The organism is Phenylobacterium sp. (assembly GCF_030646615.1).
Classification (GTDB): Bacteria; Pseudomonadota; Alphaproteobacteria; order Caulobacterales; family Caulobacteraceae; genus Phenylobacterium.
Genome location: NZ_JAUSLG010000061.1, coordinates 1 through 41933 on the forward strand (window position 1 = coordinate 1; position 41933 = coordinate 41933).

Annotated in this window: 37 protein-coding genes; 21 read left to right on the plus strand and 16 right to left on the minus strand. The window is 68.8% G+C overall.

Features of this window, described 5'->3' with window-relative positions; translation table 11 throughout:
* Positions 1 to 312: 312 nt before the first annotated feature.
* Positions 313 to 1626 (plus strand): ATP-dependent nuclease, encoded by a 1314-nt coding sequence (locus Q7S93_RS10265; protein ID WP_304713792.1) that lies wholly within the window; start codon positions 313 to 315, stop codon positions 1624 to 1626.
* A gap of 398 nt (positions 1627 to 2024) precedes the next feature.
* Positions 2025 to 4853 carry a [protein-PII] uridylyltransferase gene (locus Q7S93_RS10270; RefSeq protein WP_304713793.1) on the plus strand — a complete coding sequence of 943 codons (2829 nt, stop codon included), beginning with the start codon at positions 2025 to 2027 and terminating at the stop codon, positions 4851 to 4853.
* Positions 4854 to 4856: 3 nt separating this feature from the next.
* On the opposite strand, the gene Q7S93_RS10275 is transcribed toward Q7S93_RS10270, so the two are convergent.
* Entirely contained in the window at positions 4857 to 5405 is a 549-nt protein-coding gene (locus tag Q7S93_RS10275) for a hypothetical protein (RefSeq protein WP_304713794.1), read from the minus strand.
* A 4-nt stretch (positions 5406 to 5409) separates the two neighbouring features.
* Positions 5410 to 6639 carry a CaiB/BaiF CoA transferase family protein gene (locus Q7S93_RS10280; protein ID WP_304713795.1) on the minus strand — a complete coding sequence of 410 codons (1230 nt, stop codon included), beginning with the start codon at positions 6637 to 6639 and terminating at the stop codon, positions 5410 to 5412.
* 87 nt (positions 6640 to 6726) lie between these two features.
* On the opposite strand from Q7S93_RS10280, the gene Q7S93_RS10285 reads away from it, so the two are divergent.
* Positions 6727 to 7893, plus strand: coding sequence for an acyl-CoA dehydrogenase family protein (locus Q7S93_RS10285; RefSeq protein WP_304713796.1), 1167 nt, complete (start codon positions 6727 to 6729; stop codon positions 7891 to 7893).
* A complete protein-coding gene (locus Q7S93_RS10290) occupies positions 7890 to 8669 on the plus strand; it encodes an enoyl-CoA hydratase/isomerase family protein (RefSeq protein WP_304713797.1) in 780 nt (259 codons plus the stop codon). Before Q7S93_RS10285 ends, Q7S93_RS10290 begins: the two co-directional genes overlap by 4 nt.
* 143 nt (positions 8670 to 8812) lie before the next feature.
* Here Q7S93_RS10290 and Q7S93_RS10295 read toward each other — a convergent pair whose 3' ends face one another.
* Complete coding sequence (locus tag Q7S93_RS10295) at positions 8813 to 10933, minus strand: M3 family metallopeptidase (RefSeq protein ID WP_304713798.1); 2121 nt, start codon at positions 10931 to 10933, stop codon at positions 8813 to 8815.
* 131 nt (positions 10934 to 11064) lie between these two features.
* Here Q7S93_RS10295 and Q7S93_RS10300 point away from each other — a divergent pair, with 131 nt between their 5' ends.
* From Q7S93_RS10300 to Q7S93_RS10315, 4 genes are all read left to right on the plus strand, one after another.
* On the plus strand, positions 11065 to 11916 hold the full coding sequence (locus Q7S93_RS10300; protein ID WP_304713799.1) for a glutamate racemase: 852 nt from the start codon (positions 11065 to 11067) through the stop codon (positions 11914 to 11916).
* Positions 11917 to 12092: 176 nt separating this feature from the next.
* The gene (locus Q7S93_RS10305) at positions 12093 to 13013 is read left to right on the plus strand and encodes a hydrogen peroxide-inducible genes activator (protein ID WP_304713800.1); all 921 of its coding nucleotides are present in this window, start codon (positions 12093 to 12095) and stop codon (positions 13011 to 13013) included.
* 103 nt (positions 13014 to 13116) lie between these two features.
* Positions 13117 to 13686: a PadR family transcriptional regulator gene (locus tag Q7S93_RS10310; protein WP_304713801.1), complete on the plus strand. Its 570-nt coding sequence runs from the start codon at positions 13117 to 13119 to the stop codon at positions 13684 to 13686.
* An 11-nt stretch (positions 13687 to 13697) separates the two neighbouring features.
* Positions 13698 to 13991 carry a DUF2218 domain-containing protein gene (locus Q7S93_RS10315; protein WP_304713802.1) on the plus strand — a complete coding sequence of 98 codons (294 nt, stop codon included), beginning with the start codon at positions 13698 to 13700 and terminating at the stop codon, positions 13989 to 13991.
* A gap of 3 nt (positions 13992 to 13994) precedes the next feature.
* Here Q7S93_RS10315 and rraA read toward each other — a convergent pair whose 3' ends face one another.
* Positions 13995 to 14492 carry a ribonuclease E activity regulator RraA gene (gene rraA, locus Q7S93_RS10320; RefSeq protein ID WP_304713803.1) on the minus strand — a complete coding sequence of 166 codons (498 nt, stop codon included), beginning with the start codon at positions 14490 to 14492 and terminating at the stop codon, positions 13995 to 13997.
* A gap of 178 nt (positions 14493 to 14670) precedes the next feature.
* Between rraA and Q7S93_RS10325 the strand changes: the two genes are divergently transcribed.
* From Q7S93_RS10325 to Q7S93_RS10335, 3 genes are all read left to right on the plus strand, one after another.
* On the plus strand, positions 14671 to 16149 hold the full coding sequence (locus Q7S93_RS10325; RefSeq protein WP_304713804.1) for an AMP-binding protein: 1479 nt from the start codon (positions 14671 to 14673) through the stop codon (positions 16147 to 16149).
* Positions 16150 to 16343: 194 nt separating this feature from the next.
* Positions 16344 to 17528: a thiolase domain-containing protein gene (locus Q7S93_RS10330; protein ID WP_304713805.1), complete on the plus strand. Its 1185-nt coding sequence runs from the start codon at positions 16344 to 16346 to the stop codon at positions 17526 to 17528.
* Between the two features lie 5 nt (positions 17529 to 17533).
* A complete protein-coding gene (locus Q7S93_RS10335) occupies positions 17534 to 17950 on the plus strand; it encodes a Zn-ribbon domain-containing OB-fold protein (protein ID WP_304713806.1) in 417 nt (138 codons plus the stop codon).
* Positions 17951 to 18004: 54 nt separating this feature from the next.
* Here Q7S93_RS10335 and Q7S93_RS10340 read toward each other — a convergent pair whose 3' ends face one another.
* Positions 18005 to 19087, minus strand: coding sequence for a 5-(carboxyamino)imidazole ribonucleotide synthase (locus tag Q7S93_RS10340; RefSeq protein ID WP_304713808.1), 1083 nt, complete (start codon positions 19085 to 19087; stop codon positions 18005 to 18007).
* Complete coding sequence (gene purE, locus Q7S93_RS10345; RefSeq protein WP_304713809.1) at positions 19087 to 19599, minus strand: 5-(carboxyamino)imidazole ribonucleotide mutase; 513 nt, start codon at positions 19597 to 19599, stop codon at positions 19087 to 19089. Before purE ends, Q7S93_RS10340 begins: the two co-directional genes overlap by 1 nt.
* Before the next feature lie 109 nt (positions 19600 to 19708).
* Here purE and Q7S93_RS10350 point away from each other — a divergent pair, with 109 nt between their 5' ends.
* Both Q7S93_RS10350 and Q7S93_RS10355 read left to right on the plus strand, forming a co-directional pair.
* Positions 19709 to 20428, plus strand: a complete 720-nt coding sequence (locus tag Q7S93_RS10350) for a GGDEF domain-containing protein (RefSeq protein WP_304713811.1) — start codon at positions 19709 to 19711, stop codon at positions 20426 to 20428.
* Positions 20428 to 21219: a pseudouridine synthase gene (locus tag Q7S93_RS10355; protein WP_304713813.1), complete on the plus strand. Its 792-nt coding sequence runs from the start codon at positions 20428 to 20430 to the stop codon at positions 21217 to 21219. The genes Q7S93_RS10350 and Q7S93_RS10355 overlap by 1 nt, the downstream gene beginning before the upstream one ends.
* Before the next feature lie 3 nt (positions 21220 to 21222).
* On the opposite strand, the gene Q7S93_RS10360 is transcribed toward Q7S93_RS10355, so the two are convergent.
* The 4 genes from Q7S93_RS10360 to otsB all read right to left on the minus strand — a co-directional run bounded on the left by Q7S93_RS10360 (position 21223) and on the right by otsB (position 27167).
* The gene (locus Q7S93_RS10360; RefSeq protein ID WP_304713814.1) at positions 21223 to 22182 is read right to left on the minus strand and encodes an alpha/beta hydrolase; all 960 of its coding nucleotides are present in this window, start codon (positions 22180 to 22182) and stop codon (positions 21223 to 21225) included.
* A 75-nt stretch (positions 22183 to 22257) separates the two neighbouring features.
* Positions 22258 to 24984: a DNA ligase D gene (gene ligD, locus Q7S93_RS10365; protein ID WP_304713815.1), complete on the minus strand. Its 2727-nt coding sequence runs from the start codon at positions 24982 to 24984 to the stop codon at positions 22258 to 22260.
* Between the two features lie 30 nt (positions 24985 to 25014).
* On the minus strand, positions 25015 to 26421 hold the full coding sequence (gene otsA / locus Q7S93_RS10370) for an alpha,alpha-trehalose-phosphate synthase (UDP-forming) (protein WP_304713816.1): 1407 nt from the start codon (positions 26419 to 26421) through the stop codon (positions 25015 to 25017).
* Positions 26418 to 27167 carry a trehalose-phosphatase gene (gene otsB, locus Q7S93_RS10375; protein ID WP_304713817.1) on the minus strand — a complete coding sequence of 250 codons (750 nt, stop codon included), beginning with the start codon at positions 27165 to 27167 and terminating at the stop codon, positions 26418 to 26420. Before otsB ends, otsA begins: the two co-directional genes overlap by 4 nt.
* A gap of 180 nt (positions 27168 to 27347) precedes the next feature.
* Between otsB and zwf the strand changes: the two genes are divergently transcribed.
* Entirely contained in the window at positions 27348 to 28817 is a 1470-nt protein-coding gene (gene zwf, locus Q7S93_RS10380; RefSeq protein WP_304713818.1) for a glucose-6-phosphate dehydrogenase, read from the plus strand.
* Between the two features lie 7 nt (positions 28818 to 28824).
* Here the strand turns inward: zwf and dut are convergent, their stop codons facing one another.
* A complete protein-coding gene (dut, locus tag Q7S93_RS10385; protein ID WP_304713819.1) occupies positions 28825 to 29280 on the minus strand; it encodes a dUTP diphosphatase in 456 nt (151 codons plus the stop codon).
* Entirely contained in the window at positions 29277 to 30488 is a 1212-nt protein-coding gene (coaBC, locus tag Q7S93_RS10390) for a bifunctional phosphopantothenoylcysteine decarboxylase/phosphopantothenate--cysteine ligase CoaBC (protein WP_304713820.1), read from the minus strand. Before coaBC ends, dut begins: the two co-directional genes overlap by 4 nt.
* 129 nt (positions 30489 to 30617) lie before the next feature.
* On the opposite strand from coaBC, the gene Q7S93_RS10395 reads away from it, so the two are divergent.
* Positions 30618 to 31115 carry a hypothetical protein gene (locus Q7S93_RS10395; RefSeq protein ID WP_304713831.1) on the plus strand — a complete coding sequence of 166 codons (498 nt, stop codon included), beginning with the start codon at positions 30618 to 30620 and terminating at the stop codon, positions 31113 to 31115.
* A 13-nt stretch (positions 31116 to 31128) separates the two neighbouring features.
* Here the strand turns inward: Q7S93_RS10395 and ubiB are convergent, their stop codons facing one another.
* Positions 31129 to 32631, minus strand: coding sequence for a 2-polyprenylphenol 6-hydroxylase (ubiB, locus tag Q7S93_RS10400; protein WP_304713821.1), 1503 nt, complete (start codon positions 32629 to 32631; stop codon positions 31129 to 31131).
* A gap of 1 nt (position 32632) precedes the next feature.
* Positions 32633 to 33391 (minus strand): class I SAM-dependent methyltransferase, encoded by a 759-nt coding sequence (locus tag Q7S93_RS10405; RefSeq protein ID WP_304713822.1) that lies wholly within the window; start codon positions 33389 to 33391, stop codon positions 32633 to 32635.
* A 99-nt stretch (positions 33392 to 33490) separates the two neighbouring features.
* On the opposite strand from Q7S93_RS10405, the gene mutM reads away from it, so the two are divergent.
* The 6 genes from mutM (at position 33491) to dnaA (ending at position 38911) form a co-directional block, all read left to right on the plus strand.
* Entirely contained in the window at positions 33491 to 34357 is an 867-nt protein-coding gene (mutM, locus tag Q7S93_RS10410; protein ID WP_304713823.1) for a bifunctional DNA-formamidopyrimidine glycosylase/DNA-(apurinic or apyrimidinic site) lyase, read from the plus strand.
* 4 nt (positions 34358 to 34361) lie between these two features.
* A complete protein-coding gene (locus Q7S93_RS10415) occupies positions 34362 to 35234 on the plus strand; it encodes a TraB/GumN family protein (protein ID WP_304713824.1) in 873 nt (290 codons plus the stop codon).
* A 32-nt stretch (positions 35235 to 35266) separates the two neighbouring features.
* Positions 35267 to 36052, plus strand: a complete 786-nt coding sequence (locus Q7S93_RS10420) for an enoyl-CoA hydratase (RefSeq protein WP_304713825.1) — start codon at positions 35267 to 35269, stop codon at positions 36050 to 36052.
* A gap of 3 nt (positions 36053 to 36055) precedes the next feature.
* Positions 36056 to 36649: a DUF459 domain-containing protein gene (locus Q7S93_RS10425; protein ID WP_304713826.1), complete on the plus strand. Its 594-nt coding sequence runs from the start codon at positions 36056 to 36058 to the stop codon at positions 36647 to 36649.
* Positions 36650 to 36755: 106 nt separating this feature from the next.
* Entirely contained in the window at positions 36756 to 37025 is a 270-nt protein-coding gene (gene rpsT / locus Q7S93_RS10430) for a 30S ribosomal protein S20 (RefSeq protein ID WP_304713827.1), read from the plus strand.
* 419 nt (positions 37026 to 37444) lie between these two features.
* The gene (dnaA, locus tag Q7S93_RS10435) at positions 37445 to 38911 is read left to right on the plus strand and encodes a chromosomal replication initiator protein DnaA (RefSeq protein ID WP_304713828.1); all 1467 of its coding nucleotides are present in this window, start codon (positions 37445 to 37447) and stop codon (positions 38909 to 38911) included.
* Between the two features lie 218 nt (positions 38912 to 39129).
* Here the strand turns inward: dnaA and Q7S93_RS10440 are convergent, their stop codons facing one another.
* Both Q7S93_RS10440 and pnp read right to left on the minus strand, forming a co-directional pair.
* Positions 39130 to 39660, minus strand: coding sequence for a DUF2087 domain-containing protein (locus tag Q7S93_RS10440; protein WP_304713829.1), 531 nt, complete (start codon positions 39658 to 39660; stop codon positions 39130 to 39132).
* Positions 39661 to 39931: 271 nt separating this feature from the next.
* Positions 39932 to 41933 (minus strand): polyribonucleotide nucleotidyltransferase (pnp, locus tag Q7S93_RS10445; RefSeq protein WP_304713830.1); only part of this gene is annotated, 2002 nt, incomplete at its 5' end.

The following is a 41933-nucleotide window of genomic DNA, read 5'->3' on the forward strand; positions in this document are numbered from 1 at the left end:
CCCGCCAGTCGTCTCGACGAGCTCCTGCCGTGGAACTGGACGCCCACGGCGCTTGCCGCCTAAGCCACTTCCGGAGATTCACAGCCTAGCCGCCGCGGTCCTCACCGGATGCGTACTCCTTTTCCGGACGGGCTAAAGATACTTCTCGATTATGAAATCACTTGGCCCGACACAGGCTCCCTCAATGACTCGCTTGAGAAGTTTGTTCGATTTCAGCCGAAGGACGCTCCAGCGAACCATGTAACCGTGGGTCGGATCAATCCAAACGGGGGCTTTGAGGGACAGCAGTACCCGCGAGATACTTTCCTTCAAATGGCTGAGCAGAAAAAAGACACTAGGTGGTGGGCTACTCAATACCTAAGATGGGGGCTTATTCGACTAGATGGACGATCTCGATTTAACCTTACAAACGACCAGAAGGGTGGAGATCTTCTCTCTAGGCCCGGAAATATCCTGGCGCACCTGTTTGTGGATGACGACTCTAGATCGGCGGTCCGGAATGTGCTCCATGACGCATTCTCACTACATTTTGTCATCGATCCGACTAGTCTAGGAACATTGAGAATTCGTCTCTCCGAAGATGTTCCGTTAGATGACGAGCAATCGCTAAATGTTGATGCTAGGAATTTTCACCAAAAAGCGACATACATTAAGGATGCAAGTGATGGACTTCAGGCATTTACAGGTATTGTAACCGCCGTTCATTCCGGAGACTTTCACACTATACTTGTAGATGAGCCGGAAGCTTTTCTTCACCCTCCATTGGCAAGGAAGCTGGGGAAGCATCTGTCCTCCCTGGTAACTGAACGCGGCGGGTCACTCATGGCCTCAACGCATAGCCCAGATTTCCTGATGGGATGTCTTCAGGCGACAAAGGACGTTAGGGTGCTTCGCCTAGAATACGGTTCTGGAAAATCTCGTGGTAAAATGGTTGATCCAATAAAGCTAGAAAGCTTTTTGAGAAAGCCATTGATGAGAAGCGCAAATGTAATATCGTCTCTCTTCTACGATGGAGTCATCGTTTCCGAGTCAGACAATGATCGCGCCTTCTATGCGGAAGTGTACTATCGCCTCACTGAGGCGGGGGTTGATTATCCCTCTATCCTATTTGTAAATGCACAGAATAAACAAACGATAAGGGACATCGTAGGGCCGCTTCGTGAATTTGGTGTGCCAGCAGCTGCAATTGTGGATATCGATATCATAAAAGATGGTGGAAAGGACTGGACTGAATGGCTAAAGTCCGCTCGCGTACCAGACGCGCTCCATCTTGGATACGGCCAGCAGCGATCGGCGATTAAGGACGTACTGATCGCTTCTGGCAAAGACATGAAAAAGGATGGTGGTGTAGATATCCTGTCTGGACAAGGCCGCAAGGCCGCTGACGCGATGTTCAACGTACTTGACAGCTATGGCATATTTGCAGTCAGGCGAGGAGAGCTCGAACACTGGCTCCCCGAATTGAATATCCCGGGCAAGAAGACAGATTGGACGGTGAATATGTTGGATCGGATGGGAAGTGACCCAGCCGCTGCCTCGTACGTCACTCCCAATGGCCAGGACGTCTGGTCCTTTGTCGACAAAGTAACCGCTTGGGTCAAGGACCCGGCGCGACTCGGGATGTGATCTTAAAGCGTGCGCCGGGCTCTGCCACGCCGTGGGCGAAGGCCCTGACGAAGTTGTGGCGCTCATGTGGGGCGCGTGGGGCATTAATGGAAAAAGAATCACTCTCGCCGGAGGCGGCCATACAGCAGGCGCTTGCTAGCGCCCTGAGGTGGGTTGGCCGGTTGCCGCGCAAACGGACTTCCAAACAACTCGGGAGTGTCCTGATATCGGACGAGGCCTCAGGTCCGGAAATTGGCGCACAGCGGATGCGAGACTTACGCAGGCCGCGGACTTCCCCTTCTGGAGTTGATGCGCGTTCCCGCGACGCCGTGCTTGCTGCCCTGGCCAAACCACCGACCTGACGCGCCAAGGCTGATCCCCTATATGCTGTACCTGCGCCGCCACAGCCCCCAGAGCCCATGCCCCCTCGCCTGAAGCCCACCCGCCTGGAATATGTCGTCGATGGGGTGCGGTTGCGCGCTCAGTTGTCGGCGGCGGCGCTGGATGCGGCCGGCGATGAGGCCGAGCAGCGTCGGCGGGCGCTGGAGATCCTGAAACAGGCCCTGTTTCGCGGCCGGATGATCGCCAAGGAGCGGCTGGAGAATGGGGCCGGCGGCATCGAGACCGCGCGGCTCCTGTCCGGGGTCACCGACGAGGTGGTCACCGCCCTCTATGACTTCACCACCGTCCACATGATCCGGGCGCGCAATCCCACCGAGGGCGAGCGCCTGTGTGTGATGGCGGTGGGGGGCTATGGGCGCGGCACGCTCGCGCCCTTCTCCGACCTCGATCTGCTGTTCCTTAGGCCCTACAAGCAGACCGCCCATGTGGAGAGCGTGATCGAGTTCATGCTCTACGCCCTATGGGATCTGGGCTTCAAGGTGGGGCACGCCTCGCGCACGGTGGACGAGTGCGTCAAGCTCGCCCGGGAAGACTTCACCATCCGCACCTCGATCCTGGAGGCCAGGCGCCTGATCGGCGACGAGGCCCTGGCCCAGGAGCTGAAGACCCGCTTCCGCAACGAGGTGGTCAAGGGCACCGGGGCGGAGTTCGTCGCCGCCAAGCTCAAGGAGCGCGATGAGCGCCAGGCGAGAGCCGGCGCCAGCCGCTACATGGTCGAGCCCAATGTGAAGGACGGCAAGGGGGGCCTGCGGGACCTCAACACCCTCTTCTGGATCGCCGAATATCTGAACCCGTCCCAGCCGGTGGACGGGGTGCCGCAGCTGGAGATGTTCGAGGGCCGGGAGATCCGCGCCTTCATCCGGGCCTTCGACTTCCTCTGGGCGGTGCGCGCCCACCTGCATTTCGCCACCGGCCGGCCCGAAGAGCGCCTGACCTTCGACCTGCAGCCGGAGATCGCCCAGCGAATGGGCTATGGCGACCGGGCCGACAATCCGGCCGTCGAGCGCTTCATGCGGCGCTACTTCCTGATCGCCAAGGAGGTGGGCGCCCTGACCCGCGTCTTCGCCGCCAAGCTGGAGGCCGATCGGGTCAAGTCCGCGCCCCGCGGGATTTCCCGCCTGTTCCCCGGCAGCGGCCGCAAGACCACCCGCAAGCCCCTGGACGTGGCCGGCTTCATCGAGGAGGGCGGGCGCCTGGACGTGGAGGGGCCGGAAACCTTCGAGGCCGATCCGCTCAACCTGTTGCGGCTGTTCCAGATCGCCGACCGGCGGGACCTCGATTTGCATCCCGACGCCTTCACCGCCGCCACTAGGTCGCTGGGCCTCATCACCTCGAAGGTGCGGCGCGACCCCAAGGCGGCGAAGATCTTCCTCGACATCCTGGCCGGGGGCCGCGATCCGCAGCGGACGCTGACGCTCATGACCGAGGCCGGCGTGCTGGGGCGCTATCTGCCGGAGTTTGGCCGCATCGTCGCCCAGATGCAGTTCAACATGTACCACTCCTATACGGTGGACGAGCACACCCTGCGGGCGGTTGGTGTGATCGCCGACATCGCGGCTGGCCGCCTGGTGGACGATCATCCCCTGGCCGTCTCGCTGATGCCGCAGATCCAGGAGAAGGACGTCCTCTTCCTGGCCATGCTGCTGCACGACACCGGCAAGGGCGGCGTGGCCGGCGGCCAGGAAAAGGCCGGCGCCCGGGCCGCGAGGGCCGCCTGCGAGCGGCTGGGCCTGCCGCGGGCCCGCATCGACCTCGTCGCCTGGCTGGTGGAGCATCACCTGGAGATGAGCGACTACGCTCAGAAGCGCGACATCTCCGATCCCCGCACCGTGGCCGACTTCGTGCGCATGGTGCAGACGCCCGAGCGCCTGCGTCTCTTGCTGGTGCTGACCGTGGCCGACATCCGCGCCGTGGGGCCCGGCGTCTGGAACGGCTGGAAGGGCCAGCTGCTGCGTGACCTCTACGCCTCGGCCTCAGCCGTGTTCCGCGGCGGGCGGGCCAATGACGCCGTGGCCGTGGTGCGCCAGCGCCAGGCCTTCGCCGCCGCCGACATCCGCGCCCGGCTGGTGGAGGCCGACCCCGCCGCCGTGGCCTGGGGGGAGGCCATGGAGGACGCCTATTTCACGGGCTTTGGCCAGGACGAGATCGCCATCCATGCCGCCGTCTCCCAGCGGGCCCATGCCGAGGGCGCCGCTGCCATGGGCTATGTGCGCGAGGACCTGAACGCCGCCGAGCTGGTGGTGGCCGCCAAGGACCGGACCCGGCTGTTCGCCGACCTGACAAGGGCGATCACCGTCTCCGGCGCCAGCGTGCTGGGCGCCCGGGTCTTCACCTCCCGCCAGGGCCAGGCGCTCGACGTCTTCTATCTGCAGGACATCACCGGCCAGCCCTTCGGCCACGACAATCCCGCCGCCCTGCCGCGCCTGGCCGAGGCCCTGGAGGCCGCCGCCCGCGGCGATGTCCCTCAGGGCGAGCCGCCGCGGGCCGGGGCCGAGGCGCGGACCGCGGCCTTCGCCATCAAGTCCACCGTGCTGATCGACAATGAGGCCTCGGAAAGCGCCACCATTGTCGAGGCTTCGGGCCGCGACCGGCCGGGCCTGTTGACGGCGCTGGCCAATACGCTGGCCGACGCCGGCCTCTCCATCACCTCGGCCCATATCGATTCCTATGGGGAGCGGGCGGTGGACGCCTTCTATGTCACCGACGCCGCCGGCTGGAAGGTGACGCAGACCAAGGCGCTGACGCCGCTCAAGACCGCGCTGCTGGCCGCCCTGAACGAGGGCGACGCCGCCCGCATCCGCAAGAACACCCGCCTGCAGCGCGCCCCGGCCAGCTTCGCCCGCTGAAGCTCAGGGCCGGACGGACCTCGCCAGCTCCGCCACCAGGGGCCTGGCCTGGCCCGGCCAGGTGAGGCGGAAGGCTTTCAGGTGGGCGAAGCGCGGATCGGCCAGGCGCGCGGCGTACTCCGCTCGGCGGCGCTCGAAGGTGGACCAGGCCCAGCGGATGGGATGCTCCGGGGTGAACCACATGGCCGCGGACTCCCGGTTGCCGGTTCCGGGCCATAGCTCCTCACCGCTGATCGCCCGCGTCAGCGAGCGCCAGACCACCCGGCGCATGACCACCGGCCGGTCATAGTCCAGCCAGATCAGGTGGGTGGCCCGGCTCCAGATGCGGTCGCGCACATTGGAATAGCCGCCGGCCATGACCCAGGTCGGGTTGGCGATGGCCGCATCGATCCGGCGGATGAACGCCGGCCGGTCGGTGTCGTTCAGCGAGACCCATCCCGGCTGCCAGTTGATGGCGTCGAGCTCGAAGTGCGGCACGTCCAGGGCCTTCGCCAGGCGACCGGCCAGGGTGGTCTTGCCGGAACCCGAGGTCCCGACCACGACGATGCGCATGGGCTTACTCCGGCGCAGATCGCTGGCGGACCTCGGCGAAGACCTCTTCGGTCTGTTCGCCCAGGCGCGGGGGGTGGCGGCGGATGTTGGACGGGGTCTTTTCGAACTTCACCGGCGGACGGATGGCCTTATAGGGGCCGATATGCGGGTGATCGTAGCGCTCGAACAGGCCGACGGCCTCCAGGTGCGGATCGCTTTCCAGGTCCTCGAAGCGATTGGTCTTCTGCACCGGGATGGACAGGCCCTTGAGCAGGGTCAGCCATTCGTCGGTGGTCTTGGTGGCCGTGACCTCCTCGACCATGGCGTAGAGCTCGCGGGTGTGCTTGGCCCGCTGGGCGTAGTCGGCAAAGCGCGGGTCCTTGGCCACCGTCTCGGCCCAGCCGGCCACGGCGAAGAACTGGTCCCACTGCTTGTCGGTATAGGGCAGCAGGCCGATATAGCCGTCCTTGGTGGCGAAGGGCTTGCGGTGGGGATTGGTCACCCGCTGATAGGACCACTGGCCGGTGGGCGGCTCATAGGCGTGGTCGTAGAGGTTCTCCACCAGGTTGAAGCTGGTGACGCATTCCAGCATCGGCACCTCGACGAACTGGCCCTCGCCGGTTTGCGCCTTGTGGAACAGGGCCGCGGTGATCGCCTGGGCCATGAAGAGGCCCGAGACCTTGTCGGCCACCAGGGTCGGCAGGATGCGCGGGGTCACATTGCCGTCGGTGCGCGGCAAAAGGTCGGCGAGCCCCGAGGCCGACTGGATCAGATCGTCATAGGCCGGCTCCCCGGCATAGGGGCCTTCTGATCCATAGCCGGCGGCGTGGACATAGATCACGTCGGGGCGGATCTTCTTCACCGCCTCATAGTCGAGGCCCAGGCGCTTGAGCCCCTCATAGCGGACCGATGCGGCGAACACGTCGCAGCTGGCGATCAGGGCCTCCAGGGCCGGGCGTATCGCGGCGTCCCGCAGGTTGGCCAGCACCGAGCGCTTGTTGCGGTTGATGGTCAGGAAGATGGGGCCAAGGTCCTTGGGGGCGCCTTCCGGGGGATGGCCGGCCCAGCGCATGATGTCGCCGCCGTCGCCGCGGCCCGAGCCCGGGTCCTCCAGCTTGATCACATCGGCGCCCTGGTCCCCCAGGATCTGGGTCGCATAGGCCCCGAACACCACGCTGGTCAGGTCCAGGATGCGGACGCCCGCCAGTGGCCCGGTGGCCTCCTTCGCCAGTTCCTTGCCTTCCGCCACGGCCATTCTCCCCTATGCTTCTTATCGGCGTTTATGCTGCGCCAAAGAGATCGCGCCAAGCGACGAACCACCGTGACGTAGAGGGAGGACGTGATGGATTTCCAACTCTCCGACGAGCATCGGATGCTCAAGGAGCTGACGGCCCGCTTCGTCCGCGATCACCTCATGCCCCTGGAGGCTGGCGTCCTGGACCGGGAGGCGCAAGGCCAGGGCCTGTCCATCCCGCCCGAAGAGCACGCCCGGCTGGACGAGATCTCCAAGGAGCTTGGCCTCTGGGGCCTGGATGCGCCGGAGGATGTGGGCGGCTCGGACCTGCCCTATGTGGCCATGGTCGGCGTCGGCGAGGAACTGGGCCGCACAATCACCCCCTACACCCTGCCGCCCGACAGCCCGAACCTGCGCATGCTGATGGCGACGGTGAACGAACGCCAGCGCGAGGCCTATCTGGCGCCCTATGTGCGCGGCGAGACCGTCTCGGCCATCGGCATTTCCGAGCCAGGCGCGGGCGCTGATCCCTCGGCCATGATCACCAAGGCCGTCCGCGACGGGGACGACTGGATCATCAATGGCCGCAAGATCTGGATCACCCGGGCGGCTGACGCCGACTTCACCATCCTGATGGCGGTGACCGACACCGAGAAGCGCGCCCGGGGCGGCATCTCGGCCTTCCTGGTGGACAAGGGCGCGCCGGGCTTCAACGTCCTGCGGCAGATCCCGATGATCGGCGGCCAGTCCACCTATGAAATCGCCCTGGAGGATTGCCGGGTCGAGGGCTGGAAGCTGCTCGGCCAGGAAGGCGCAGGCTTTGCGCCGATGCAGATCCGGTTGGGGACGCGGCGGATCGAGATGGCCGCCTGGTCCATCGGCATGGCCCAGCGGGCCCTGGACATGATGGTCGAATACGCCCCGCAGCGGAGCACCTTCGGCGCGCCGCTGTCGGAGCGCCAGGCGATCCAGTGGTGGGTGGCCGATGCGGCGACCCGCATCCATGCCGCTAGGCTGATGACCTATGACTGCGCCTGGAAGCTCGACCAGGGCCGCGACACCCGCATGGAAATCTCCATGATCAAGGCCTACGCCACCGAGATGGCCTGGGAGGTGGTCGACCACGCCATGCAGACCTTCGGCGCCATGGGCATGACCAAGGAGCTGCCCCTGCAGCTGATGGCCACGCGCCTGCGCACCATGCGCATCTATGACGGCCCCACCGAAGTCCACAAATGGGTGGTGGCCCGCAACCTTCTGGGAACCCGCAAATGAGCACCAAGGCCGACCATCTCACCATCAGCGTCCAGGACCATGTGGCCCAGCTGGTCTTCCACCGGCCGCCGGCCAACCATGTGTCGGTGGAACTGGTCGCCGACCTGGCCGACGCCCTGCTGGCCCTCGACAGGGACCCGGCCGTGCGCGCCAGCGTCCTGGCCTCCGACGGCAAGCCCTTCTGCGCCGGCGCCGACCTCGCGTCCCCCACCGGCATCGGCGGGTCGGGCATGGGCGGGGTCTCAGACCTCTACGACCAGGCGATCCGGCTGTTCTCGGTGGAAAAGCCCATCGTGGCCGCCGTCCAGGGGGCGGCGGTGGGCGCAGGCCTGGGGCTGGCCCTGGTGGCCGATTTCCGGGTGGCGGCGCCCGAGGCGCGGTTCTCGGCCAATTTCGTCAAGCTGGGCTTCCATCCGGGCTTTGGCCTGACCCACACCCTGCCCCGGGTGATCGGCGCGCAGAGGGCCGATCTGATGTTCCTGACCGGTCGTCGCATCCGCGCCGAGGACGCCCTGGCCTTTGGCCTCGTGGACGAGCTGGTCCCGGCCAATGAGCTGCGCCAATCGGCCTTCGCGCTGGCCGCCGAGCTGGCGGAGAACGCGCCGCTCGCCGTCGTCGCCACCCGCAGGACGACCCGCGGCAAGCTCGCCGATGCCGTGCGCGCCGCCACCGCCCACGAGCACGTCCAGCAGACCACCCTGCGCGCCACCGAGGATTTCGCCGAGGGCGTGGCGGCGGTGAACGAACGTCGCCCGGGCCAGTTCAAGGGGCGGTGAGGGCCGGGAGGCCGCCCTCGTCCTTCGAGGCCGCTTCGCGGCGCCTCAGGATGAGGGCGAATGGGAGCATGGAGCCGCCCCCCACCTCCTCATGCTGAGGTGCGAGCGCAGCGAGCCTCGAAGCACGCTGCGCCCGGCGCCCCTCAGGTGACGGGGAAGCCCTTGTCGCGGAGATAGGCGCCCACGTCCGGATCGCGGCCGCGGAAGGCGCGATAGGCCTGCGCCTGGTCGACGGTGTCGCCGACCGAGAGGATGTGGTCGACCATCCCCTTGGCCACCCCCTCGTCATACATGCCGCCCGGCGCCTCCCTGAAGGCCTCTGCGGCGTCCTGCGACAGCACCTCGGCCCAGAGATAGGAATAGTAGCCGGCCGAATAGCCGTCCGAGGCGAGGACGTGGGCGAACTGCGGGGTGCGGTGGCGCATGGGCAGCTCGCGGGGCATGCCGAGTTTGGCCAGCTCGTCCCGCTCGAAGGCGTCGGGATCGATATCGGCGTCGCCGGCCAGGTGCAGCTTCATGTCGATAAGCGCCGAGGACAGGTACTCGGTCACGTCGAAGCCCTGGCGGAAGGTCGAGGCCGCGGCGATCTTGTCCACCAGGGCCTGGGGCATGGGCTCCCCGGTCTGATAGTGCAGGGCGAAGCGGCTCAGCACCGGCTGGGTCGGCAGCCAGGCCTCGTTCACCTGGCTGGGGAACTCCACATAGTCCCGCGGCACATTGGTGCCCGACAGGGACGGATAGGTGACGTCGGACAGCAGGCCGTGGATGGCGTGGCCGAACTCGTGGAACAGGGTCGTGGCGTCGTCCCAGGAGATCAGCACCGGCTGGCCCGGCGCGCCCTTCACGAAGTTGGAGTTGTTGGAGACGATCGGGGTGACCTTCCCATCCAGCTTCCGCTGGCTGCGATAGGCGTTCATCCAGGCGCCCGAGCGCTTGCCCGTGCGGGCATAGGGATCGAAGTAGAAGAGGCCCAGATGGCCGCCGCCCCGCTTCACCTCCCAGACGCGGACGTCGGGGTGCGGAACCGGGAGGTTGGTCACCGGGCTGAAGCTCATGCCGTAGACTTCGCCGGCGGCCCAGAACATGCCGTCCACCAGCTTGTCGAGCTGCAGATAGGCCTTCACCTCGTTCATATCGAGGTCGTAGCGGGCCGCCCGCACCTTCTCGGCATAGTAGCGATAGTCCCAGGGCTCGATCTTGACCCCGCCCTTTTCGGCGTCGGCGATGGCCTGCATCTCGGCCACCTCCTCGTGCACCCGGGCCACGGCCGCCGGCCAGACCCGCATCATCAGCTCCATGGCCGCGTCGGGGGTCTTGGCCATGGCCGCCTCCAGCCGCCAGTGGGCGTGGGTCGGATAGCCCAGCAGCGCGGCGCGCTCGGCCCGCAGCTTGAGGATCTTCTGGATGACGCCGTTATTGTCGTGGGCGTCGCCGTTGTCGCCGCGGCTGTAATAGGTGCGCCACACCTTCTCACGCAGGTCCCGGCGCTCTGAATAGGTCAGGAACGGGTCCATGGAGGACCGGGTGTTGAGGATGGCGTACTCGCCGGGGCGATTCCGATCGGCGGCGGCGGTCGCCGCGGCCGAGCGCACATCCTCGGGCAGGCCCCGCAGCTCCGCCTCGGTCTTCAGATAGAGGACATAGTCCGTCTCGTCGGCCAGCAGGTTCTGGCTGAAGGTGGTGAAGGCCTGGGCCAGCTCGCCATTGATCACCGCCACGCGGGCCTTGGCGGCGGGGTCGAGCCGGGCGCCGGCGCGGACGAAGGCGTTCCAGCGTTTCCAGGTCAGCCGCTGCTGTTCCGGCGTCAGCCCGGCGCTTTCCCGGGTCTCATAGACCTGTTCGATACGGCGGAAGAGTGCGGCATTCTGCAGGATCCGGTCGCCATGGGCGGCGAGCTTCGGCTCCATCTCGGCCTCCAGGGTCCGCATCTCAGGGGTCGAAAGGGTCCCGCCCCATACCCCATAGGCCGTTCCCACCCGGTCCAGGGCCGCGCCGGCCCGCTCCAGGGCCGCGATGGTGTTTTCGAAGGTGGCGGGCTCGGGATTGGCCGCGATGGCTTCGACCTCCTTGAGCTCCTGCGCCATCGCCGCCTCAAGGGCCGGGGCGAAGTCGGCCACCTTGACCTTGTCGAAGGGCGGGACGCCACCATAGGGGCCGGTCCAGGGCGCCAGGAGGGGGGCGCCGTCGGCGGCGAAGGCGGGCAGGGGCAGGGTGGCGGCGCCGAGCGCTGCGCTCGAGACGGCCAGGAACATGCGCCGATCCATGAAAACTCCAGGTCTGACGGAAAAGGTTGGCGCGACCTTAGGCGCCGCGGGGCGGCACGTCACATGACAGCCTCGTAATGTTACGTCGTCAGGCCCTGGCGGCCCGCCCGCGCGCCCGTTAAAGCCGTGGCATGGCCATCGGCGTGTTTGATTCCGGAGTGGGCGGCCTGACCGTCCATCGCAAGCTGGTCGAGCGCTTCGCGAGCGCCGACCTCGTCTATCTGGCCGACCAGGCCAACGCCCCCTATGGCGGGCGACCCGGCGAGGAGATTGTCGACCTGACCCGGGCCGGCTGCGATCGCCTGTTCGCCCAAGGGTGCGACCTGGTGGTGCTGGCCTGCAACACCGCCTCGGCCATCGCGCTGCGGCGGCTGCAACAGACCTGGCTGCCCCAGCGCCGTCGGGAGCTGGAGCGGCCGGTGAATGTGCTGGGGCTGATCGTGCCCACCATCGAGGCGGCCACCGGCCTGCCCTGGGAGCATGAGGCCGAGCGCCGCGGCGACAAGGTGGAGAAGCTGGACATCCTGGCGGTGTTCGCCACCCCGGCCACCGCCCGCAGCCGGGTCTATGAGATCGAGATCGACAAGCGCCGCCAGGACGTGGCGGTCTTCGTCGAGCCCTGCCCGGATCTCGCCCGCATGATCGAGACCAATGCCGGCGCGGTCGAACTCGCCGCCGAGGTCGAGCGCCATGTGGCGACCATCACCGCCCGCATCGGCCGGGCGCCGGACCGCGCCATCCTGGGCTGCACCCACTATGAGATCGTCGCCGACATGTTCCGCGCCGCGCTCAAGCTTGGCACGCCGCTGATCCACCAGCCCGAGGCCACGGCCGCCGCCCTGGCGGGCTATCTGGAGCGCCATCCCGAGATCGATCCGGGCTCGGGGGGCCTGCGTCGCTTCTTGACCACCGGACGGCCCGGCGCTCAGCACCAGCTGGTGGAGACCTTCTGGGAAGGTCCGCTGAGCTTCGAACAGGCCTGACCCGCAAGCCGGGGTCCGGAGGCGCGCCGACGCTTGGGGAGAGAAGACACAAACCCCCGGACATTGAGGCGACCTTGGAGCCGACCGCCTCGACACGCGGAGTTTCGCCCAGGCTAAGATCGGGGTCCAATCAATTGTTTTTTGGAAAACGATAGGGCTGACCTATATTGCTGGTCATGATCCTGCCCACCGTCCGCCAATTGCAATATCTCAAGGCCCTGGCCGAGCACGGCGCCTTCGGCCGCGCCGCCGAGGCCGCCCACGTCACCCAGCCCACCCTGTCGGCGGGCATCCAGGAGCTCGAACGCACCCTGGGGGCGCCGGTGGTGGACCGGGCGCGGACCGGGGTGATCCTGACCGCCGTGGGCGAGGCCGCCCTGCGCCGGGCCGCCACCATCCTCAACGAGGCCGAGGAGATGGTCCAGGAGGCCCGCCATGCCGGCCAGCCCCTGTCGGGCCGTTTCCGCCTGGGGGTGATCCCGACCATCGCCCCCTTCCTGCTGCCGCGGGCCTTTCCCCTGCTGCGCGCCCGCTATCCGGACCTGCGGCTCTTCCTGCGGGAGGACCTGACCCAGCGGTTGATCGCGGGGCTGAAGGCCGGCCAGTTGGACGCGGCCCTGATCGCCCTGCCCTATGAGACCGCGGGCCTCGACCTCGCCCATGTGGCCGACGACGAACTGGTCGCCGCCCTGCCGGCCAACCATCCCCTGGCCCAGATGAGCGCCACACCGCCCGACGAACTGGAGCGGGCGGAGATGATCCTGCTGGAGGACGGCCATTGCCTGCGCGAGCACGCCCTGGCCGCCTGCGGCCTCAAGGCGCCCCGGGCCAGCGTCGATGACGGCCCCTTCGCCGCCACCTCCCTGCCGACCCTGGTGCAGATGGTGGGCTCAGGCCTGGGGGTGAGCTTCCTGCCGGCCATGGCGGTGGCCGCCGGCCTGACCGACGCCGCGGCCGTGACCATCCGGCCGCTCGCCACCGACCATCCCAGCCGCGAGATCGTGGTGGCCTGGCGCGCGGGCTCCAGCCGGGCGGCGGAAGGGCGGCTGCTGGCTGAGATCATGCGCGAAGTGGTCGATCCGCCTCTGGCGCACTGACGCCCTGACGTTGGCGCAAGCCTTCGGAAATCTTAAGCCTTGCGTTCCGATATAGTTCGATATATCTATTGTTTCGATAGATCGAAATAGGAACGAAATACACATGCATCGACACTTTGGTTTCAACCCCCACCGCGCCCGCCACGGCCGTGACGGCATGTCCGGACATGGCGGCCCTCATGGTGGCGGCCACGGCCGCCGTGGCGGCGGACGTCCCCGGCTTGGCCGCTTCCTGGAGCACGGCGACCTGCGCTTCGTGCTGCTGGCCCTGATCGAACAGGCGCCGTCCCACGGCTATGAGCTGATCCGCGCCCTGGAAGAGCGCACCGGCGGCGCCTATCGCCCCAGCCCCGGCGCCATCTACCCGACCCTGGCCCTGCTGGAGGACGAGGGCTTCGTTCTGCAGAGCGGCGGCGAGGGCGGTCGCAAGCTCTACGCCATCACCGACGCCGGCCGCGAGGCCCTGGCCGTCCAGAAGCCCTCGGTGGACGCCATCTTCGCCCGCATGGGCGCGGTGGGCGCCGATGACGCGGGCCGCGACAAGGTCCGCCGGGCCATGGAAAACGTGAAGATGGCGCTCAAGCTGCGCCTGTCCCGCGGGGCCAGCGACGCCGAGGCCGCCGCCGTGGCCGCCGTCCTAGACGAGGCGGCCGGCAAGATCGAACGTCTGTGAGGGCCTGCGTCATGCACACCTCGACAGCCTCGGTCGCGACCGCCCACGCTCACCGCTACATGGTCCAGCTCTGCAAGCATTTCGGCCACAAGGTCACCGCCGAGTTCGACGACCAGGTTGGGCGGATCGCCTTCCCCATGGGCGAGACGCGCCTGGCCGTCGCGCCCGAAGCCCTGGAGCTCTCGGCCCAGGCGAACACGCCAGAGGACCTGGTCCGGCTGGAAGATGTGATCGCCAGCCACCTCAAGCGGTTCGCCTTCCGCGAGCCGGACCTGGCCGTGGACTGGCGCCCGCTCGCGCCCTGACCCTCAGGCCGGCAGGACGATGACCCCGTCCTCATCGGCGAACAGCCTGTCGCCCGGCGTGAAGATCACGCCCCCGAAGGCGACCAACACATCGGTCTCGCCCTGGTCGCGGCGCACGCTGCGCAGGGGCATGGTGCCGAGCGCCTTGACCCCCAGGTCGAGCGTGGCCAGGACGGGGGCGTCGCGCACCGCCCCATGGACCACGACGCCCGCCCAGCCGTGATCCACCGCGCTCTGGGCGATCATGTCGCCCACCAGGGCGCAGTTCAGTGAACCGCCGCCGTCCACCACCAGCACCGCGCCGTGCCCCGGCGTGGCGAGGACGGCCTTCACCTTGGAATTGTCCTCATGGCAGGCCACCGTGCGGATCGGTCCCGAAAAGGCCCGGCGCCCGCCCAGATCGCGCAGCTGCAGGCGCAGCACCTGGGCCTGGCCCTCGTTCTCGTCGCTGAGGTCGGCGACCGAGGTCTGGGATTCCGACATGGGGCGGGGCTCCGGCATGGGGTTGGGTCTATGGGCCTGCTGATAGCCGCAGGGGGCATGATCGTCCAACCCCTTGCCAGGGACGGCGATGGCAGGGGAAACTGATTGCGCCGCCCTCCCATTCTGGCGGCATACCATTTCATAGAGATCGCGGACGCCTCAACGAGCCGCGACCCTGCATTAGGGACGACACACCATGGTCGACGAGACGATTTCCCTGGGCGCGCGCCTGGCGGACCTGGCGCGGGATAGGCCCGACGCCCCGGCCGTCTCCAGCGGCGAGACCACTCTGACCTACAGCCAGTTCCATCGGCGCACCAACCGCCTGGCCCGCGGCCTGATGGCGCTGGGGGTCAAGCAGGGGGACCTGGTCACCCTGGGCCTGCCCAATGGGATCGGCTTCGTCGAGGCCTGCTGGGCCCTGTGGAAGGTGGGCGCGACGCCGCAGCCGGTGTCCTTCCGCCTGCCCAGGGCCGAGCTGGAAGCGATCATGGAGCTGGCCAAGACCCCCCTCGTCATCGCCGCCTTCGACCATGCGATCGACAAGCCCCTGGTGAACATCGACGCCATCGCCGCCAGGTCCGACGACGACTCGGACCTGCCCGACGCCATCGCGCCCGTCTCCAAGGCCCCCACCAGCGGCGGCTCCACCGGCCGGCCCAAGCTGATCCTGGCCGGTCAGCCAGGCGTGACGGTGAAGGAAGCGCCCGAGGTCGGCGGCTGGCAACTGCGGGCCGACTCCATAGCCCTGCTGCCGGCGCCGCTCTATCACAACGCCGGCTTCGGCATGATGATGTCGGCCATCAACATGGGCGCCCACATCGTGGTGATGCCCAGGTTCGACCCCGAAAAGACCCTGGCCGAGATCGCGCGCTGGAAGGCCACCTGGGTCTATATGGTGCCGACCATGATGAACCGGATCTGGCACCTGCCCGAGGAGGTCCGCGGCCGCCACGACCTGTCTTCCCTGCAGACCCTCTGGCACCTGGCCGCGCCCTGTCCGCCCTGGTTGAAGGAGGCCTTCATCCACTGGCTGGGGGGCGAGGTGATCCAGGAGCTCTATGCCGGCACCGAGGCCCAGGCCTCCACCGTCATCTCCGGGACCGAATGGCTGGAACACCGGGGCTCGGTGGGCAAGGTCCGCATGGGCGAGATGGTCGCCATGGACGAGGCGGGAAATCCCCTGCCGCCCCGGGAGGTCGGCGAGATCTATATGCGCCGCCCCGAGGGCGCCGGCCCGTCCTACAAATATCTCGGCGCCACGGCCAAGACCCTGCCCGGCGGCTGGGAGAGCCTGGGCGACATCGGCTGGTTCGACGAGGACGGCTATCTCTACCTGGCCGACCGGCGGACCGACATGATCCTGGTCGGCGGCTCCAACGTCTATCCGGCCGAGATCGAGGCCGCCCTGGACGAGCATGAGGCGGTGATGTCCTGCGCCGTCATCGGCATCCCCGACGACGACCTGGGCGCCAAGATCCACGCCATCGTGCAGGTGAGCCGGCCGACCACCGAGGCCGAACTGCGCGACTACCTCTCCACCCGCCTGGTCACCTACAAGCAGCCCAGGACCTACGAGTTCGTCGACGAGCCCCTGCGGGACGACGCCGGCAAGGTCCGCCGCTCGGCCCTGCGGGAGGCCCGCCTCGAGGCGCTGAAGGCGCAGCCGGCTTAGGGGCGATACCCCACCGCCGTCGTGGTCGGGCTTGACCCGACCATCCATGAACACAGGGTCGGCCTCGGTGTGCATGGGCCCCCGGGTCAAGCCCGAGGGCGACGAGATTTGCTTTCGCGACTGCGGGGATGACACCGCGCCCTGGCGCGGATAAGGCCAGACACATTGATCAGAAGCATAATCCGGGAAGGGACATGAGCATTAAAGGCCAGGCCTACATAATGGGCGCCTACGAGCATCCGCTCCGCGACGCCCCAGACAAATCCACCCCCCAGATCCACGCCGAATGCGCCAAGGGCGCGCTCGAAGACGCGGGCCTGACCAAGGACGACATCGACGGCTATTTCTGCGCCGGCGACGCCCCGGGTTTCGGGGGCATGTCCATGATCGACTATATGGGCCTGCGGAATGTCCGTCACATGGACTCCACCGAAACCGGCGGCTCGTCCTACATCCTGCATGTGGGCCACGCGGCCCAGGCGATCGCCCAGGGCAAGTGCAAGGTGGCGCTGATCACCCTGGCCGGCCGCCCGCGGCAGCAGAAGTTCGGCGGCTTCGGCGGGGGCGGACGTCCCGGCCAGCTGACCGACGGCCCGCCCGAGGCGGGCTTTGAGAACATCTACGGCGGCACCACCCACAACACCTACGCCATGTGCGCTGCGCGCCACATGTACGAGTACGGCACCACGTCAGAGCAGCTGGCCTGGATCAAGGTGGCCGCCAGCCATCATGCCCAGTGGAACGAGCACGCCATGCTGCGGGACGTGGTCACGGTCGAGGACGTGCTGAACTCGCCGATGATCTCCGACCCGCTGCATCGGCTGGACTGCTGCGTCGTCTCCGACGGCGGCGGCGCCCTGATCGTCACCAGCCCCGAGATCGCCGCCAGCCTGAACCGGCCCAAGGTGAAGGTCATCGGCGCCGGCGAGAGCCCCAAGGGTCCCATGGGCGGCCACGACCTGGACCTGACCCATTCGGGCGCCCTGTGGTCTGGCCCCATCGCCTTCGAAGAGGCCGGCGTGAAGCCGTCCGACATGAAGTACGCCTCGATCTATGACAGCTTCACCATCACCGTGCTGATGCAGCTGGAAGACCTGGGCTTCTGCGAAAAGGGCCAGGGCGGCAAGTTCGTCGCCGACGGAAACCTGATCTCCGGCGTCGGCAAGCTGCCCTTCAACACTGACGGCGGCGGTCTCTGCAACAACCACCCGACCAATCGCGGCGGCATCACCAAGGTGATCGAAGCCGTCCGTCAGCTCCGCGGCGAAGCCCACCCGAAGGTCCAGGTTCCCAATTGCGACCTGGCCATCGCCCACGGCACCGGCGGCTCGCTCGGCACCCGCCACGGCTCGGCCACCCTCATCATGGAACGGGAGTAGGTCCCATGAGCGACACCAAAACCGCCCCCGAAGCGCAGGCGCGCAAGATCCCCGCCCCGCCGGTGACCATCGAGTCCAAGCCCTTCTGGGACGCGGCCGCCGAAGGCCGCTTCCTGATCAAGCGCTGCAATTCCTGCGGCAAGGCCCACTGGTATCCCCGGGCCATCTGCCCGATCTGCTTCTCCGATGACACGGTCTGGGAAGAGAGCCCGGGCGAAGGGGTGATCTACGCCCATTCGGTCATGCGCCGCTCGCCCACCGGCCCCTTCGCCATCGGCTATGTGACCCTGGACGAAGGCCCGGCCGTGCTGACCAACTTCGTGGACTGCGACCTCGACGCCCTGGCCATAGGCCAGCGGGTCAAGGTCAGGTTCCAGGACACCGAGAACGGCCCGCCGGTTCCGGTGTTCAGCCCGATCTGAGGCCGCGTGTTCTTCGTCGCCCTCGGGTCGAGCCCGAGGGCGACTGAACCGCCCTTAAAGCGGAGACAGCCTGTTGACGTGGCCCATCTTGCGACCCGGCTTGGCCTCGCGCTTGCCGTAGAGGTGCAGGCGGGTCTCCGGCTCGGCGGCCAGTTTCAGCCAGGCCCCCGCCTCGTCGCCCAGCAGGTTGATCATCTCCACATGGACCCGCGCGTCGGTGGGGCCAAGCGGCCAGCCGGCGACGGCGCGGATGTGCTGCTCGAACTGGCAGACCTCGCAGCCGTCCTGGGTCCAGTGGCCGGTATTGTGCACCCGAGGCGCGATCTCATTGGCCAGCAGGCGACCATCGGCCAGCCCGAACAGCTCGATGCCGATGACGCCCACATAGTCTAGGCGGGTGAGGATCTGGGCGGCGATCCGCTCGGCCTGGCCGGCCAGGTCCGGCGCCGCCGGGGCAGGCGCCACCGAACGCCGCAGGATGCCGCCCTCATGATGGTTCTCGGCCAGGGGGTAGATGGCCAGGCCGCCATCGCGGCCGCGGGCGGCGATCACCGACAGCTCGCGAACGAAGTCGGCCGGCGCCTCCAGGATGCAGGGCACGCCCCCCAGGGCCTCGAAGACGCCCGCTGCGTCGGCGACGTGCTCGACCCACTTCTGGCCCTTGCCGTCATAGCCCTCGCGGCGGGTCTTCATCAGGGACGGGACGCCGATCAGGGCGGCGGCGGCGGCGGCGCTCTGGGTGTCGTGAACCTCGGCGAAGGCCACGGTGGCGACTCCGGCGGCGTTCAGGAAGGTCTTCTCGGCCACCCGGTCCTGGGCCACGGCCAGGGTTTCGTCGTTGGGCGCCACGGGAGCGCCCAGGGCCTTCAGCCGCTCGACGGCGGCGGCCGGCACCTTCTCGAACTCATAGGTGATCACGTCGCAGAGGTCGGCCAGCCGGGCCAGGGCGTCGGCGTCATCGAAGGAGGCGATCAAGGTCTCCCGCGCCACCCGGGAGGCGGGCGCGTCCAGCTCCGGGGTCAGGATCACCACGTCGAAGCCCAGGCGCGCGGCGGCGAGCGCCAGCATCCGCCCCAGCTGTCCGCCGCCGAGAATGCCGATGGTCGCGCCCGGCGCGAGGGGAAAGCCCAGCTCCATCAGCCTTCGACCGTCTCAGCCACGGCCTCGGCCAGATCCTGGGCGAAGGCGGTGAGCCGGGCCGACAGCTCGGCGTCGCCGAGCGCCAGGATACGGGCGGCGAGAATGCCGGCGTTCTTGGCGCCGGCCTCGCCGATGGCCAGGGTGGCGACGGGAATGCCGCCGGGCATCTGGACGATGGAGAGCAGGCTATCCAGGCCCTTCAGCGCCTTGGACACCACCGGCACGCCCAGGACCGGCAGCTCGGTCATCGAGGCCGCCATGCCCGGCAGATGGGCCGCGCCGCCGGCCCCGGCGATGATCACCTTGTAGCCCTTGGCCCGGGCGGTGGTGGCGAAGTCATAGAGGCGCTGGGGCGTGCGGTGGGCCGACACCACCTTGGCCTCCCAGGCCACGCCGAGCGCGTCGAGCTGTTCGGCGGCCAGCCGCATCGTCGGCCAGTCGGAGCGGCTGCCCATGATAATGGCGACGGGCGGACAGCCGCCTGGGCCGGCGGGGTGGGAATTGGCCATCGGACGGGCCCCTCGGTCGGAAAGGCGCGGAGTATAGGCGCCGCCTTTGCGCCGGCAACCGATCACCGGTAGGTTTCTTATGGTTAAGGCTGGAAGTGATTCCCTTCCCATGAAGATCACGGGCGCACGCACCGAACCCTTTGCGGCGATCCGCAAGCGGGCCCTGGCCCAGGCCGGCGCCCAGAGCGCGGCCGCTCGCGCCCTGCCGGCCGACACGTCTGGCTTCCTGGGCATTTCAGAAGCCGAGATGACGCCGGTGGTCCGGGGCGCCCTGCAGACCCTGCTGACCGAGATCGACGACCTGCGGGGCGAGGTCTCCCGGCTCAAGGCCAAGCTGGCCGAGGTCGAGGGCCTGGCCGACCGCGATCCCCTGACCCCGCTGCTCAATCGCCGGGCCTTCATGCGCGAGCTGTCGCGGGTGCAGACCTTTTCCCGGCGCTACGCCTCACCGGCCAGCCTAGTCTATTTCGACCTGGACGACTTCAAGAGCGTCAATGACCGGTTCGGCCATGCGGCCGGCGACGCGGTGCTCAAGGCCGTGGCCGAGCGGTTGACCGGCCTGGTGCGCGAAAGCGACATCGTCGGGCGGATGGGCGGCGACGAGTTCGCCGTCATCCTCGTCCAGGCCACCGCCCGCACCGCCCAGGCCAAGGCCGAGGCCCTGGCGCGCACCCTGGAGCAGGCGCCCATCCAGTTCGGCGACTGGTCGGCGCCCCTGCACCTTTCCTTTGGGGTCTGCGAAATCCCGCATGATGGAGAGGCCGAGGCGATCGTCGCCCAGGCGGACGCGGCCATGTTCATCCGCAAGCGCGAGCGCCAGGCCGGCTGATGGCCTGGACGCGCACCTATGAAGAGGCCGAGCCCCAGCGGGTCAATCGCTGGCTGGCCCAGAGCGGCGTCTGCTCCCGCCGCGAGGCCGAGGCCCTGATCGCCGCGGGCCAGGTCTCCATCGACGGCGAGACCGTCTCCGACCCCGGCCGCAAGATCGAGACTGGCCAGACGCTCACCCTGGACGACGGCGCCCAGGCCCGCCTCGCAGGCCAGATGACGGTGATTATCAACAAGCCGGTGGGCTATGTATCGGCCCAGCCGGAGCCCGGCCAGATTCCCGCCGCCCGCCTGCTGACCCCCCAGGCCCTGTGGGGGGATGAGGCCGAGATCCCGGCGGCCGACCGCAGCCTGGCGCCGGTGGGGCGGCTGGACCTGGACAGCCGGGGCCTGCTGATCCTGTCGGAGGACGGGGTGGTGACCAAGGCGGTGATCGGCCCGGACTCGCAGATGGAGAAGGAATATCTGGTCCGCGTGCGGGGCGACATCGCAGAGCCGGTCCTGGCCAGGCTGCGCGACGGCCTGGCCCTGGATGGCCGCCAGCTGAAGCCGGCCAAGGTGACCCTGGCCGGGGACCAGCGCCTGCGCTTCATCCTGACCGAGGGCCGCAATCGCCAGATCCGCCGGATGTGCGACCTGGTGGGGCTGTCGATCATCGACCTCTACCGCCTGCGGATCGGCCCCCTGAAGGTTGGCGACCTGCCGGAGGGCCGCTGGCGTCCGATCAGCCCCCGCGAGCGCGAGGCCCTGCTGACCCCCGGCTTCAGCCCCAAGCCCGCCCGCCGCCGCTGAGGCTCAGGCCGGGGCCAGCGCCCGGGCCAGCGCAGCGCGGCTGTCGCGGGCGGCGGTCTGGCTGACGCCCGCCTCCGGCGCCCACTGGAAGCCGTGGAAGGCGCCGGGATAGACATGAAGCTCTACCGGCACGCCAGCCCGTAGCAGCCGCTGGGCGTAGGCCAGGTCTTCCTCCAGGAACAGGTCCAGCGCGCCGGTGGCGATGAAGGTCGGCGGCAGGCCTGAAACGTCGGTAGCCCGCGCGGCCGCTGCATAGGGGGAGACCCCGTCTGCGCCAGGCTCATGACCCAGCAGGGCTCTCCAGCCGAAGGCGTTGGCCTGGGGCGTCCAGACGAAGGCGCCGGCATAGGGGTGCGGGTCAGGGCTGACGCAGGTGCGGTCATCGATCATCGGATAGATCAGGTGCTGGAAGGCGAGCGGGTAGTCCCCCCGGTCCCGGGCCAGCAGGGCCAGGCCCGCCGCTAGACCGCCGCCGGCGCTCTCCCCCATCAGGCCGACCCGCGTACGGTCGATCCCCAGGGCTTCGGCGTTGGCGAAGATCCAGGCGAGGGCCGCGTAGCAGTCCTCCACCGGCCCGGGGAAGGGCGTCTCCGGCGCAAGCCGATATTCCACCGAGACGATGCAGCAGGCGAGGTCGGCGGCCAGCGGCCTATGGACCGCCTCGTTGTCGGCGGCCGCGCCGGCCACATAGCCGCCGCCGTGAATGTGCAGGATGCAGGGCAGCAGGCCGTGGGCGTCCGCAGGGCGGTAGACCAGCACCTCGACATCTGGCGCGCCGGCGGGCCCAGGAATTGTCCGCCGCTCCAGGCTGGTGCGGGCCAGGTCCTCGGGCCGGACCTGAAAGCGGGCGGGCCGCCCCCGCATAAAGGGCAGCAACTCCTGGGTCAGTTCGAAGGCGGGAAAGGTGTCGAGCAGGGGCAACAGCTCCGGATCGACTAGCTCTCGGTTCGCGGCCTTGTCCATGTCTCGTCCCCTTGGCGATTTCCCGAAAGCTTGGCAGGCGCCGCGCGCTCTAGGAAGCCTGGACGCTGGGGAAGCCTAGACCTTTCCGAGCTTACGGATGGCCGGCGCCAGGGGCTTTTCGCCCTGGCCATATTCCGCCCAGGCCTCGGTCTTTTTCAACAGGTCGGGCACGGTGCGCAGGGTGTAGCGCATGGGGTCGAGCCCCTTGCGCACCTGACCCCAGGTGAGCGGCATGGAGACCCCGGCGCCTTCGCGGGCCCGGGGGGACAGGGGCGCCACCGCCGTGGCCAGTCGCGAGTTGCGCAGGTAGTCGACGAAGATCTTTCCCTCACGCTTGGCCTTGGACATCACCGCCACATAGCGGTCAGGCTCGTCGGCGGCCATCTGGCGGGCCACGTCATGGGCGAAGGCCTTGGCCGTGTCCCAATCCAGCCCCCGAGCCTTGGCCAGCGGCGTGACCACATGCAGGCCTTTGCCGCCGGTGGTCTTGCAGAAGGCGACGAGACCCAGCGCCTCCAGCCGGTCCTTTACGTCGCGAGCGGCGGCGACCACGTCGTCGAAGTCGAGGCCGGGGCCGGGATCCAGGTCGAAGACCAGCCGCCCCGGGGTCTCCGGATCGCCCTCGCGGCAGTTCCAGGGGTGCAGCTCGATGGCCCCCATCTGGGCCAGCGCCGCCAGGGCCTCGACGCGGTCGATCTGCAGATAGGGCTGCTTGTCGCCGGCCACCGCCACCTGCTCGATCAGGTGCGAGGCGCCCTTGCCCGCATGCCGCTGGAAGAAGCTCTGGCCGCCGATCCCGTCGGGGGTGCGGATCACCGAACAGGGCCGGCCGCGGATATGGTCGATCATCCAGGGGCCGACGGCCTCGAAATAGCGGGCCAGATCGGCCTTGGTCAGGGGCGCGTCGGTGTCGGCCGAGCGCGGCCAGAGCGCCTTGTCGGGGCTGGAGATCGTCACCCCCATGACCACGACCGCGCCGGCGGGCCGCCCCTTGCCGCCAGGCTTGGCCCCCGAAGACTTGGCCCCCGAAGACTTGGCTCCCGAAGACTTGGCTCCCGAAGGCTGGGGCTGGGCGAGCTCGACCTCTTCTACCGGGGCGGGCCTTTCGACCTCCACCTCTTCGGCGGGCTTGTCGGCGCGCAGGCCCTTGAACGCGCCCTGGCGCACCATGCCCTCGCCGGTCCAGCCGGCGAACTCGATCTCGGCCACCAGGTCCGGGCGCGCCCAGTTGATGTCGCCGGACTTTCGCGGCGCCCCGGGGCCGCTGAACGGGCTCTTGTCGGCGGCGTGGGCCTCCAGCTGCGGCAGGATCCGGTCGACCACGGCCCGCCCGAAGCCGGTGCCCACCCGGCCCACATAGATCAGGTGGTCGCCCCGGTGGACGCCCACCAGCAGGGAGCGGAGCTGGCCCTTAACGCCAGTCCAGCCGCCGATCACCACCTCGTGCCCGGCCCGGCATTTCGACTTGGCCCAGTCCTGGCTGCGCCCCGAGCGATAGGGGCCGTCCATGCGCTTGGAGATCACCCCTTCCAGGGACAGCCGGCAGGCCGACTGCAGGACCGCGTCGCCGGCGGTTTCGAAGTGCTCCACATAGCGGATCTGCCCGGCCAGGGGCTTGGCGCGGCGCTCCAGCACCGCCTTGAGCCTGTCCTTCCGGTCCCGCAGGGGCAGGGGACGCAGGTCCTCGCCCTCCAGGAACAGGGCGTCGAAGGCGAAGAAGATCAGGTCGTCGCTGTCGCCCTCGGACAGGGCGGCCTGCAGGGCGGGGAAGTCCGGGGCGCCGTTGTCGTCCAGGGCCACGGCCTCGCCGTCATAGAGGCCGTCCGGCAAGGCGGCGGCGTGGTCGGCGATGGCGGCGAACTTTTCGGTCCAGTCCAGGCCCTTGCGGGTCTTCAGGGTCGCCTTGCCGTCCTTGACCCGCAGCTGCAGGCGATAGCCGTCGAACTTGATCTCGTGGGCCCAGCCGGTCCCCTGCGGGGGTCGGTCCACCGACTTGCAAAGCTGAGGTTCAATGAAGCCGGGCAGGGCCGAAGCGGCCTTGGCGTCAGCGGACTTTACGGTTCTCGCCTTGGGCGCAGCCTTGGGGGCTGGCCTTGGCTTGGCGCTCGCCACAGCCTTGGCCGGCTTGGCGGGTTCGCCCTTGGGCCGGCTCTCCCAGACGTCGTCAGCCGGCGCGGGCGACTTGGCCTTGCCGCGCATGAAGGGCTTGGGCCCCTTTCCGGTCCCCGCGGCGATGGCGTCCATGGCCCGACCCGAGGCGACTGAGGTGGCGTTCGTCTCCAACAGATCGTCGCCTTCGACGGCGGCCTCGTCGCGATGCTTGATCAGCAGCCAGTTCTCCCGCTTGCCGCCGGTGCGGTCGCGCTTCATCCGCACCAGCACCCAGCCGCCATGCAGGCGCTCGCCCTCGAGCACGAATTTCAGCTCGCCCTTCTTCAGGGCCTCTTCCGGATCGAAGCCCGGCTCCGGCGCCCAATAGCCCCGGTCCCACAGCATGACCGAACCGCCGCCATATTCGCCCTTGGGGATGGCGCCTTCGAAATCCCCATAGCCCAGGGGGTGGTCCTCGGTGGCCACGGCCAGGCGCTTGTCGGCGGGATCGCGGGAGGGACCGCGGGTTACCGCCCAGGACTTGAACACCCCATCCAGCTCCAGCCGGAAGTCGTAGTGCAGGCGGGTCGCCGCATGCTTCTGGATGACGAAGCGCAGGCGCTTGGAGGGTGTGACCCCATCGGCGCCGGAGGGCTCCTGCGTCTTGGCGAAGTCGCGCATCTCCCGGTAGCGCGCCAGTTTCTCCGCCATGACTCAGTCCTTTCGTCAGCGGGCCTCTCGTCAGCTGGCCAGGGCGGACGCCTCGTGGAACCGATCGTCGCCGGCCAGGGCGCCGACAAAGGCGTCGCGCCAGGCGCCCACATCCTCGCCCTGAACATTGCTGAACAAAGCGCGCCAGCGCTCGATTCGCTCCGCGAGGGGCATGGTGAGCGCCCGCTTGAGCGCCTCGGAAATCTCTTCGGGGCTGTTAGGATTGACGATCAGGGCGGCGGGCAGCTGGTTGGCCGATCCGGCGAAGCGCGAGAGGATCAGGACGCCGGGGTCCTTGGGGTCCTGGGCCGCCACATATTCCTTGGCCACCAGGTTCATGCCGTCCCGCAGGGGCGTCACCAGGCCGACCTTGGCGGCCCTGTAGAGCCCGGCCAGTTCGTCCCGGCGATAGTTGCGATTGACGCAGCGCAAGGGATTCCAGTCCAGGTCGGCGTGCTCGCCATTGATGCGGCCCGACAGGGCGTCCAGCCGCCCGCGGATCTCCTGATAGGAGCTGACCGATTCCCGGCTGACGGGCGCCACCTGGACCATCAGCACCTGTCGGCGCAGGTCCGGATTGTCGGCCAGGAACCGCTCGAAGCCGAGGAACCGTTCCTCCAGGCCCTTGGAATAGTCCAGCCGGTCGACGCCGATGATCAGCTTGCGAAACACCGTATGGGCGGCCATCCGGTCGTAGGTCTTGGCCGCGCGTTCAGACGCGACCATCTCGGCGAAGTCCTGGGCGTCGACCCCGATGGGGAAGGCGCCGGTCTGGACGGTGCGGCCAAAGGCCTTCACCCGATCCTCGGCCAGAATCTCGCCGCCGGCCTCAGCCGCCACATATTCCTGGAAGGCGGTGACATATTCCGGCGTCTGGAAGCCCACTAGGTCATAGTCGAACAGGGCCTCCACCAGGGCCTTGTGGCTGGGCAGGGTGACCATCAGCTGGTGGGCCGGCCAGGGGATGTGCAGGAAGAAGCCGATCCGGTTCTTGACGCCTAAGCGCCGCAGCTCCCGGGCCATGGGGATCAGGTGATAGTCGTGGACCCAGATGAGGTCGTCGGGCTCGATCAGCGGCCGCAGGGTCTCGGCGAACCGGCGGTTCACCCGCTGATAGCCCTCGTCGAAGGTGCGGTCATAGGCCGTCAGATCGACCCGGTAATGGAACAGGGGCCACAGGGTCTTGTTGGCGTAGCCGTTGTAATATTCGTCATAGTCGCTCTGCTCGAGGTCGACCGTGGCGACGGTGACGCCTTCGACCCGGCGCATGGCGAGCTGGCCGGTGAACATGGGCGTGGTCCGTCCGCTCCAGCCAAACCAGATCCCGGAATATTCGCGCAGCGCCGCGGCCAGGGCCATGGCCAGGCCGCCGACACTTTCCTCGCCCTTGCCGCCGGGGGGATTCACCCGGTTGGACACGACGATCAGACGACTCATAGGGCGGCCTCCAGCCAGTTCAGCACAGCGTTCACATCTTCCAACCGATGGGTGGCCGCACTGTTCCGAACTTGTCCGACAAGCACGCCGGCGCCCCCCAGCCGGCGGGCGGCGGCGAAGGCCGGTTCGTCGGTCTGGTCGTCGCCGACAAACACCGGGATCGCCCCGCGAAAGGGCGCCGCGTCCATGAAGCTGGCCAGGGAGTCGCCCTTGTCCGGGCCGGGGGTGCGCAGCTCGACCACCATGTGCCCGGGCTGCATCTTCAAGCCCGTGCGCTCGGCCCAGTCCCGGGCCAGGGCGCGGGCGGCGGCTTCCTGGTCAGGCGCCTGGCGGTAGTGAAGGGCGACGCTGAGGCCCTTGGCTTCCACCAGCAGGCCGGGCGCTGCAGCCGCCAGGCCATCAAAGGCGGCGGCCACCTCCGGAAGATCGGGATGGGGGTCGGGGGGGCTGTGGGTCCCATCGGGCTCGCGGCGGTCGAGGCCATGGACGGCGGCCACCGGGCGCACGGCGCCGTCGAGAATGTGATCGATCTCGGCCAGGGTGCGGCCGGAAAGTATGGCCACCCGACCGTCCATGCGGCGGACCAGCTCTTCCAGGATGGCGGTGCGGCGGGGCTCTGGCCCCACGTCCTGGGGCCGCGCTACAAGGGGCGCCAGCGTGCCGTCCAGGTCGAGAAACAGGGCCGAGCCGGTCAGGTCCAGGGCCGGCGGCGCCAGATCTGCGGGTGTCTGTTCGATAATCGTCATGCTGTGAAATCCGCCCCCTTGGGCGCAGAACGCCCCCGGGCGATGTTGGCTCCTTCTTCAGACGCCTTGGCGGTTTATTGCGAACCGGGCCATGGCCTTGACGTTGCCTCAACGGAGTTAAGGCTAACTCGTCTCGAGCTCCACCACACCCGACCATTTTCAACCCAGGAAGGTGATTCCATGGCCAAGGCGCCTGAAGCCGATGCGATCGTCCTGTTCGGAGGCGCCGGGGATCTCGCCCTGCGGATGCTGTTCCCGTCCCTCTATTTCCTGGACGCCGACGGCTTCCTGCCCGAGGGGTTCAGGATCGTCGCCGCAGCCCGAGCCGAGATCGCGCCCGAGGCCTTCCAGGCCATGGTGCGTGAGGCCGTGACCGAGCGCGCCAGTCCCCAGGCCCTGGACGACGAAGTCTGGGACCGCTTCGTCACGCGGCTGGACTACAAGGCGGTGGACGCCACCAAGGCCGATCGGCTGTCCGTCATCACCGAGGCCCTGGGCGAGGCCAAGGCGCCGATCTTCTACCTGGCCCTCTCGCCGAGCCTCTATGTGGGGGTCTGCGAGGCCCTGGCCGGCGCCGGCCTGATCACGCCGCAGAGCCGCATCGTGCTGGAAAAGCCCATCGGCCATGACCTGGAAAGCTCGCGGGGCATCAACGCCGCCCTGGCGCAGGTGTTCGAGGAGGAGCAGGTCTTCCGCATCGACCACTATCTGGGCAAGGAGACGGTGCAGAACCTGATCGCCCTGCGGTTCGCCAACACCCTGTTCGAGCCCCTGTGGAACAATCTGACCATCGACCACGTGCAGATCACCGTGGCCGAGACCGAAGGGGTGGGGGACCGCTGGCCCTATTATGACGAGCATGGCGCCCTGCGCGACATGATCCAGAACCATGTGCTGCAGCTGCTCTGCCTGGTGGCCATGGAGCCGCCCTCGGACATGGAGGCTGAATCCCTGCGCAACGAGAAGGTCAAGGTGCTGCGCTCCCTGCGTCCCTTCACCCGCCAGGACGTGGCCCAGACCAGCGTGCGCGGCCAGTACGTCGCCGGGGTCGCCCAGGGCCAGTCGGCCGCCGCCTATGAGGAGGAGCGCGGCCAGGAGAGCGCGACGGAGACCTTCGTCGCCCTGCGGGTGGATATCGACAACTGGCGCTGGGCCGGCGTGCCCTTCTTCCTGCGCACCGGCAAGCGCCTGCCCGAACGGCGGACCCAGATCGCCATCCAGTTCAAGGGCGTGCCCCACTCCATCTTCGGCGGCCAGGCCGAGGGCGACCTGGTGGCCAACCGGCTGGTGATCGACCTGCAGCCGGACGAGGACATCGAACTCCTGTTGATGAACAAGGCGCCGGGGATCTCGCAGGGGGGCATGCGGCTGCAGTCCCTGCCCCTGTCGCTCTCCCTGCTGGGGGCCTATTCGGGGCCGAACGCGCGGCGGCGGATCGCCTATGAGCGGCTAATCCTCGACGTGATCCTGGGCAACAGCGCGCTCTTCGTCCGCCGCGACGAGGTGGAGCAGGCCTGGCGCTGGGTGGACGGGGTGGCCGAGGCCTGGGCCGAAGCCGGCATGGGGCCCAAGCCCTATGCGGCCGGAAGCTGGGGGCCGGCCGGGGCCTTCGCCCTGATCGAGCGGGGCGGCCGAGCCTGGTACGACTAAGGGCTGGTCAGCTGGCGCCGGTGGAGCCGAAGCCGCCGGCGCCGCGGGCGGTTTCGTCCAGGCCGCCCACCTCTTCCCAGGCGGCCTGGATCACCGGGGCGATCACCAGCTGGGCGATGCGGTCGCCGCGGCGGATGGTGAAGTCCTCTTCCCCCAGATTGACCAGGATGACCTTCATCTCGCCGCGATAGTCGGCGTCCACCGTGCCCGGCGAATTCAGGCAGGTGATGCCGGACTTGGCGGCCAGGCCTGAGCGCGGGCGCACCTGGCCCTCGAAGCCCGGCGGCAGGGCCATGGCCAGGCCCGTGGGGACCATGGCCCGCTCCATGGGCCGCAGGACGAGGGGCGCGTCCTCGGCTACGGCGGCCCTCAGGTCCATGCCGGCGGCCAGCGCGGTCTCATAGGCCGGCAGGGGCAGGTCGGCGTTATGGGGCAGGCGGGTGATCTTGATCGTCGGGGTCATGCCAGGGCCTTCGCCATGCGTTCGGCGAGCTTGGTCGCCACGTCGGATTTCGCGGTCTTGTCCCAGCGCTCGACGCCTGTGGCGCTGACGATGGAGACGGTGTTGTCGTCGCCGCCCATGACGCCCGCGACGCTGACATCATTGGCCACGATCCAGTCGCAGCCCTTCCGGGCGAGCTTGGCCTGGGCGTAGGCCTCGACATCATTGGTCTCGGCGGCGAAGCCGACCACCAGCCGGGGCCGCGCAGGACCCTGCGCCGACAGGGTCGCCAGGATGTCGGGGTTTTCCACCAGCTTAAGGGCGGGCGGGGCATCGCCGGTCTTCTTGATCTTCACCGCCCCCTCGTCGGCCGGGCGCCAGTCGGCGACGGCGGCGACGCAGACGGCCAGATCGGCGGGCAGGGCGGCCTGGCAGGCGGCCAGCATCTGGCGGGCCGTCTCCACCTCCACCCGGGTGACGCCGGGCGGCGCGGCCAGGGCCGTGGGGCCGGACACCAGGGTGACCTCGCAGCCCAGGGCGGCCAGGGCCTCTGCGATCGCATAGCCCTGCTTGCCGCTGGAGCGGTTGGTCAGATAGCGCACCGGGTCGATGGGCTCGGCGGTGGGGCCGGCGGTGACGATGGCCCGGCGGCCGGCCAGGGGACCTTTCCCGGCGGTGGGGGCGGCCTCGCCGGCCAACATCCCCATGATCGCTTCGAAGATGGCGGCGGGCTCGGCCATGCGGCCGGGGCCGTATTCGCCACACGCCATGGCGCCCTCGTCGGGGCCGACAAAGGCGACGCCGTCAGCCTTGAGGGTCGCCAGGTTCCGCTGGGTGGCGGGGTGCTCCCACATGCGCACATTCATGGCCGGGGCCATCAGCACCGGCTTGTCGGTGGCCAGCAGGGTGGTGGAGGCCAGATCGCCGGCCAGCCCATGGGCGGCCTTGGCCATCAGGTCTGCGGTGGCCGGGACCACCACCACCAGGTCGGCCGAGCGGGACAGCTGGATATGGCCCATCTCGGCCTCGTCGGTCAGCGAGAAGAGTTCGGAATAGACCTTGTCCTCGGCCAGGGCCGCCAGGGACAGGGGCGTGACGAACTGGGCGCCGGCGCCGGTGAGGATCGGCCGCACGCCGACGCCCGCCTTGCGCAGCAGCCGCGTCAGCTCCAGGGCCTTATAGGCGGCCACGCCGCCGCCCACGATCAGGAGAACTCGCTTATCCGCCAAGGCCCGATGTCCCTTCCGTCAACGCCGCAAGGCTATAGCCGCATATAGGCGCTGGACAAACCGCCGCATCTGTTCTTTGTTCGTTCCGATACAGCTTGGGGCTGATATCTGGGGAGACACACGGTGGTGATGCGGTCAGCTTGGGCGCTCGCGGCGGGCGCCAGCCTTTTCATTCTCGTCGCCTGCGACAATGGACCTTCGGCGGTGACGCCGGCGCCCAGCGCGGGCGAGGCGGCCCAGGACGCGTCGGCCACCACGCCGGCGGCGTCCAGCAGTACGGCCCGCGCGCCGATCCCCAAGGTCGATGGCCGGCCCCTGTGGTCGGAGACCCAGCGCTATTCGGCCCAGGAGAACGCCGAGCGCGCCTATGCCCGCAATGGCGAGGCCTTCGGAGCGACGGACCTGGACGACTTCGTCCGCAAGGCCCACGCCTTCGTCAATGACCCGCCGGCCAGCGCGGAGACGCTCAAGCGGGGCAATGGCGACACCCTGATCTATGATCGCGAGGCCAACATCTTCGCCGTCGCCACGGCGGCTGGCGCGCCGCGGACCATGTTCAAGCCCGACAACGGGGCGGCCTATTGGGAAGAACAGAAGGTCCGGGAAGCCGAGCGCGGCGACGACTGAGGCCGATCAGCCCTCAGGCGAGGGCGCCCAGCAGGAAGGCGCCGCCGGTGGTCAGGGCGCCGAGGAAGAACCATAGCCAGCCGGAGTCCCGCTCTGGGGTCGTGACCACCGCCACCGTCGGTTCGGGCGCCTGCAGCCGGCGCTTGAGGCCCTGCAGGATGTCCAGGCTCTCCTGGGCCAGGCGTTTGGCCTGGGCGGGCGGGGCGAGCTCCCGGGCGATCCATCGACGCACCACGGGATCGGCGGCGGCCCAGATGTCGTGGTCGGGATCGATGCGGCGGGCCACCCCCTCCACCGTCATCATGGTCTTCTGCAGCAGCACCAGTTCGGGGCGCAGGTGCATGTCGAACAGGGCGGTGATCTCGAACAGCTGGATCAGCACCCGGCTCATGGAGACCTGACTGGCGGCCCGGCCGAACACCGGCTCCCCCACCGCCCGCAGGGCCTGGGCGAAGGCCGCCCGGTCATGGTGGGCGGGCACATAGCCGGCGCGGAAATGCACCTCGGCCACCCGGGGATAGTCCCTATCCAGGAAGCCCCAGAGGATCTCGGCCAGATAGCGCCGCTCGTCGGGGCCGAGGCGTCCGACGATGCCATAGTCCACCGCGGTGATCTTGGCCGGCGCCTCGACGAACAGGTTTCCCTCATGCAGGTCGGCGTGGAAGACCCCATGGTCCAGGGCCTGGGAGAGGAAGGCCCGCAACAGGTTGGAGGCGAGCGTGGGGCGGTCCAGGCCCGGCAGCTCCAGGGCGGCGGGATCGGACAGGGGCGCGCCGGGCGCCCATTCCAGGGTCAGGACCTGCTTGCCGACGCCCTCCCAGATGACGGCCGGGGCGGCCATGTAGCCATCCCGGGCCATCACCTCGCCCAGCTCGTCGCAGCCGGCCGCCTCCAGGCGAAGATCAAGCTCAAGCTCGGTGGCGCGGATCACCGTCTGGGCGAAGGCCAGGGGCTCCAGACGGCGGGCGGCGGGGACATAGCGAGCCACCAGCTGGGCGGCCTGGGCGAGCGCCGCGGAATCCTGGGCGACCCGGACGCCGATATTGGGCCGCAGCACCTTGACCGCCACCCGGCGGCCGTCGCGCAGGCGCGCATCATGGGCCTGGGCCAGGGAGGCGGCGGCGACCGCCTCGCCGAATTCGGAAAACTGGGTCTCGATCGGCGCGCCGAGGGCGGCCTCCACCTGGGCCCGGGCGATCTCGGCCGGGAAGGGCGGCAGCCGGTCCTTCAGCCGCGACAGGTCCTCGGCGAAGGGCGCGCCGAAGATGTCGGCCCGGGTGGAGAGAAGCTGGCCGAGCTTGATGGCCACGGGGCCGAGCTGGACGAGGGCGCGGGCCAGGCGCTCGCCCGGCCGCCCGTCGCGGGCCTGCTTGCCGGCCAACAGGCGAAGCGTGCGGCCCAGGTCGCGGATCGGGGGGGGATACTGGGCTTCCAGCTCGACCGGCAGAAGGGCGTCGTGCCGGGCCAGGGTCCAGGCGGCGGCCAAGAGCCGGCCATAGGCGGCGGGGCGCGCCATGTCAGATGGCCCAGCCCTGGTGCAGGGCCGCCACCCCGGCGGTGAAGTTGGTGTAGCTCACCCGGGAAAACCCAGCCTCGCGCATCATCTGGGCGAACCGTTCCTGGTCGGGGAAGCGGCGGATGCTCTCCACCAGGTACTGGTAGGACTCCCGATCCTTGGCCACCAGCTCGCCCACGGCGGGGATGACCTTGAAGGAATAGGCGTCATAGGCCTTCTGCAGGGGCTCGGTGACCGGCCGGGAGAACTCCAGGCACAGGAACCGGCCGCCGGGCTTCAGCACCCGCCGGGCTTCCCGCAGGGCCGCAGGAATGTCGGTGACATTGCGGATGCCGAACGAGATCACATAGGCGTCGGCGCAGGCGTCGGGCAGGGGCAGGGCTTGCGCGTCGCCGACATTCCAGCAGATCTCCGGCTCTGAGCCCTTTTCGCGGCCGGCCGTAATCATCTCGGCATTGTAGTCCATCAGCAGGATGGTGGCGTCGGGGCCGCCCCGGCGCTGCTGGGCCCGCCGGGCCATCTTCGCAAACCGCCGGGCCATGTCGCCGGTGCCCCCGGCGCAGTCGATGATGACCTCGCCGGGCTGCGGGTTCAGGCGGGCGGCGACGGCGTCCTTCCAGAGGCGATGGACGCCGCCGCTCATCAGGTCGTTCATCAGGTCGTAGCGGCGGGCGACGCGGTCGAAGACCCCGCGCACCAGGCGCGGCTTCTCGTCGGCCGCAACGTCGCGAAAGCCGAAGGTGGCGGCAGGTCCGGTCATGGCTCGCCTCATAGCCTCCTGCGCGGCCGCACGCCAGCGTCAGGCCGCGGGTTGCGGTTGAAGTTGATCCCGCGCCCGGCCTCTGCCAATCGAAGCGCCATGCCTGAACTTCCCGAGGTCGAGACCGTCCGCCGCGGCCTGGCGCCCGTCCTGGACGGCCAGCGCCTGACCCGCGTGGAGGCCAGGCGACCGGACCTGCGCTTTCCCTTCCCCGAGGACTTTGTCCAGCGGCTGGCCGGGGCGCGGATCGAGACCCTGTCCCGGCGGGCGAAATACGTCCTGGCCCCCACCGATCGCGGCGACACCCTGGTCATGCATCTGGGGATGAGCGGGCGCTTCGAGATCGCCCGGCCGGAGGGGACCGTGCGGCCGGGCCAGTTCGTCTACGCCGCCGATCCCGATCCCCGCCACGCCCATGTGGTCTTCGAGACCGAGGCCGGCGGCCGGGTCACCTATTACGACCCCCGGCGGTTCGGCTATATGGGCCTGATCTCCACCGAGACCCTGGCCGACCATCCCTGGTTCGCCGGCATGGGGCCAGAGCCCCTGTCGGACGCCTTCGACGTCGCCCATCTGGCCCGCGCCTTCGAAGGCCGCAAACAGGGGCCCAAGACCCTGTTGCTGGACCAGAGGATCGTGGCCGGCCTGGGCAACATCTATGTGTGCGAGGCCCTGCACATGGCCCGCATCTCGCCCTTCCGCCCCGCCGGCAAGATCAGCCGGGCCCGGCTCAAGGGCCTGGTCGAGGCCATCGGCCAGGTGCTGACCGCAGCCATCGCCGCCGGCGGCTCGACCTTGCGCGACTACGCCGCCGCCGACGGGGCCCTGGGCTATTTCCAGCACAGTTTCCGCGCCTATGGGCGGGAGGGCGCCCCCTGTCCCAACCCCGGATGCGCCGGGACCATCCTGCGCCAGGTCCAGGCCGGGCGGTCGACCTTCTACTGCCCCGTCTGCCAGAAAGGCTGAGCCGATGACCCGCCTGATAGGCCTGCTGGGCCTCCTGATCGCCCTGGCGGCCTGCGCGCCGCAGCCGGCCCGGGCCGAGCCCGCCCTCTGGATCGTCCGCGACGCCGATTCCGAAATGGTGCTGTTTGGCTCCATGCACCTCCTGCCGCCTGGCCTCCCATGGCGGCCCAAGGCCCTGGATGAGGCCCTGGCCCAGGCCGACGACCTCTGGTTCGAACTGCCGGTGGACCCGGAGACGGAGGCCGAGGCTGCGCGGCTCGCCCTGCGCTACGGCGCCCTGCCGCCGGGTCAGTCCCTCTATGCGCAGTTGCCGCCGGAGAGCCGGGAGCGCCTCACCCGCCTGGCGGCCCGCCACAGCCTGCCACCCAACCTGCTCGACCGGCTGAAGCCCTGGTTCGCCGAGGTGCTGCTGGCCTCGGCCGTCTTCGCCGCGGCCGGCGCCGATGTGGAGCAGGGGGTGGAGAAGCAGGTCAGCCTGACCGCGCGCCCTGAGCTGGATCGCCGGGCCCTGGAGAGCGCCGAGCAGCAGATCGCCCTGTTCGACGCCGTGCCCATGGACGAACAGTGGGCCAATCTGATCGACACCCTGGAGCAGCTGGAGGAGGACCCTGAAGGCTATGACCGGCTGATCGCCGCCTGGATGGCCGGCGATGTGGCGGCCCTTGAGGCTGAGGCCCTGGACCCCATGCGCGAGGCCGCGCCGGGTCTCTATCGCCGCATGGTCGTTGATCGCAACATCGCCTGGATCGAGCTGCTTGAGGCCCGTCTGCAGGGTTCCGGCCGCTCGGTGGTGGTGGTCGGCGCCGGCCACCTGCTGGGCGAGGACGGCCTGCCGGCGCGCCTGCGCGCCCTTGGCTACGAGGTCGAGGGGCCTTAAGCGGCAGGGACGTGTCTGAACAGGAGGCCGCCATGTCCGCGCCCAGCTACGAGACCCTGCTCATCGAGGCCCACGGCCCCGTCACCCTGATCCGCCTCAACCGGCCCGAGGCGCTGAACGCCCTCAACGGCCAACTGCTCGCCGACCTGGAGGCGGCCCTGGACGCCGCCGAGGCCGATGCGGAGGTCCGCTGCCTGGTGCTCACCGGTTCGGCCCGGGCCTTCGCCGCCGGCGCCGACATCAAGGAGATGGCCGACAAGTCCTATGCCGACATGTTCGTCGCCGACACCTTCGCCCGCAGCGCCCGGCGGATCGAGGCCTGCCGCAAGCCGATCATCGCCGCGGTCGCGGGCTTCGCCCTGGGGGGCGGCTGCGAGCTGGCCATGATGTGCGACTTCATCATCGCCGCCGACACCGCCAGGTTCGGCCAGCCGGAGATCAATCTGGGCGTCATGCCCGGCATCGGCGGCACCCAGCGCCTGACCCGCTATGTGGGCAAGTCCAAGGCCATGGACATGATCCTGACCGGCCGGATGATGGACGCCGTCGAGGCCGAGCGGGCGGGGCTGGTCTCGCGCATCGTCCCGGCCGAAGCCCTGGAGGCCGAGGCCCTGGCGGCGGCCGCCAAGATCGCTGGCCAGTCGCCGGTGGCGGTGATGATGAACAAGGAGCTGGTGGAGACCGCCTATGAGACCACCCTCAGCGCCGGCGTAGCGGTGGAGCGGCGGCTGTTCCATTCCCTGTTCGCCTTCGAGGACCAGAAGGAAGGGATGGCCGCCTTCGTCGAAAAGCGAAAACCCGACTTCAAAGGGCGCTGAACGGTGCGGATCCTCGCCTTCGGGGACTCCTTCGTGGCCGGCGCCGGCGACCCCGCCCACCAGGGCTGGCTGGGCCGCGCCCTGGCCGGCCGGCCCGAGGTCACCGCCTACAATCTCGGCGTCCGCGGCGACACCAGCGCCGATATCCTCCGCCGCTGGGCGGCGGAGGCCGAAGCCCGGCTGAGCGCCGCCGAGCCCTGCGGCCTGGTCTTCGCCTTCGGGCGCAATGACGCCCATGCGGTGGAGGGGCGACTCCGCCTGACCGCCGCCGAAAGCCTGAAGAACGCCCACCAGCTCTTGACCCAGGGCGTGGCCCGCGCGCCTGTGCTGATGGTCGGCCCGCCCCCGGCCGACGAGCCCGCCCTCGCCGCACGGCTGGAGGGCCTCAACGAGGCCTTCAAGGCCCTCTGCGGACGCCTGAGGGCGCCGTATATCGACGTCCTGCGCCCCTTGGCCGTCAGCGGAACCTGGCTGGCCGAGGCCCGGGCCGGCGACGGCGCCCATCCCGGCGCTGGGGGCTACCAGCAGATGGCCGAGCTGATCGCCGCCCACCCGGCCTGGCGCCGCTTCACCGGGGCCGACGGAATCGCGACATGAGGTCCAGGCGCCATTGACCGGCTCCCCGCCATCCCGTATATCCGCGCCTCCGATTTTCACCGCCCGGACCTGAGTTCGGGCGCGCTACTATTCGAGAGCTTTTAGCATGGCCAACACGCCCGGCGCCAAGAAGGCGATCCGCAAGATCGCCCGTCGCACCGAAGTCAACACCGCCCGCCGCTCGCGCGTCCGGACCTATCTCCGACGCTTCGAAGAGGCCATTGCGGCCGGCGACGCCGCGGTCGCCACCACCGCCTTTGTGGAGGCTCAATCGGAGGTGATGCGGGCCGTCACCAAGGGCGTGATCCACAAGAACACCGCCTCGCGGAAGGTCTCGCGCCTGGCCGCCCGACTCAAGAAGCTGGCTGTTGCCTAAAGCTTGACCTGCGCCGCCTTCGGGCGGCCTAGTCGCTTGAAATTCTTGGACAAATGACCAAGCCCGCGCGCCGTTTCGGTGTGCGGGCTTTGTCATGCCCGGAGCTGGGTCCTGCGACTCCTGCGACCAATGTTCTCAGTCGGCGGAGGGTCATTTCGAGAATTCCCTTGTGGCGTGAGGGCGCGCGCTTGAGTCAACGAAAATATCCGCGGACGCCGCGAAGAATCACCGTTGACCCCCCCCCGTCGCGGACTAGTCTCTGGGGCTTCAACACAGACGTATTTTCCATCTGAATTCGGATGAAAAAGCGGGGAGCGGGACTCTATGCGCCCTCCGATTAAGAGCCTGTGTTTGTTGAATAACGTGGCCGCGGCGTGGGGTTGCGACCAATGATGGCGGATGTTGGGGGTATTGGCGAAATGGCTTCTGGAGGATTGGCGGACAGGACGGCGGCGACGCCTGCGGGCGCGGTCTGGACCAAGACGTGCCTGACCCTGAAACGCGAGCTGGGCGACGCCACTTTCGGCTCGTGGCTCGGCCATGCGGCCCTGCGGGAGCGGTCGGATCATGAGGTCTGTCTGGTGGCCGCCACCGGCGTGGCCCGCGACTGGATCCGCCGCCACGCCTGGCGCCGCATCGGCGAGCTCTGGGCGCAGAACGACCCCGAGGGCCGCGCGCTGGATCTGAAATCCCGGATGGAGTTCGAGGCCGCCGGCGCGCCCGAGCCGGTGATCGCCGAGGTCACCCTGACCGCCGCCCCGGTGCTGACCATCCACCATGGCGCGGCGCCCGCCGCCGCCGCTGAGCCGGCGACCGCCCCCTCGGCGGGTTCGCGGGCCCCGCGCCCCGGCGCTGGCCTGCAGGAGCGCTTCACCTTCGACACCTTCGTGCCGGGCCCCGCCAACGAGTTCGCCTTCGCCGTCGCCCGGCGGGTGGGCTGCTGGGCCGACGGCCATTTCAATCCGGTGCTGTTCCACGGCCCCTACGGATTCGGGAAGACCCACCTGCTGAACGCGCTGGGCTGGGAAGCCCAGAAGAATTGCCCGGACAAGAAGGTGGTCTATCTGACCGCCGAACGGTTCACCCAGACCTTCGTCAAGGCGGTCCAGGATCGCCAGACCGCAGCCTTCAAGGACGAACTGCGCGACGCCGACCTGCTGCTGATCGACGACGTGCACTTCGTGGCCGGCAAGACCTCGACCCAGGAGGAGCTGTTCCACACCCTGATCGCCCTGGTTCAGGACGGCCGCCGGGTGGTGATGACCGCCGATCGCCCGCCGCACGAGCTGTCGGACCTGGAGCCGCGCCTGCGCTCACATCTGCAGGCGGGCCTGGTCTGCGGCATCGAGCCGGCCGATCGCGACCTGCGCCAGGGCATATTGGAGCGCAAGCTGGACATGCTGGCCCGCCAGGGGGGCTTCCCGGCCACCGTGAGGCCCGAGGTGCTCCAGTTCCTCGCCGACCGCTTCAGTGACAGCGTGCGGGAGCTGGAAGGGGCCCTGAACACCCTTGTGGCCCGTGTGGGGGCCGAGCTGACCCATCTGAGCCTGGACGAGGCCCAGAGCATCCTGCGGCCCCACCTGTCGGCCCCGGAGCGCAAGGTGACGGTGGACCACATCCAGAAGGCCGTGGCCGAGCACTATGGCCTGACCCAGGCCGACCTGCTGTCGGAGCGCCGCGCCCGGGCCGTGGCCCGTCCCCGCCAGGCGGCCATGTGGATCGCCAAGCAGATCACCACCCGCTCCCTGCCCGACATCGGCCGGCGGTTCGGCGGTCGCGACCACACCACCGTCCTGCACGCCGTGCGCCGCATCGAAGCCCTGAAGGCCGATGACCCGGTGCTGGCCCGCGACCTCGACCTCCTGCTGCGCAAGCTGCGCGGCTGATCCCCCAGCCGACCCCACGGTCCGCAAGCCTGAAGGCCCGCCTCCCCGGCGGGCCTTTCGCTTTTTCAGCAGGAGAGGCGGCTGAGGTCCATCTCCCGTCCCTCTCCGTCATGGTCGGACTAGATCCGACCATCCATGAACACCCAGGCGCCGCCCGGTGTGCATGGACCCTCGCGTCAAGCGCGAAGGTGACGGGCGGAGGAAGACGCCGACCGGCCCTAAGCCGCCGTCCGTCCCCGCAGCCGCCGGATCAGCGCCTGGGCGTCCGGCGGCGGCCGTTGCTCGACACGTCGATAGTCTCGGCAGTCCAGGGTGCGTGAGACCAGGCCGGCGCTGACCATGGCGCGGCGCAGGATGGCCGGATCCCCGAAGGCGTGCAGGGCGTTGAGCCGCCCGTTGAACACTGCTTCGCTGACGGCGTCCCCGGCTGGCAGGGCCGACCACAGGCCCCACAGGGCCAGGTCCTGGTGCGACGGCTTGGCCGACCACTGCAGCAGCCGTCCCTGGGGGTCGAACTGGCGGGCGACCCGCTCCACCCGCGCCAGGTCGGCGGCGGGCTCTGGCGGGGCTTCCTGGGGGCTGGAGCGAGCGCGATAGTGCTGGAAGTTCTTCGCCCCGGCCGCGCGGGCCAGGATGTTCAGCATCTCCACATGGCCGGGCGTTGGCCCCTGGCGCGCCAGCTGGTCGCGCAGGGACCTGGCCAGGGCCGAGATGTCGGGGGTCGCGTAGGGAATGGCGGTTCTGGGCATCACTCATCCTCGTGAAGCGCCGATCCCCTGATCAAGGGGCGTCGAGGTCACCGACTTTCGACCCGGCGCTTGATAGGACAAGCGGGGTGAGACATTCGAGGGCAGGTTTAGCTCCCCGATGTGCGGGGCGGTGACGCCTGGGTGAACTGCAGACCCTGGCGCGCTTCTACCAGCCCTTCAGCAGCAGGCAAGCTTGATCGCGGCCACGAAAAAGGGCGGCCGCATCGCTGCGGCCGCCCTCGTTCGTCGTCAGGATGGAGGAAGAGGCGGATTAGGCCTCGGCCTCGGCCCCTTCCTTCTGGGACAGGTCTTCGCCGGTCACCTGGTCGACGACCTTCATGGACAGGCGGGTCTTGCCGCGATCGTCGAAGCCCAGGAGCTTGACCTTCACTTCCTGGCCTTCGGTCAGGACGTCGGACACCTTGGCCACGCGCTCGTTGGAGATCTGGCTCACGTGGACCAGGCCGTCCTTGGCGCCGAAGAAGTTCACGAAGGCCCCGAAGTCGACCACCTTCACCACCTTGCCGGTGTAGATGGCGTTCAGCTCGGGCTCCGAGGCGATGGACTTGATCCAGTCGCGGGCCGCATCGATCTTGGACTGTTCCGAGGCGGCGATCTTGATCGTGCCGTCGTCGGAGATGTCCACCTTGGCGCCGGTTTCGGCGACGATCTCACGGATCACCTTGCCGCCCGAACCGATGACTTCGCGGATCTTGTCGACCGCGATCTTCATGGTTTCGATCTTGGGCGCGTATTCACCGAGCTCGGTGCGCGGCGCGTCCATGGCCTTGGTCATCTCATTCAGAATGTGCTGGCGGCCTTCCTTGGCCTGTTCCAGCGCCTTCTTCATGATCTCCTCGGTGATGCCGGCGATCTTGATGTCCATCTGCAGCGAGGTGATGCCATCAGCGGTGCCGGCGACCTTGAAGTCCATGTCGCCCAGGTGGTCTTCGTCGCCCAGGATGTCGGAGAGCACGGCGAAGCCGTCGGCCTCCAGGATCAGGCCCATGGCGATGCCGGAGACCGGCTTCTTCAGGGGCACGCCCGCATCCATCATGGCCAGCGAAGCGCCGCAGACCGTGGCCATGGAGGAGGAGCCGTTGGACTCCAGGATCTCCGAGACCAGGCGGATGGTGTAGGGGAAGTCCTCCGTCGCCGGCAGGACCGGACGGACGGCGCGCCAGGCGAGCTTGCCGTGGCCGATTTCACGACGGCCGGGCGAACCCATGCGGCCAGCTTCCCCGACGCTGAAGGGAGGGAAGTTGTAGTGGAGAAGGAACTTCTCCTTGTAGGTGCCTTCCAGGGCGTCGATGAACTGCTCGTCGTCGCCGGTGCCCAGGGTGGCGACCACCAGGGCCTGGGTTTCGCCGCGGGTGAACAGGGCCGAGCCGTGGGCCCGGGGCAGGATGCCCACTTCCGAGACGATGGGGCGGACCTTGTCGACGGTGCGGCCGTCGATGCGCAGGCCAGTGTCGAGGATGCCGCGGCGGACGACGTCAGCCTCGAGCTCCTTGAACACGCCGCCCAGCTTCTGGCTGTCGGCGCCGTCGGGATTGGCTTCGGACTTGGCCATCGAGGCCATGGCCTTTTGCTTGGCCTGGCTGAGGGCTTCCTGGCGGTCCTGCTTCTTGGTGACCTTGTAGGCCGCGGCGATATCGGCCCCGACCAGGGTCTTCATCTGGCCCTTCAGCGCGTCGGTGTCGTCGGCGGCGAAGTCGAAGGGCTCCTTGGCCGAATGCTCGGCCAGGTCGATGATCGCTTCGATCACCGGCTGGATGGACTTGTGGGCGAAGGAGACGCCGCCCAGGACCTGCTCTTCGGTCAGTTCCTGGATTTCGGATTCCACCATCATAACCGCATCGGCCGTACCGGCGACGACGAGGTCCATCTGGCTGGTTTTCAGCTCTTCCAGGGTCGGGTTGAGGACGTACTCACCCTCGATGAAGCCGACGCGGGCCGCGGCGATCGGGCCCATGAAGGGGGCGCCGGAGATCACCAGGGCGGCCGAGGCGGCGACCATGGCGACGATGTCGGGATCGTTCTCCAGGTCGTGGGCCAGGACGGTGCAGACCACCTGGACTTCGTTCTTGAAGCCCTTGACGAACAGGGGGCGGATCGGACGGTCGATCAGGCGGGAGACCAGGGTCTCCTTTTCCGAAGGCCGGCCTTCGCGCTTGAAGAAGCCGCCGGGGATCTTGCCCGCGGCGTAGGTCTTCTCCTGGTAGTTCACGGTCAGGGGGAAGAAGTCCTGGCCGGGCTTGGCGGACTTGGCG

What these genes read in the sequence shown, in the direction of transcription:
- Q7S93_RS10315 (WP_304713802.1), top strand. Translation starts at nt 13,698, where the DNA reads ATGCACACCTCGACAGCCTCGGTCGCGACCGCCCACGCTCACCGCTAC.
- rraA (WP_304713803.1), bottom strand. Translation starts at nt 14,492, where the DNA reads ATGCCGGAGCCCCGCCCCATGTCGGAATCCCAGACCTCGGTCGCCGAC.
- ligD (WP_304713815.1), bottom strand. Translation starts at nt 24,984, where the DNA reads ATGGCGGAGAAACTGGCGCGCTACCGGGAGATGCGCGACTTCGCCAAG.
- Q7S93_RS10340 (WP_304713808.1), bottom strand. Translation starts at nt 19,087, where the DNA reads ATGGAGCTGGGCTTTCCCCTCGCGCCGGGCGCGACCATCGGCATTCTC.
- Q7S93_RS10285 (WP_304713796.1), top strand. Translation starts at nt 6,727, where the DNA reads ATGGATTTCCAACTCTCCGACGAGCATCGGATGCTCAAGGAGCTGACG.
- Q7S93_RS10420 (WP_304713825.1), top strand. Translation starts at nt 35,267, where the DNA reads ATGTCCGCGCCCAGCTACGAGACCCTGCTCATCGAGGCCCACGGCCCC.
- Q7S93_RS10405 (WP_304713822.1), bottom strand. Translation starts at nt 33,391, where the DNA reads ATGACCGGACCTGCCGCCACCTTCGGCTTTCGCGACGTTGCGGCCGAC.
- ubiB (WP_304713821.1), bottom strand. Translation starts at nt 32,631, where the DNA reads ATGGCGCGCCCCGCCGCCTATGGCCGGCTCTTGGCCGCCGCCTGGACC.
- otsB (WP_304713817.1), bottom strand. Translation starts at nt 27,167, where the DNA reads ATGACGATTATCGAACAGACACCCGCAGATCTGGCGCCGCCGGCCCTG.
- Q7S93_RS10360 (WP_304713814.1), bottom strand. Translation starts at nt 22,182, where the DNA reads ATGGACAAGGCCGCGAACCGAGAGCTAGTCGATCCGGAGCTGTTGCCC.
- Q7S93_RS10330 (WP_304713805.1), top strand. Translation starts at nt 16,344, where the DNA reads ATGAGCATTAAAGGCCAGGCCTACATAATGGGCGCCTACGAGCATCCG.
- mutM (WP_304713823.1), top strand. Translation starts at nt 33,491, where the DNA reads ATGCCTGAACTTCCCGAGGTCGAGACCGTCCGCCGCGGCCTGGCGCCC.
- otsA (WP_304713816.1), bottom strand. Translation starts at nt 26,421, where the DNA reads ATGAGTCGTCTGATCGTCGTGTCCAACCGGGTGAATCCCCCCGGCGGC.
- rpsT (WP_304713827.1), top strand. Translation starts at nt 36,756, where the DNA reads ATGGCCAACACGCCCGGCGCCAAGAAGGCGATCCGCAAGATCGCCCGT.
- Q7S93_RS10305 (WP_304713800.1), top strand. Translation starts at nt 12,093, where the DNA reads ATGATCCTGCCCACCGTCCGCCAATTGCAATATCTCAAGGCCCTGGCC.
- Q7S93_RS10440 (WP_304713829.1), bottom strand. Translation starts at nt 39,660, where the DNA reads ATGCCCAGAACCGCCATTCCCTACGCGACCCCCGACATCTCGGCCCTG.
- Q7S93_RS10295 (WP_304713798.1), bottom strand. Translation starts at nt 10,933, where the DNA reads ATGGATCGGCGCATGTTCCTGGCCGTCTCGAGCGCAGCGCTCGGCGCC.
- dnaA (WP_304713828.1), top strand. Translation starts at nt 37,445, where the DNA reads ATGGCTTCTGGAGGATTGGCGGACAGGACGGCGGCGACGCCTGCGGGC.
- Q7S93_RS10415 (WP_304713824.1), top strand. Translation starts at nt 34,362, where the DNA reads ATGACCCGCCTGATAGGCCTGCTGGGCCTCCTGATCGCCCTGGCGGCC.
- Q7S93_RS10325 (WP_304713804.1), top strand. Translation starts at nt 14,671, where the DNA reads ATGGTCGACGAGACGATTTCCCTGGGCGCGCGCCTGGCGGACCTGGCG.
- Q7S93_RS10335 (WP_304713806.1), top strand. Translation starts at nt 17,534, where the DNA reads ATGAGCGACACCAAAACCGCCCCCGAAGCGCAGGCGCGCAAGATCCCC.
- Q7S93_RS10275 (WP_304713794.1), bottom strand. Translation starts at nt 5,405, where the DNA reads ATGCGCATCGTCGTGGTCGGGACCTCGGGTTCCGGCAAGACCACCCTG.
- dut (WP_304713819.1), bottom strand. Translation starts at nt 29,280, where the DNA reads ATGACCCCGACGATCAAGATCACCCGCCTGCCCCATAACGCCGACCTG.
- Q7S93_RS10280 (WP_304713795.1), bottom strand. Translation starts at nt 6,639, where the DNA reads ATGGCCGTGGCGGAAGGCAAGGAACTGGCGAAGGAGGCCACCGGGCCA.
- purE (WP_304713809.1), bottom strand. Translation starts at nt 19,599, where the DNA reads ATGGCCAATTCCCACCCCGCCGGCCCAGGCGGCTGTCCGCCCGTCGCC.
- Q7S93_RS10355 (WP_304713813.1), top strand. Translation starts at nt 20,428, where the DNA reads ATGGCCTGGACGCGCACCTATGAAGAGGCCGAGCCCCAGCGGGTCAAT.
- Q7S93_RS10265 (WP_304713792.1), top strand. Translation starts at nt 313, where the DNA reads ATGGCTGAGCAGAAAAAAGACACTAGGTGGTGGGCTACTCAATACCTA.
- Q7S93_RS10395 (WP_304713831.1), top strand. Translation starts at nt 30,618, where the DNA reads ATGCGGTCAGCTTGGGCGCTCGCGGCGGGCGCCAGCCTTTTCATTCTC.
- Q7S93_RS10310 (WP_304713801.1), top strand. Translation starts at nt 13,117, where the DNA reads ATGCATCGACACTTTGGTTTCAACCCCCACCGCGCCCGCCACGGCCGT.
- zwf (WP_304713818.1), top strand. Translation starts at nt 27,348, where the DNA reads ATGGCCAAGGCGCCTGAAGCCGATGCGATCGTCCTGTTCGGAGGCGCC.
- Q7S93_RS10300 (WP_304713799.1), top strand. Translation starts at nt 11,065, where the DNA reads ATGGCCATCGGCGTGTTTGATTCCGGAGTGGGCGGCCTGACCGTCCAT.
- Q7S93_RS10290 (WP_304713797.1), top strand. Translation starts at nt 7,890, where the DNA reads ATGAGCACCAAGGCCGACCATCTCACCATCAGCGTCCAGGACCATGTG.
- Q7S93_RS10270 (WP_304713793.1), top strand. Translation starts at nt 2,025, where the DNA reads ATGCCCCCTCGCCTGAAGCCCACCCGCCTGGAATATGTCGTCGATGGG.
- Q7S93_RS10350 (WP_304713811.1), top strand. Translation starts at nt 19,709, where the DNA reads ATGAAGATCACGGGCGCACGCACCGAACCCTTTGCGGCGATCCGCAAG.